The organism is Alistipes sp. DJF_B185, from assembly GCF_964250025.1.
GTDB lineage: Bacteria > Bacteroidota > Bacteroidia > Bacteroidales > Rikenellaceae > Alistipes > Alistipes finegoldii.
In genome coordinates this window covers 1-57,671 of the sequence record NZ_CAXUDY010000004.1, presented here as the reverse complement: position 1 = coordinate 57,671, position 57,671 = coordinate 1, and the positions used below count along the sequence as shown (strand labels likewise).

The 57,671-nt window shown below is 56.3% G+C and carries 39 protein-coding genes, 2 tRNA genes and 1 pseudogene (1 of these 42 running past the window's edge); 23 read left to right on the top strand and 19 right to left on the bottom strand.

Annotated elements, in window-relative coordinates; all coding sequences use genetic code 11:
- The 10 genes from ACESTR_RS06770 to ACESTR_RS06725 all read left to right on the top strand — a co-directional run.
- Positions 1–1,120: the 3' portion of a hypothetical protein gene (locus ACESTR_RS06770; protein WP_302576221.1), read on the top strand. The gene continues 728 nt to the left of window position 1, outside the view; 1,120 of the gene's 1,848 nt are visible here — the last part of the coding sequence; its start codon lies off the left edge, out of view; the stop codon is at positions 1,118–1,120.
- A 460-nt stretch (positions 1,121–1,580) separates the two neighbouring features.
- Positions 1,581–3,047, top strand: a complete 1,467-nt coding sequence (locus ACESTR_RS06765) for an amino acid permease (RefSeq protein ID WP_014774713.1) — start codon at positions 1,581–1,583, stop codon at positions 3,045–3,047.
- Between the two features lie 237 nt (positions 3,048–3,284).
- Positions 3,285–3,842 (top strand): RNA polymerase sigma-70 factor, encoded by a 558-nt coding sequence (locus ACESTR_RS06760; protein ID WP_009597746.1) that lies wholly within the window; start codon positions 3,285–3,287, stop codon positions 3,840–3,842.
- A gap of 132 nt (positions 3,843–3,974) precedes the next feature.
- Entirely contained in the window at positions 3,975–4,976 is a 1,002-nt protein-coding gene (locus tag ACESTR_RS06755; protein ID WP_333872462.1) for a FecR family protein, read from the top strand.
- A gap of 152 nt (positions 4,977–5,128) precedes the next feature.
- Entirely contained in the window at positions 5,129–8,527 is a 3,399-nt protein-coding gene (locus ACESTR_RS06750; protein WP_373179034.1) for a SusC/RagA family TonB-linked outer membrane protein, read from the top strand.
- An 18-nt stretch (positions 8,528–8,545) separates the two neighbouring features.
- Positions 8,546–10,042: a RagB/SusD family nutrient uptake outer membrane protein gene (locus tag ACESTR_RS06745; protein ID WP_130063082.1), complete on the top strand. Its 1,497-nt coding sequence runs from the start codon at positions 8,546–8,548 to the stop codon at positions 10,040–10,042.
- 10 nt (positions 10,043–10,052) lie between these two features.
- Positions 10,053–12,491 (top strand): DUF5689 domain-containing protein, encoded by a 2,439-nt coding sequence (locus ACESTR_RS06740; protein WP_373179033.1) that lies wholly within the window; start codon positions 10,053–10,055, stop codon positions 12,489–12,491.
- A gap of 19 nt (positions 12,492–12,510) precedes the next feature.
- Positions 12,511–14,826 (top strand): hypothetical protein, encoded by a 2,316-nt coding sequence (locus tag ACESTR_RS06735; RefSeq protein ID WP_373179032.1) that lies wholly within the window; start codon positions 12,511–12,513, stop codon positions 14,824–14,826.
- Positions 14,827–14,856: 30 nt separating this feature from the next.
- On the top strand, positions 14,857–15,765 hold the full coding sequence (locus ACESTR_RS06730) for an endonuclease/exonuclease/phosphatase family protein (RefSeq protein ID WP_279064943.1): 909 nt from the start codon (positions 14,857–14,859) through the stop codon (positions 15,763–15,765).
- Between the two features lie 55 nt (positions 15,766–15,820).
- Positions 15,821–16,669: an endonuclease/exonuclease/phosphatase family protein gene (locus ACESTR_RS06725; protein ID WP_278973766.1), complete on the top strand. Its 849-nt coding sequence runs from the start codon at positions 15,821–15,823 to the stop codon at positions 16,667–16,669.
- Positions 16,670–16,956: 287 nt separating this feature from the next.
- Here ACESTR_RS06725 and ACESTR_RS06720 read toward each other — a convergent pair whose 3' ends face one another.
- Together ACESTR_RS06720 and ACESTR_RS06715 are read right to left on the bottom strand one after the other, a co-directional pair.
- A complete protein-coding gene (locus ACESTR_RS06720) occupies positions 16,957–19,350 on the bottom strand; it encodes a TonB-dependent receptor (RefSeq protein WP_373179031.1) in 2,394 nt (797 codons plus the stop codon).
- A gap of 133 nt (positions 19,351–19,483) precedes the next feature.
- Positions 19,484–19,855: a hypothetical protein gene (locus ACESTR_RS06715; protein ID WP_009599051.1), complete on the bottom strand. Its 372-nt coding sequence runs from the start codon at positions 19,853–19,855 to the stop codon at positions 19,484–19,486.
- Between the two features lie 63 nt (positions 19,856–19,918).
- Here ACESTR_RS06715 and ACESTR_RS06710 point away from each other — a divergent pair, with 63 nt between their 5' ends.
- Positions 19,919–20,191, top strand: coding sequence for a hypothetical protein (locus ACESTR_RS06710; RefSeq protein WP_014774722.1), 273 nt, complete (start codon positions 19,919–19,921; stop codon positions 20,189–20,191).
- A gap of 116 nt (positions 20,192–20,307) precedes the next feature.
- Here ACESTR_RS06710 and ACESTR_RS06705 read toward each other — a convergent pair whose 3' ends face one another.
- The 3 genes and pseudogenes from ACESTR_RS06705 to ACESTR_RS06695 form a co-directional block, all read right to left on the bottom strand.
- The gene (locus ACESTR_RS06705) at positions 20,308–21,630 is read right to left on the bottom strand and encodes a TolC family protein (RefSeq protein ID WP_009599060.1); all 1,323 of its coding nucleotides are present in this window, start codon (positions 21,628–21,630) and stop codon (positions 20,308–20,310) included.
- Positions 21,627–24,657 (bottom strand): annotated as a pseudogene (locus ACESTR_RS06700) (efflux RND transporter permease subunit). Before ACESTR_RS06700 ends, ACESTR_RS06705 begins: the two are co-directional and overlap by 4 nt.
- A gap of 12 nt (positions 24,658–24,669) precedes the next feature.
- Positions 24,670–25,752: an efflux RND transporter periplasmic adaptor subunit gene (locus ACESTR_RS06695; RefSeq protein WP_009599037.1), complete on the bottom strand. Its 1,083-nt coding sequence runs from the start codon at positions 25,750–25,752 to the stop codon at positions 24,670–24,672.
- A 537-nt stretch (positions 25,753–26,289) separates the two neighbouring features.
- On the opposite strand from ACESTR_RS06695, the gene ACESTR_RS06690 reads away from it, so the two are divergent.
- The 11 genes from ACESTR_RS06690 (at position 26,290) to ACESTR_RS06640 (ending at position 42,574) form a co-directional block, all read left to right on the top strand.
- Positions 26,290–26,844, top strand: coding sequence for an RNA polymerase sigma-70 factor (locus tag ACESTR_RS06690; protein ID WP_022043630.1), 555 nt, complete (start codon positions 26,290–26,292; stop codon positions 26,842–26,844).
- Positions 26,845–26,986: 142 nt separating this feature from the next.
- Positions 26,987–27,970, top strand: coding sequence for a FecR family protein (locus ACESTR_RS06685; RefSeq protein WP_009599036.1), 984 nt, complete (start codon positions 26,987–26,989; stop codon positions 27,968–27,970).
- A 106-nt stretch (positions 27,971–28,076) separates the two neighbouring features.
- A complete protein-coding gene (locus ACESTR_RS06680) occupies positions 28,077–31,637 on the top strand; it encodes a TonB-dependent receptor (protein ID WP_302576206.1) in 3,561 nt (1,186 codons plus the stop codon).
- Between the two features lie 13 nt (positions 31,638–31,650).
- Positions 31,651–33,111 carry a RagB/SusD family nutrient uptake outer membrane protein gene (locus ACESTR_RS06675; protein WP_009599062.1) on the top strand — a complete coding sequence of 487 codons (1,461 nt, stop codon included), beginning with the start codon at positions 31,651–31,653 and terminating at the stop codon, positions 33,109–33,111.
- Positions 33,112–33,123: 12 nt separating this feature from the next.
- A complete protein-coding gene (locus tag ACESTR_RS06670; RefSeq protein WP_149880925.1) occupies positions 33,124–34,545 on the top strand; it encodes a glycerophosphodiester phosphodiesterase family protein in 1,422 nt (473 codons plus the stop codon).
- 28 nt (positions 34,546–34,573) lie between these two features.
- Entirely contained in the window at positions 34,574–36,427 is a 1,854-nt protein-coding gene (locus tag ACESTR_RS06665) for a PKD domain-containing protein (RefSeq protein WP_009599042.1), read from the top strand.
- Positions 36,428–36,501: 74 nt separating this feature from the next.
- A complete protein-coding gene (locus ACESTR_RS06660; RefSeq protein ID WP_279064624.1) occupies positions 36,502–38,523 on the top strand; it encodes an endonuclease/exonuclease/phosphatase family protein in 2,022 nt (673 codons plus the stop codon).
- Between the two features lie 51 nt (positions 38,524–38,574).
- The gene (locus ACESTR_RS06655) at positions 38,575–39,489 is read left to right on the top strand and encodes a glycerophosphodiester phosphodiesterase family protein (RefSeq protein ID WP_014774727.1); all 915 of its coding nucleotides are present in this window, start codon (positions 38,575–38,577) and stop codon (positions 39,487–39,489) included.
- 9 nt (positions 39,490–39,498) lie between these two features.
- Complete coding sequence (locus ACESTR_RS06650; protein ID WP_373179030.1) at positions 39,499–40,383, top strand: endonuclease/exonuclease/phosphatase family protein; 885 nt, start codon at positions 39,499–39,501, stop codon at positions 40,381–40,383.
- A 36-nt stretch (positions 40,384–40,419) separates the two neighbouring features.
- Positions 40,420–41,793 carry an MFS transporter gene (locus ACESTR_RS06645; protein WP_009599059.1) on the top strand — a complete coding sequence of 458 codons (1,374 nt, stop codon included), beginning with the start codon at positions 40,420–40,422 and terminating at the stop codon, positions 41,791–41,793.
- 250 nt (positions 41,794–42,043) lie between these two features.
- Positions 42,044–42,574, top strand: coding sequence for an outer membrane beta-barrel protein (locus tag ACESTR_RS06640; RefSeq protein ID WP_302267791.1), 531 nt, complete (start codon positions 42,044–42,046; stop codon positions 42,572–42,574).
- 209 nt (positions 42,575–42,783) lie between these two features.
- Here ACESTR_RS06640 and ACESTR_RS06635 read toward each other — a convergent pair.
- The 4 genes from ACESTR_RS06635 to ACESTR_RS06620 all read right to left on the bottom strand — a co-directional run bounded on the left by ACESTR_RS06635 (position 42,784) and on the right by ACESTR_RS06620 (position 44,829).
- A tRNA-Val gene (locus ACESTR_RS06635) sits at positions 42,784–42,861 on the bottom strand.
- 49 nt (positions 42,862–42,910) lie between these two features.
- Positions 42,911–42,985 (bottom strand) — tRNA-Val (locus ACESTR_RS06630).
- 983 nt (positions 42,986–43,968) lie between these two features.
- Positions 43,969–44,460: a hypothetical protein gene (locus tag ACESTR_RS06625; protein WP_195273070.1), complete on the bottom strand. Its 492-nt coding sequence runs from the start codon at positions 44,458–44,460 to the stop codon at positions 43,969–43,971.
- 15 nt (positions 44,461–44,475) lie between these two features.
- Positions 44,476–44,829: a hypothetical protein gene (locus ACESTR_RS06620; RefSeq protein ID WP_373179029.1), complete on the bottom strand. Its 354-nt coding sequence runs from the start codon at positions 44,827–44,829 to the stop codon at positions 44,476–44,478.
- A gap of 876 nt (positions 44,830–45,705) precedes the next feature.
- Between ACESTR_RS06620 and ACESTR_RS06615 the strand changes: the two genes are divergently transcribed.
- A complete protein-coding gene (locus tag ACESTR_RS06615) occupies positions 45,706–46,671 on the top strand; it encodes a CfxA family broad-spectrum class A beta-lactamase (RefSeq protein WP_373179028.1) in 966 nt (321 codons plus the stop codon).
- Between the two features lie 92 nt (positions 46,672–46,763).
- Here ACESTR_RS06615 and ACESTR_RS06610 read toward each other — a convergent pair whose 3' ends face one another.
- The 10 genes from ACESTR_RS06610 to ACESTR_RS06565 form a co-directional block, all read right to left on the bottom strand.
- The gene (locus ACESTR_RS06610) at positions 46,764–48,167 is read right to left on the bottom strand and encodes a hypothetical protein (RefSeq protein WP_004292734.1); all 1,404 of its coding nucleotides are present in this window, start codon (positions 48,165–48,167) and stop codon (positions 46,764–46,766) included.
- A 282-nt stretch (positions 48,168–48,449) separates the two neighbouring features.
- Positions 48,450–49,565 (bottom strand): DUF6371 domain-containing protein, encoded by a 1,116-nt coding sequence (locus ACESTR_RS06605; protein ID WP_004292742.1) that lies wholly within the window; start codon positions 49,563–49,565, stop codon positions 48,450–48,452.
- 3 nt (positions 49,566–49,568) lie between these two features.
- The gene (locus ACESTR_RS06600) at positions 49,569–50,666 is read right to left on the bottom strand and encodes an AAA family ATPase (protein WP_004348225.1); all 1,098 of its coding nucleotides are present in this window, start codon (positions 50,664–50,666) and stop codon (positions 49,569–49,571) included.
- A 5-nt stretch (positions 50,667–50,671) separates the two neighbouring features.
- Positions 50,672–51,046 (bottom strand): excisionase family DNA-binding protein, encoded by a 375-nt coding sequence (locus ACESTR_RS06595; protein ID WP_004338328.1) that lies wholly within the window; start codon positions 51,044–51,046, stop codon positions 50,672–50,674.
- Positions 51,047–51,245: 199 nt separating this feature from the next.
- A complete protein-coding gene (gene tnpC, locus ACESTR_RS06590) occupies positions 51,246–52,103 on the bottom strand; it encodes a transposon Tn4555 protein TnpC (protein WP_004339687.1) in 858 nt (285 codons plus the stop codon).
- Between the two features lie 247 nt (positions 52,104–52,350).
- On the bottom strand, positions 52,351–53,469 hold the full coding sequence (locus ACESTR_RS06585) for a tyrosine-type recombinase/integrase (protein WP_004338318.1): 1,119 nt from the start codon (positions 53,467–53,469) through the stop codon (positions 52,351–52,353).
- Positions 53,470–53,610: 141 nt separating this feature from the next.
- A complete protein-coding gene (tnpA, locus tag ACESTR_RS06580; RefSeq protein WP_004292844.1) occupies positions 53,611–54,546 on the bottom strand; it encodes a transposon Tn4555 protein TnpA in 936 nt (311 codons plus the stop codon).
- A 297-nt stretch (positions 54,547–54,843) separates the two neighbouring features.
- Positions 54,844–56,688 (bottom strand): PL29 family lyase N-terminal domain-containing protein, encoded by a 1,845-nt coding sequence (locus ACESTR_RS06575; RefSeq protein ID WP_373179027.1) that lies wholly within the window; start codon positions 56,686–56,688, stop codon positions 54,844–54,846.
- Positions 56,689–56,716: 28 nt separating this feature from the next.
- Complete coding sequence (locus tag ACESTR_RS06570; protein ID WP_256169424.1) at positions 56,717–57,055, bottom strand: hypothetical protein; 339 nt, start codon at positions 57,053–57,055, stop codon at positions 56,717–56,719.
- 426 nt (positions 57,056–57,481) lie between these two features.
- Positions 57,482–57,671 (bottom strand): hypothetical protein (locus ACESTR_RS06565; protein WP_373179026.1); only part of this gene is annotated, 190 nt, incomplete at its 5' end.

Sequence of the window (57,671 nt, the reverse complement as noted above, 5' to 3'; positions counted from 1 at the left end):
GACCGTCCCCGCAGCCGAGGAGATTCTCCGCGACGGCACCGACCTGCCCGTATCGGCAGACGTAACGGAGATCCGGGACCTGAAACCCGGTACGACCTATATCGTCGCCGTCGCCGCATCGAACAAAACGGTGTACTCCGACGTCAAGACGGTCGAGATGACCACCGACCAAGCCGTCGAAGGCCCGATCGTATTCGACCGTCAGGCTGCAGGCGGATACTATCCCACCGAGAGCAGCTACATCGGTGAATTCCTCTTGGTGCTCGCCGACGGCGAAACCACCGAAGCCGGGGGCGTCTACGCCACCACCGGCGCAGGCCGTGCCATGAGCATCGACCTCTACCAGATGGCGGTAAGCAATCCCAATACGACGATCACCCTGCCGGCCCGCGACTACAGGTACGCCACCAACAAGGGCCTGACGACATTCGACCCGGCCAAAACCTACTGCATGGTCAACGACGGCAAAGGCAATATCACCCGAACCGACTTCAAGGCCGGCACGATCTCCGTCAAGAAGGTCGGCTCGACCTACACGATCACCGCGACGCTGACCACGACCGACGACGAGGAGTTCACGGCCAGCTACGAGGGGCCGCTGACGATCGAAAACAAGACCTCCACCGAAATCCCCGATCTCCCCACTCTCGACAAGGACGTAACGAACCTCTCCTTCATCCGCGCGCTGGGCAAATATTACAGCGATTCCGACACGGCAGACCAGTGTATCGTAAATCTTTACGACGTCGAGCCGACAATCTCCTACGGTTCCGATTACCTCGGACAGGCAGGACATCTGGTATCGCTCGATCTCTCGACCGCCGTTTCGACGGAAATGCAGTTGCAGGAGGGAACCTACAACGTCTCCGCATCGGGCACGCCGGGTTCTTACGAAGCCGGCCGCCAAACGGAGTTCATGGATACGAAACTCCCCGTAGGCACCTACTGCGAAGAGCGTAACGACAATTTCCAGTCGTTCTACGGATTCGTCGCGTCCGGTACCGTAACGATCACCAAATCGGGCAGCGGTTACCGCTTCGTACTCGACTTCACCACCGACAAGGGGCACAAGGTCAGCGGCACCTACGAAGGTAACGTGGAGATGACCGACAAACGATGATGATACGGCCCGGCATTCGGGCCATGCCGAAAACGGAAACGGGCAGGATGTCTTCGCGGACATCCTGCCCCTCGTTTGTGACCGTCCCGTTCGCAGTTCTGTCAGTTTGCTGCCCGGCCAATTCATGTCCCGGCCCGCAGGCGTCACACGCCCCGCCCCCGCGAAGCGCATAGGCGTCCTTCCGGCACGGCGGTCCGGCACGGGTTTTGCAATATACCCTGTCAACTGCGGCACAGCAACCGCAGTGAGGTTTCTTCATTTATTTAAGTTTGGGTTAGTAGTTTCAGGAGGGCAATCCTCCGGAAGGCAGCAGGCAATCGTGAGATTCCCTGCTGTTTTTGTGTGTTTTCGCCTGCAAAACGCCCGCACGAATCACGCACCCGTCCGAAACGACATTCCGCCCGTCCGGTTACGGCACGGAAACTGATTGGCCGTCAGGTGTAAACCACAATTCCACATTATGGCAAAAAACAGAAACATCACAACAACGCAGCTCGCGCTGATGACTGCGGCGGCCGTCATCAGTCTGCGCGGGCTTCCGATGATGGCGCAGGAGGAACTTACCATGTTCTTCTACATCTTCTTCGCCACCTTCCTGTTCCTGATCCCGGCGGCGCTGGTAGGCGCCGAGCTGGGCAGCGCCTTCGCCTCGAAAGGCGGCGGCGTCTACACATGGGTCAAAGAGGCCTTCAACAAACACATGGGCTTCACGGCCATCTTCCTGCAATGGATACAGAACGTCGTCTGGTATCCCACCGTACTCGGCTTCGCCGCGGCGTCGATCGCCTACATGATCGGCATGCCCGACCTCGCCCAGAACGGACTTTTCGTCGGGCTGTTTTCGATCGCCATGTACTGGTGCGCCACGCTTGTCACCCTGCGCGGCACCTCGGCCATATCGGGCATCACGAGCAAGGGATTCCTCATCGGCACGGTGTTACCCGGCATCGTCGTGATCGTCATGGCGGTCGTCTGGATGATCGGCGGCAACTCCGTCGCGCTGGAGCATATTCCGGACACCGTCAGTCAGGTCGTCAATATCGACGCCGCGCACCACGTCCATCCGCGGCTGTTCCCCCACATTACGGGCATGAGCGACATCGCCTTCCTCGCGGGCATCCTGCTGCTGTTCGCCGGCGTCGAGGTGCACGCCGTGCACGCCCCCGAACTCAAAAAGCCGCAGACGCAGTTTCCGCGCGCCATGTTTCTCGCGGCGCTCATCTCGTTCGGGCTTTTCACGCTGGGCGCGCTGGCCGTGGCGATCATCACGCCCTATGACCAGATCAACCTCCAGTCGGGACTGTTCACCACGTTCCAGATCGTCTTCGAACACTACCATGTGGGCTGGCTCACGAACGTCATGGGACTGCTCGTAGCGTTCGGCGCACTGGCCGGAGTCATGTCGTGGATTTCAGGCCCCAGCCGCGGCCTGCTATGGACGGCGCAGGAGGGCGTGCTGCCCTGCTTCCTGCAGAAGACCAACAAGAACGGCGTGCAGATCAACATTCTCATCATCCAAGGCTGCATCGTCACCCTGCTGTCGTCGCTCTATATCGTCATGAACGACGTGAGCGTGGCGTTCTTCCTGCTGAGCGCCCTGACCGTGGGTCTCTATCTGCTGATGTATATGATGATGTACGCCGCGGGCATCCGCCTGCGCTACACGCAGCCCGACCTGATACGCAGCTACCGCATACCGGGCGGCAATGCGGGCATGTGGCTGGTCGGCGGCATCGGATTCCTCGCGGTGCTCTTCTCGTTCATCGTCACCTTCTTCCCGCCCTCGCAGCTGCCCGTCGGCAGTCCCGCCATGTATACGTGGCTGGTAGTCGTCGGCACGGCGGTCTTCCTCTCCATCCCGTTCGTCATCAGTTTCGTCATGGACCGCAGGGCCGCCGGCGCCGCGAACAAGCCCTCCGGCCGATAACCGCAGCGGAACCGCCGGAACCGGCACGTCTGTCGAAAATCCACCTTACGCTTCTTCTCCCGTCCCGCCGAATATGCCGCGGACGGGAGAAGAAGCTATTTGCATGCCGCAGAAGGCGGTCGGACACCGTGCGGACCGCAACGAAGCCCCCGCAAAGGTAGTTTTTCACCGGCTCGGCACATTCTTCCGGAATATAATATTTTTTTATTCCGTTTTTTTTTAATTTTGTGTGAGACTATGACTCCGGAAAAAGAAAAAGAACTGCTGACCGCTCTGTCCAAAGGGAACCAATCCGCATTCGATTCCCTCTACCTGTTTTATGCTCCCAAGGTCAGGGAATTCGTGTTCCGGCTGCTTAAAAACCCCGGCGAAGCGGAAGACGTCACGCAAAACATCTTCCTGCGCGTCTGGGAGAAGCGCCGCGAACTGGGCGGCACACGCTCGCTGCGGAGCTACCTCTACACGATGGCCCGCAACGCCGTATTCGACATCTTTTCCCACTCGATCGTAGAAGACAAATACATGCAGGAGCATATCAACTCGGCCGCGGAGCGGCGCGACGCTCCGCTCAGCGAGAAAATCGAGACCGAGGAGCTGGCGCTGCTCATCGCCGTCGCCGTGGACCGCATGCCCGAACAGCGCCGCCGGGTTTTCAGCCTGAGCCGTTACGAAGAGCTTTCCAACAAGGAGATCGCCGAGCGGCTCAACCTCAGCGTCAAAACCGTCGAACGCCACATGACCGCCGCCCTGAGCCAGCTCCGCCGGCTGCTGACGCTCCTCGCCCTCTTCGTCTGAAAACGCGCCCCGAAAACGCCCGTCCGAAGGCGCCTTCCGAAAAAATACGAAAAAAATCGCTGCCGGGTGGGGGTTGCGCCCCGCCATGCCGTCTTATTTATAAAAGCATATCCCGGATAAAGACCGCATACGATGGAGAGACGACAAATAAGAGAGCTCATCGGCAGATTCCTGCACAACGACGTCCCCGGCGAACTCCAGACGCAATTCCGCCGCTGGATGCTCCAGCCCGGCGACGGCGACGAAAAAGAAGCCGCGCTGCGCGAGGAGTGGACCGCCGTCGTGGAAAGCCCTGCGGCGGCCGACCGCAGTGAAGAGCTGCAGCGGCTCCGTCACACCATCCGCATGCGTGAAGCGCAGCAGCGGCGCAGCCGCATTTTCCGCCGCATACGCTACGCCGCGGCCGCAGCCGCCGTGCTGCTGTTCGCCGTCGGCGAATATTACTACGTACGCTCGGCGTCGGCCGTTCCGGCCGAAATACGCCTGCTGACGGCGCGCGGGAGCAAAGGCGAATTTCAGCTGCCCGACGGCACGAAGGTATGGCTCAACGCATCGAGCCGCCTGACCTATCCCGAAACATTCGACCGCAGGGAACGCCGCGTGACGCTCGAAGGCGAAGCCTATTTCGAAGTGGCGCGCAACACGTCGCATCCCTTCGTCGTCGACATGAACCGCATGGAGATCGAAGTGCTCGGCACCACGTTCGACGCCCGTTACGAACGCACCAGCGGCATCGCCGAAACGACGCTCAACAGCGGCTCGATCTGCGTCCGCACGTCGCGTTCGCAGCAGTCCGTCCGGCTCCGGCCCGACGAACGGCTGGTCTTCAACGAGACCTCCGGAAGCATGATCATCGAACAGGTGAACGCCTCGAACTACAACAGCTGGATACAGCCCACCCTGACCTTCTTCGACATGACGCTCGAAGACATCATCACCAACCTCGAACGCTGGTTCAACGTTCCGATCGGCACCGACGCCTCGGTGGACCGCACCATCCGTCTGTCGTTCCACGTCCGCCACGAATCGCTCGAAGAGACCCTGCAGGTCATCTCGCTCATCACGGGACTGCAATACACGCTCGACGGCGAGTCGGCCACGTTCCACACCGCACGAACCACCAGATCAAGATAACCTGAAAAAACCGAAAAGCCTATGGGAATTCCTCCTCCGTGATCCACGAAAAAAAGCGGATGCTGCAACATCCGCTCCGACTTAAACACCCCGACGTGCTTCGTAATGTAACCGAATTACGAAATGACAGAATCTTAAATCGTTACAAAATTATGAAAAAATCCGAAAAATCCGGCGGAAAAGGAATTATTCCACTTCCGCCCGGAAGATTCTTTTTGCTGACGCTGTTATTCACGCTGCTGGCCGCAGCCGGCGTCCGGGCCCAGAACCCGCCCGTAAGCATCAATACAAAAGCAATCACAATCAACGAGTTATTCACTCGCATCGAGAAACAGGGCGTCTATACCTTCGCCTACAACAATGCCGACATCGACCTCAAGCGCATCGTGACCGTGCACGCCAAGGAGCGTCCCATCGAATCCATCGTCCGCGAATGCCTGCCCGAAGTCAACGTGCAGGTATCCAACAACAAGGTGATCCTGACGGGCCGCCGCAGCGACCAGAGTTCGCTGCCGATGCACAAGCTGACGGGCATCGTGACCGACGAAAACGGCGCGCCGGTGACGGGCGCCACGGTGATCGTCGTCGGCACGCAGCGCGGCACGACCACCTCGGCGACGGGCGCCTATACGCTGCAGGTCCGCAACGGCGAAATCCTCGAATTCCAGTATCTCGGCTATGAAAAGCAGGCCGTCTCGGTCGGCGGGCAGACCACGCTCGACGTCACGCTCCAGCCTTCGAAGGCGATGGCCGTGGACGAAGTGGTCGTCATCGGCTACGGAACGGTGAAGAAGGGCGACGCCACGGGTTCGGTGGCCAACATCAAAATCTCCGACGTAAAGGACCTCCCGGTGCTGTCCGTCGACCAAGCGCTGCAGGGCCGCGTCGCCGGCGCCGACATCATGTCCACCACGGGCGAACCGGGCGCCACGACTTCGATCCGCATCCGCGGTACGCGCTCGATTTCGGCCTCGAACGAGCCGCTGATCGTGGTGGACGGCGTGATGGACGCCGTCAGCGACCTCAACGACCTGAACATGGCCGACATCGAATCGGTCACGATCCTCAAGGACGCCTCCTCGACGGCGATCTACGGATCACGCGGCTCCAACGGCGTAATCATCGTGACCACCAAGGGGGGGGGTAACCAGACCAACACCAAACCTTCGATCACGCTCAAGGCCGACATCGGATTCTCGCAGCTGCCCCGCAAGCTCGACGTGATGAACGCCACGGAATTCGCACTCTACCGCAACGACTTCGCCTACTTCAGCACCCAGAGCGGCTACGAGGACATCGGCGAGGGCACGCCCCAGTCGAAATATCCCTTCAAAGACCCCTTCTCGCTGGGCAAAGGCACCGACTGGATCGACGAAATCACCCGCACGGCGCCCTACCAGAACTATTCGCTCTCGATTTCGGGCCGCTCGAAAAAGAGCAGCTACTACGCCTCGCTGGGTTACAACGATTCGCAGGGTATCATCGACAACAGCGGTCTGCAGCGCATCACGGGGCGTCTGAATCTCGACCACCAGCTGTTCAAATGGCTGAAGGTCGGCTACCGCGGCAGCTACACATGGCGCGACAACGCCCAGAACCTCGCCGAAATCGGCGGCACGGCCTACTACCGCGCAGCCATGTATCTTTCGCCCCACATCGACCCGCAGGAGAACTACAACCCGCTTTGGGGCAACGGCCAGCGTATCAATACGCCGCGTGCGACGATCGACCAGAACACCTACTCCATCGAGCGGACCTCGCTCAACCACACGGCCTATCTCGAAGTAGCGCTGGCCAAAGGCCTGAAGCTGCGCAGCCAGAACTCCTACTATTCGTTCCAGCGCCACACCTACCGCTACTATCCGGGATCGCTTCCCGCCAAGAACGAGGGTGAAGGCGGTCAGGCCTACCGCGCCGAATTCCACGAATTCAGCCTTTCGAGCGAAAACACCCTCAGCTACAAGCTCGAAACCAAAAGCGGCCACAACATCGACGCGCTGGCCGGTTTCACCGCCTACCGCTACAAGAGCGACAACTTCACGCTGAGCGGACAGGGCTACATGGACGACGACGTGCTGTGGAACAACATGAACGCCGTGACCGACAAGGAGACCTATTCGGCCGCCACGGGCCTGACCAAGCGGACGAAAATGTCGCTGCTGGCCCGCTTCAACTACAACTACAAACAGCGCTACTACCTCACCGTAACGGGGCGTTACGACGGTTCGTCGAACTTCGCCGCCAACAACAAGTGGGGCTTCTTCCCCTCGGTGGCCCTCAAATGGAACGCCGCCAAGGAGAATTTCCTGAAGGACGTACGCTGGATCGACGAGCTGTCGCTCCGCCTGAGCGCCGGACGCACGGGTAACGACGCCATCTCGGCCTACCGTTCGCTGGCGGCCATGTCCAGCACCACGAGCGGCTATCTGTTCGACGGCATGCAGCCGGGCGCCTACTACCGCAGCCGTCTGGCCAGCCCCAACCTGACGTGGGAGAAGACCGACCTCTACAACGCGGCGCTCGATCTGGCATTCTTCAACAACCGCCTGATGATTACGGCCGAAGGCTATATCTCCAAGACGCGCGACCTGCTGCTCACGGTGCAAACCGCTTCGGCGACGGGCTACACCAGCCGTTACGCCAACATCGGCAAAACCTCGAACAAAGGCGTCGAACTGAGCATCGAGAGCCGCAATATCGTCCGCCCTAAATTCTCGTGGACGACCAACCTCACCATCGCCCACAACAAACAGAACGTGGACGACATCGGCAGCGAGGATTTCGTCACGGCGCTCTCGTCGCCCGGCAACAACCCCTACATGATGTACGGTTACGTCAAAGGCTACCCGCTCAACGCGCTTTGGGGATTCAAGTACGGCGGCACGTGGAAGAGCGTCGAGGAGTTCGAGCGCAACAGCGTGACGAACACCTACGTTTCGGCGCTGGCGATCAACAGCGACGCCGCGTCGCGCAAGGCCTCGCTGGGCATGCCCCGCTACTACGACATCAACAACGACGGCTCGCTCAACAACGACGACCTCGTCTATCAGGGCAATGCCGACCCCGACCTGTACGGCGGTCTGCAGAACAACTTCCGCTTCGGCAGGCTCAACGTCGGCATCTACTTCACCTATTCGCTCGGCGGCAAGATCTACAACTACTCGGAGCTTTACATGGCCGGCAGTTCGATGTCGAACCAGTACCGCTACATGCTCGAAGCGTGGCATCCCGTGCGCAACCCGCAGTCGAACCTGCCGCGCGCCGGTGCGGTGGACGCGCACGTGCCGAGCGACCTGATGATCTACGACGCATCGTACATCCGCCTGAAAAACATCACGGTGGGTTACACGTTCGACCTGAGCAAGCGTTCGAAGTTCATCCGCGACATCACGCTGAACCTGAGCGCCGAAAACCTCCACATCTGGAAAAAGTACAACGGCTTCGACCCCGACGTCTCGACCGACAGCAGCGATTCGGCGCTGCGGCGCGTCGATCTGGGCGCATACCCCAAGCCGCGCACCATCGTGTTCAGCATCCAGCTGCGTTATTAACCGTAATCCGAGAACATTATGAAAACAAAATACATCTTGCTGATTCTCACGGCGTGGATCACGGCGTCGTGCTCACTGCAGGAGGACACCGAAGGGTTCTCGACCCCCGGCGACTTCTATAAGACCAAGACCCAGTGTCAGTCGGCGGTGAACTCGTGTTATATACCCCTGAAAAATCTCTACACCTACAAAATGATGATCGCCACCGAAGGCGTCACCGACCTGATGTACATCGCATCGGGAACGCAGGACGCGCAGCTCGACATCTCGCCGTCGCAGCCCCGCTTCGGCGCCGACATGTGGACCTACGGCTACCGCGGCGTCATGTACTGCAACATGGCCGTGACGGGCATCGAGAACTCGCCGATCGACGAAAAGGACCGCAACAGCCTCGTGGCCGAAGCCAAGGTGCTGCGCGCGTTCTACTACTACCTGCTGACGAGCTTCTTCGGCGACGTGCCCTTCTACACGGACGACGTCTCCGACCACGAAGTGCTCGACCGCGTGGCCAAACTGCCGCGCATGTCGGCCGAGGCGACGCGCACCGCGCTGATCGAGGACCTCGAATCGTGTCTGGGCGCACTGCCCCTCATCCGCACGAGCGAAGCCGCGGGCAACCGCGCCGGAGCCGCCATGGGCCACATGCTCATCGCCAAACTCGCCATGTGGAACAAGGATTACGACAAGGCGCTCGAAGCCATCGCCGTGCTGGAACAGATCTACGGCGACGACCTCTCGGTCTACCCGGTTTCGGATATTCCGTTCCGGATGAAGAACACGCCCGAATCGATCTTCGAAGTGCAGCACACCTATACCGCCGGCGGACTGATCTACACCTCGAACGTCGCCAGCATCTGCATGCCCTATCCGCGCAACAGCGACAACATCTACTCGAACGTGGTGATCGAGGAGCTGGGCGACGCCGCCACGACATGGTCGCCGCTGCGCCCCAACAGCTTCTTCTACGGCAACCTCATGCCCGAAGGCGGCGAAGACCTGCGGCGCGACATGCAGATAATCACCGAGTGGAACGGCGTGAAGTTCACTTCGGGCGACGCGATCGTCACCCGGCCGTTCATGGGTCCCAAATTCTGGTGCCCCGACCTTCAGGCCGCCTACGACTCGAACAACTACAAGGTCTTCCGCTATGCCGACGCCGTGCTGATGGCCGCCGAATGCTACTGCGCCCTGCTCGACAAGGACAAGGCCATGGAGTACCTCAACAAGGTCAAACGCCGCGCGGGCATCGCCGAATACACGCGGTTCCGCACCTATCCGCTGCTGCTCAACGAGATCCAGAACGAACGCGGCCGCGAGTTGCTGGGCGAATTCCAGCGCAAGTTCGACATGGTGCGCTGGGGCATCTGGTACGAACGCACGGCGGCGCTTTCGGACTATGCGAAGGTCAAGACCTCGATCCAGCCCTGCCACGAATACTACCCCATCCCCGACACGGAGGTGATCTATTCGGGCGGCGCTTTGGACAACAACGAATACAAGAAGTACGGATTCTAAATCAACCGACATGAAACCGAAAAACAAAATATATCCCCTGCTGCGCATGCTGGCCGTCGCACTGACCGCCGCACTGCTCGGTCCGGGCTGTCAGAAGGACTTCAAATGGAACGAGCCGCTGGCCGTCACCCAAAACGGACTCAACCTCACCTCCGCGGCCGGTTCGACGCGCGTCACGGTCTACTCCACGGGGCGCTGGAAAGCCGAAATGGCCGAAGGCGCATGGGGCGAAGTGAGCGAGGTGTCGGGCAACGGCATCGGCGACTTCCTCTTTACGTACGAGGCCAACAACGGCGTATCGCGCCGCGCACGCATCCTCGTCAGCGGCGAGGGCGAAGAGCAGGAGATCGTCCTCACGCAGGCCGGCGCGGTCACCGAACCGACGCTGGCGCTCGCCGAAACAGAATTCGAGTTCGTGCGTCTGCCGCGCGAACGCGTCCAGATCGGCGTTACGACCAACATGACGCAGGCGCTCGAATGTATCCTCATCACGGCAACCGACGTCACCGACGCGGAGAATCCCGCCGAAGCCGGCTGGCTGAAGGAGATCCGGCTCGAAAAAGACGCCGAGGAGAACATCGTGCTGGTCTTCGGAATCGACCGCAACGACAGCAGCAGCGACCGCAAGGCGGCGATCCGGCTCGAAATCCCCGATGCCGACGGCAAGATCCTCGCCCAAGCCGAAGCCTCCGTCGTCCAGACCACCGACAATGCGACGGTCGTTTTCAAGGACGAAGAGACGACCGTATCCGTTCCGGGCGACCAGCACAACCGCAGCGCACTGCTGACGGCCAACTTCGACGTCGATCCGGCGCACTTCTCCTTCGACATCGCGTACGACCCCGCAGGCACGCAGTGGATCACGGACGTGACCTTCAGCGAATCGGCCGTATCGTTCGTCGTTGCCGAGAACACGGGCGACCAGCCCCGTTCGGCCAGTCTGAAGATCACCTACAAGGACACCGACGTGGAGTGCAGCTCGACGCTCCGGCTGACGCAGGAGGTCAAGCAGCTCTCGATCGCCGACCTGCGCGCCATGATCCCCGGAGCGGAAGGCGAAGTGGAGCTGACGGGCGAGAAGATGCTCTCGGCCGTAGTCATCAGCGACGCCGGCAACTACAACATGGAGACCAACCCCAACCTGACGGACACCTCGATCGACTTCTCGGTCAACGAGAAGACCGCCTACATCGAGAGCCTCGACGGTCAGTACGGCCTGCGCATCGTCACCAAACTTCCGGCCGACAACATCCTGAAACGCTACAGCTCGGTACAGCTCTCGATCAATGGGCTGAAGCTGGTCAAGGAGTCGAACCCCGAACGCTATACGCTCACGGGCTTCACCAAAGAACATGTCCTCAACCAGAACGCCGGAACGGCCGCCGACCTCCCGAAGAAGGAGAAGCACATTTCGGAGCTTACCGACGCCGACATCTACACCTATGTGACGCTCAAGGAGTGCGAATTCATGCTCAACGGCGGCGCCTACATCAACGTCCACGACGGCTACTGCTACAAGACCGACCTCAACACGCAGGGCGTGCTTGATCCGCGCTTCGACTGCGCCGTCCGCGGCGTGATCGACAGCCGCGGCGAGAAGATCAACATGGTGCTCAACACGCAGGTGCGCTGGCGCCGCAAGGGCGACGGCGTTCCGGCCGGCTCCGGCCCCATAAGCGGCATCATCGTCCACACCAAACTGCCGCGCTACGGCGTGAAGGGCGACGTGGGCACCTACCAGATCCGCCCGGTCGAGGAGGCCGACATCGCCTTCTCGCGCGAAGAAAGCACCCGCAACTACTCGACGCTCGTACGCTGGGCATGGCCCGGCATGACCACCAACGCCGGCATTAAGCAGCACGCGGACGGCAGCATTGTTCCCTATCTGGGCGAAGGCCGCATGTTCTCGTCGGTGAGCAACAAACTCAACACGTCGGCATCGGTGGCAGGCGTCTCCTGCACGCTCGACTACAACAATCTGGTCTATGCCAAGGGCATCAGCGCTCCGGCCGTGCGTTACAACGGTATCTGGTGGAACTCGTCGCGCAACGAGGGCGAATGGGTGGCCTTCAACTTCTCGACCGAGGGCGTCAGCGGCTCATGCATGAAGATGATCCTCTCGGCCGCACTGGGCAACCTGAGCGCCGCCACGATCGTCGCTCCGCTCTACTGGGACGTCTCCTACTCGCTCGACGGCAGCACCTTCACCCGGTTCGACACCGTACCCATCCGCACGCTCGTCTATTGGGCCGGCCCGCAGTGGTACGTTCCGGGGCTTTACGAAGTTGACTTCGACCTGCCGTCGGCCTGCTTCGGACAGAAGGACGTCACCATCCGGCTGCAGGCCGCCAGCAAGGTGTGCGGCAGCACCACGGGCGAGGACAACGGCACGACGACGAAGACCTACGTCTATTTCCGCTTCGGCGACGTTTCGGTCAAATATTTCTAACCACGTAAAAAACGCAATCATGAAATACGCAAAGAGATACATGGCAAAGATCGGCTCGGCGGGCATCCTGCTCACGGCGCTGGCCGCGACGGCCTGCATGGACCACGGCGACGATATTCCGCTGATCGAGCTGGGTACGGTCGAGAATTCGTTCACCGTCAACGCCACGGCGGGCCACGTTGACATACAGGTCTACTCCAACCAGCCGGCCGTGCTGTCGTTCCTCGACGACGGGGCCTCGTGGGCCGACCTGAGCGACACGCGCCTGCCGCTCGACGGAAAATTCTACATCGACTACGCCGACAACACGGGCTTTCCGCGCATGACGCGCGTACTGATACAGAGCGCCGACGCAGTACGGTCCGACACGGTCGTACTGCGCCAGCGGGGCGCCCGTATCCCTGCAATGGCGTTCGAGGGCGGCACCTCGACCAACGTACCGGGCAGTTCGGGCGGCAAGGCGTCCGTACGGTTCGGCACCAACATCGCCCCCGACGAGCTGACCTTCACCACGCAGTACGACGCCGGGGAGGAACCAGCCGAAGAGTGGCTTTCGGAAATCGCGCTCCAACCCGCCGGGGAGGAGGAATACACGTTCAATTTCGACTACGCCGGCAACGACACGGACGAACTCCGCACGGCTACGGTCACCGTCTCCTACGTCAACGGCTGGGAGGAGACCGAACAGCTGACGCTCAACGTCATCCAGCGCACGAAGAACGACATGCTGGGACACGACATATCGTTCGCCGAACTGCGCGAGAAAGCGCTCACGGTCTCGAAAGTCGATGAGTACTGGCTGCTGGAAGGCTACGTTGTCAGCGACCGAGATTCGAAGAACGCCGGCAACAACCCGATGCCGACCGACATGAGCGTCGATTACAGCGGATGCGAGAAGACCGTCTACCTCGAATCGCCCGACGGCCGTTACGGCTTCTGCGTCGAAACGGCCACTCCGGAGGACAACGCCTTCACCCGTTACGACAAGGTGAAAATCCTGCTCAAAGACGCCGAGCTGGTCTTCGAACCCGATCCGGACCGCTACATGATCAAAGGCATCCGCTCGTCGATGATCGTCGAGCGCGTGACGGGCAACGACGCCTCGGTGCTTCCGGTCAAGCAGAAATACATCTCGGAGCTGACCGACGAAGACATCTACACCTTCGTGACGCTCCGCGACTGCGAATTCGCCGTCCGCAAGGGCTCGCTCACCCCCGTGCACGAGGGCTACACGCTGGCCGACGCGCAGGGACGTCTCAACATGTACCCGCGGCTGATACGCGACAACAAGGGCAGCCTGATTCACCTGCTGACCAACACCACTTGCCCCTACCGCCGCAACGGCACCCGCCTGCCCTACGGTTCCGGCGAACTGGCGGGCGTGATCGTCCACGAGCGTTTCCCGCAGTACGAGTACGTCGATACGGCGGACGATCTGGCCAACGGCATCATCGGCTCCTACCAGATCCGCCACATGTCCTTCGCCGACATCCGCTTCGCCGAAGACCGCTCGCAGAGCTTCTCGGAGACGCTGACCGAATACAGTTACGTCAAGGGCAAGGCCGCGGCCGCCGACGGCTACGCCTACTGGTATCCGACGTGGGGCACCAACGGACGCTTCACGCAGACCGCCTCCAAGTCGGCATACCCCAACGGCGTCTACAATGCGGCCTGCTGGCACTACTTGGGCTGGTGCGGCACGGCGCGCGGCACGGCTCCGTTCCGCAGCCACATCGGCAACGACGGCTATTCGGGTTTCGGCGTCATCCTCGAAGACGGCACCAATTACGCCGTGAAAAGCACGGCAGTCAATACCGACGGCAAAGGCACCGACCAAGCCAACTGGCTGGCGTGGGTGACGACCTACTGGTGGAACGCTTCGACCGACCGGCCCTATGCGTGGGTCGTGGAGTTCTCGACCGCCGGGATTTCGTCCGACCGGGTATCGCTGATCATGAGCGTGCAGAGCGGCCGCGCGACACTCAACGCAGGTCCCTACTTCTGGAAAGTGCAGTGGTCCGCGACGGGCGATTACGAGAGCGACGAGGGGTGGTTCGACGTCGAAGCGGCGCAGACCGCGCCCGACGGCAGCGCCTACACCTTCACGCAGCCCGACTTCCCGGTATTCGCCACGCAGCGCAGCTGGCAGCTCCCGGCCTATAAACAGGTCGAAGTCCCGCTGCCCGCCGAGATCATGGGCCGCGAAAAGGTCTGGCTCCGCATCCAGCCCGCCAGCTGGCTCTCGTCGGGACTCGGTTTCCTCGACGGCACGATCCCGATGGGCTACAACGCCGCCGGAGCGATGGACTACTTGGCCGTACGCTACAACAGATAACCCGAACTCCAAGATCTAAAAACCAAAACAATGAAACGATTCCTATTTTCGATAGTTCTGTTATTCACCGCTCTGGCCGGATGCTCCAACCACGAAGGCGAATCCGCAGCCCCCAAAAGCGAACTCAACGTCATGAGCTACAACATCCGCTACGCCAATGCGAGCGACAAGGGCGACGCGGCGTGGGACGCCCGCAAGGAGGCTTCCGTCACGATGATCCGCGACGTCAAGCCCGACGTGATCGGCATGCAGGAGCCTCGCTTCTCGCAGGCGCAGTATCTGATCGGCGAATTGACCGAGTACGAGCACTACTATCTGGCCCCCGATGACAAGGACTCGCAGCACCGCAATGCGGTCTGGTGGCGCAAAGACCGCTTCGAGATGCTCGCCCAAGGGTATTTCTTCCTCAACGAAAAGGACATCACCCAGCCGATCAAGGGCTGGGGGCACAACCAGTTCCGCACGGCGTTGTGGGTCAAACTGCGCGAGCGCAGCACCGGCAAGGAGTTTTTCTTCTTCAACACCCACCTCGCGCACCGCGCGTCGCCCGTCGAGGGCGGCGATATCGATCAGGTGGCGCGCACCGAGTCGGTGAAACTCATCGTCGAACAGATGAAGCAGATCGCGGGACGCTACGCCCCGATCTTCGTCACCGGCGACATGAACGCCTCCTACGCCGCGGGCGACGGCCGCCGCGCCTGCCTCGACGGCTTCTTCGAATTCATGTGGTCGGCGCGCGAAACTGCGCCCGACGGCGAAGCCGACGACGTTTACAGCTACAACAACTTCGGCGAAGGCACTCCGCGCTTTACGTGGAACATCGACCACATCTTCTACCGCAAGGTGACGCCCGTCCGGTTCCGCACCATCAACAACGACGGCTACGGCGTTCCCTACATCTCGGACCACTTCCCGATTCTCTTCACGTCGGAATTCTGATGAACACTGCATGCGGGGCGGCTCCGGCCGTCCCGCACGCATAAAATCCCGCAACATGAAAAAACTGCTGTTTACGCTTCTGTTCTGCGCCGCGGCTGCCGCCGCAGCGGGCAGCGAACCCGCGGAGCTGAAACTGCTCTCCTACAACATCCGCTACATCGGCGCGCCGGGCGACGAAGGCGACTTCGCGTGGGACGCCCGCAAGGAGGCTTCGATCCGCATGATCCGCGACGTGCGGCCGGATGTCATCGGCTTTCAGGAACCCCGCCGCCAACAGGTCGCCTACCTCGTCGAACAACTGCCCGAATACGGCCACATCGAAATGGGACGCGACTTCGGCGCCAAGGACGATCCCGGCGAGCATCTGATGATCATGTATCTCAGGGAGCGATACGAACTCCTCGACCACGGCCACTACTGGCTGAGCGAAACGCCGGACGAAGTGTCGCAGGGATGGGACGGCCGCTGCCGCCGCGTGACGGTGTGGGCGCGCCTGCGCGACCGCACCACGGGGCGCGAATTCTGCCTTTTCGATACGCACCTCGACCACATCGGCAAAACGGCCCGGCTCGAAGGCGCCCGGCTCAACGTCGAACGGATGCGAAGCATCGCCGGCAAACGCACGCCGCAGTTCATCGTCGGCGACATGAACGCCACGGCGGGCACGCCGGGCGGCGTATGTCTCGAACCCTATTTCAAATGGCTGAAATCGGCCTGCGAAGAGGCTCCCCTGACCGATCCCCGGCCGACCTATCACGGCTTCGGCAAGGCCAAACCGCTCCACATCGACCACATCTTCTACCGCTGCGCCGAACCGCTGCGCTACCAGCTGCTCGACAGCACGGGATACGGCGTGCAGTACCTCTCGGACCACTACCCGATCGTCTGCACGTTCCGCTTCTGACCGGGCGGCAGTGTATACACGACAAAAACCGCAGAAACCGGATAAAACGGTTTCTGCGGTTTTTCATTCCGGACGACGCCCGAAGAAAATTGAGCTGCTCCGTCCAATATCGCCGCGCGGCAAACACGCACGCGCTCCGGATAATCCGCCGCCCGCCGTTCCAGCCAACCCGCCGACCGACTAACCAACCAGCTAACCGACCGACCGGCCAACCGGCCGCAATTCCGATCAAGGGCGGTCGAAGGCGGCCGAAACCGGTCGGCACGACGCCGTTCGCGCCCCGCCGCTTAAAATTCGACGGTGATTCCCAGCGTCGGGATCAGCGTCCCGCTCTCCTGCCTGATGTATTTCATGCGGTAACGCTGTTCGGCGGCGGGCGCTTCGGGATTCTCCACCACGCCCGTGGACATCAGCACGTCGGGCTGGCGCAGCTTGCTGCCCGTTACGTTCTGCAGGTCGATATAAAGCCCCAGCATGCAGTGCCGGAAATAGAAGGTCTTGTCGATGCGCAGGTCCAGCTGGGCGAAGGCGTCCAGCCGCCCGTCGTTATAGCGCGCATAGTCGTAATAAGGCCGCCCCTGCGCGTTCCATGCCTCGACCAGCGACGATTTTCCGACATCGTAAGACGTATAGGGCGTTCCGCCCACGGCGCTCAGGCGCGCCCCGACGCTCCAGCTGCGCGGCAGGTCGTAGGTACCGCTGAGGTTCACGACGAAACGGCTGTCCCACGCCGAAACGATATAGGGAGCCGCTGAATCGCGGCGGTATTCGCTGCGGAACAGCGTGACCGAACCCACGAGATTGACCTTGCCGGGAATCTGCCAGCGGGCCATCGCCTCGACGCCGTAGGAGCGTCCCTCGGCCGACGAGCGCAGCTCTTCGTTGCCCACCACGCCGTAATCGTTGCCCTTGCAGGAGAGCGGAATCCCGTCCGCGACCGAAAGCGGAATATCCCCGTACAATTTGTAAAAGCCCTCGACCGACACGATCAGCCGGTCGCGCAGCCGCCATCCGGCGCCTGCGCTGAAAGCCCCGACGCGCATATAGTGCAGGGATTTGTTCACCCACGCATCCGCCTCCTTGAATCCGAGCGCCGTATAGGGCGGCAGCTGGTAATAAAGCCCCGCGCTTCCGCTCAGCGACCAGCCCCTGCCGAGCCGATAGCCGACCGAAGCCCGCGGCGAAAGCTGGTGCCAGAGCCGGGCCATGCGCGGCGAGTAGTCGTTCCCGTCGGCGCGCAGGCCGAGCGAAGCCGTGAAACGCTTGTCCTCCGAAGCGTAATCCGCCCCGGCGAAAAGCCCCCAGCCGACGATTCCCAGCCGGGTCCGGTAATCGGACAGCAGCGTCTCGTCGGTGAAAAGCCGCTGGAACGTGCGGTTCGTATAACTCGAATAACTCAGCTCCGCGCCTTCACGCACCGTCCAGCGACCCAGATAGCTGCGGTTTTCAGCCCGCAGCGTGGTTTTCTGCTCCACGGAGCGCAGCCGCAGGGTGAGGTTCTCCTCCGAAGAGTCGTCGTTGTCGCGGTATTTGAGGTTGCGGTTGTTCAGGTAAGTGTGGCTCAGCGTGACGGTCTGCACGTGACGGCCCGCATAGTGCCGCCACGACGTGCCGACGGTAAAGGTCTCCTGCCGAATCCGGGGCAGGTAGCTCAGCAGGTATTCGGCATCCTCGCCCTCCTCGTCGAGGTTGAGTTTCATGTTGTCGAAGCCCGCCAGCCCCAGCACCGTCAGTTCGTCGCGCTCCGAAAAACGCGTCTTGACCTTGAACTGTCCGTCGATATAGTTGGGCAGGAACGGCAGGCCGATCATCTTGAAGAGCAATTGCAGGTAGGACTGCCGCAGCGAAAAGAGGTAGGAGGTTTTCCCGCCGATATGTCCGCTGCCGCTCAGCCCGACCTCCGACGCACCCAGCGTCGCCTTGAAGGTCTGCTTTTCGGGATTCCCGTCCCGCAGCCGGAAATCCAGCACCGAACTCAGCGCCCCGGAACGGTCGGCCGGGAAAGCGCCGGTGTAGAAGCTGATTTCGCGGATCAGGTCGGCATTGACGATGCTCACCGGACCGCCCGTGGCTCCCTGCGTGGCGAAATGGTTGATATTAGGGATCTCGATGCCGTCCATGTAGAATTTGTTCTCCGAGGGACCTCCGCCGCGCACGATCAGGTCGTTGCGATAGCCCACGGGCGAGAACGACACGCCGGGATAGGAGCGCACGATGCGCGATACGTCGTGGTTGGCGCCGGGACTCTTTTCGATCTCCCGCAGGCCGATCACCTGCAATCCGACGGGACTTTCGGCCGTGGCCCGGAACGGCGAAGGCACAACGGTCACGGCTTCGAGCTGCGTGGCGTCCTCCTCCAGCTCGATCTCGATAAAGGGCGTGGCCGCCGACACGATGTATTCCGGCGTAACGACGCTTTTGTAGCCCACCGACGAAGCCGACAGGCGGTGAATGCCGGGCCGTACGCGCCGGAGCGTAAAGTGTCCGGCGGAGTCGGTCGAGACGCCCTGCTGCTCCTGCCCGACCGGCACGACCGCCGCATAGGCCACGGGGCGCCGCGTCAGACGGTCGATGACGCGGCCGTTTACGGGATAGCCGCTCTCCGGCGTTCCGGCCGCCGCCCGCGTGCAGGCAAGCAGGGCAGCGAAGGCACATATGATTCGTAATCCGAGAGACATCATATGGCAAAAGTACAAAAAAAGTACAAAACCGTTCCGGTTTTCCAGCGGCTTCGCCCGGCAAATTCCCCGGCCGGTCCGCGAAGACTCCGCGGACCGGTTCCGCACGGCGCTCGCTCCAATAAAAAAGCCGTTTTTACCAACCGGAGGTTTCGAACATTATTAATTCGATAAGCGAACAAACCGCAGCCAAGAAAAAAATCGGCGGTTTTCTTGGCCGCTCCGCAAAACGTATTATTATATTTATATATAATAATAAAACCGCCTGCAACTTTTTCCGCCGGAAAAACACCTTGAAAAATTTCACAAAAAGCTTGTATTTCAGCATATTATCTTTTACCTTTGCAAAACCATTACGACAGTGCCCGTCACTGCCGCGCCGTGCAGCCCCGTTCTTTTCGGAGGGTGTACCGGTTTTTCGACGCAACACCAGACAGACCACATTCCGAACCGGACAAACCGGTGAAATTGCAGCGCACGACACACGCTGTCCTCCGGTCGGTTCCATATATTTTCGGAGGTCTGTGGCCGAAAATGTCTCACCAGTCGATTTATATAAAAATAAAAAGTTATGAGAAAGCAACATTACACAGCCGAAATTCCAGTTTCCAATCCCTACAACATCGCCGCGTTCGAGGATCTGGTATCCAATATCCAAGCGGGATACAACGAAGAAAAACGACTGAAGAACGCGGCTTTCGAATTCATGATCGACCGGGGGATTTATCTGGAATTTCACGAATGGCTGCACGCTCCCGAACACAAGGAGCACGGCAGCGACGTCATGGGGCGCCTGCGCATGTACATGACGGGCAACAGGCTGACGAAAATTTTCAGCCGGTAACGACCGTAAGACCGGATTCCGATACGACGCAACCGAGGCTCCGGCTCACACAGGACGAAAAAACCACTCCCAGACAGGGAGTGGTTTTTTCAAATCGGAAGGACGACCGCTTCCGGTCACTGCAGATAGACCCCGATGTTTCCGCTGATCTGCTGCAGCGATATTTCGCAGAGCTTGGTATTGTACTGCGCCGTGAGGATGCGCTCCTCGGCGTCGAGCAGGCTCTTCTGCGCCTCGCGCATCTCGATGCCGGGCAGATCGCCCAGCAGGTAACGCTCCATGGCGATTTCGTAGTTCTCGCGGGCGGCGATCAGGTTCTCGGTTTCGAGCTGGATCACTTCGAGGTTGTTGCGGTAGGCCTGCCAGAAATTAGACAGATTCGCCATGAGCGACTGCTCCAGCTGCTGACGGGTCAATTCGGTGTTTTCGATCGTGATCCGGGCGTTGCGCTGCTCGCGGCGGCGGTTGCCGTCGAAGATCGTGAATCCCAGCTTCACCCCGGCGTTCAGCCCCAGCGTACCGCGCGACTGAGTGGCGCCGTTGCCGAACCGGTTGTAGGTATATCCGTACCCGGCGGTCAGGTTCAGATAAGGGTAGAAGCGCGAACGGATGCTTTTCAGGTCCAGTTCGGCCAGCGTGTTGTCGTGCCCGGCCAGCAGCAGCGAAGCGTTCGCAGCGCGCGTTTCAGCCTCCAGACGATCCCATTCGAGTGTGCTGTTCACCTCGATCAGCGAATCGCAGATCGAAAGCCTGCCGTTGAGATCGTCGTTGGCCAGCAGTTCGTTGATGCGGATGCGCGATGCGGTCACCAGCTCGTGCTGGGACATGTATTTCGAACTGTCGGCATTGAAATCCACACGCGCCTGCAACAGGTCGAGACGCGAGAAGCTGCCGATCTTGAACCGCTCTTCGGTAATTCGCAACCGCTCGCGCGAGAGCTGCACCGCATAACGGAAATTACTCAGGCGCAGGGTCTGCTGCACATAATTATAATACTCGGCCGTAAGCGTGGCGACGAAGTCCTCGATCGTGATGCGGGTCCTGAGCGCCCCCATCTGCTGCAACTCCTGCAGCCGCTTGTAGTTGGTGCGGATGCGGAATCCGTCGAAAAGCGTCCAGTTCACCGCAACGCCGGCGTCGAAGGTCTGATCGTAAATGCCGTTTTCGGTCACAGCGTCCCCCTCGCGCGGAGTCGTGCGCTCGTTGTCCAGCGCCCCGCTGTAGCCGGCCGTCAGATCGACGCTCGGCAGCATCCCGGCGTTGGCCGCCGTCGCGTCGTTGTCGCTAATGCGCTGCTCGTTGCGTATGATGCGGACGTCGTAATTCTGCTCCAGTCCGAGCTCCAGACACCGCTGCAGGGTCATCGGCTCGCCGCACTCCTGCGCCGCGGCCGCTCCGACAGCCCCCGCGGCCAGAACCGTTAAAATCAGTCGTTTCATTTCGCGTTCTTTTTCGTTTTTCGGATCCGGTCGGTCGATACGTAACTGTAAATCGCCGGCACGATATAAAGGGTCAGCAGCGTCGAAACCACCATGCCGCCCACCACGGCGACACCCATGGCGATACGTCCCTGCGCCCCCTCGCCCGAAGCCATCGTCAGCGGCAGCAGGCCCAGAATGGTCGAAGCGCTGGTCATCAGAATCGGGCGCAGGCGCTGCAGCGAAGCCTGCTCGATGGCCTCCCGCTTGTTCAGCCCCGCATCCTGCTTCTGGTTGGCGAATTCGACGATCAGGATACCGTTCTTGGCGACCAGACCGATCAGCATGATGATGCCGATCTGGCTGAATATGTTCATCGTCTGCCCGTTGGCCGCCATGAACACCAGCGCGCCGGCAATGGCCAGCGGCACGGTCAGCATGATGACCAGCGGGTCCTTGAAACTCTCGAACTGCGCCGCCAGAATCAGATATATCAGCACGATAGCCAGCAGGAAGGCGAATATCAGGCTCGAAGAACTCTCGCGGAACTCCTTCGAATCGCCGGCCAGCGCCGTACGGAAGTCGTCGCCGAGCGTCTGCTCGGCGATACGGTCCATTTCGTCAAGCCCCTGCCCGATGGTCTTCCCCTTCGCCAGTCCGGCCGAAACCGTAGCCGACAGAAAACGGTTGTAGTGATAGAGCTGGGGCGGCGCGACGTTCTCTTCGAGCGTGATGAGGTTGTCGAGCTGGATCATCTCGCCCTTGTCGCTGCGCACATAGATCGACTTCAGGTCGGCGGGCTTGTTGCGCTGCTGGCGGTTGATCTCGGCCAGTATCTCGTACTGCTTGCCGTTCATGTAGAAGTAGCCCAGACGCTGGCCGCTGAGTCCGTACTGGAGCGTCTGCGCGATATTGCGCGTGCTGACGCCCAGCAGGTTGGCCTTGTCGCGGTTGATCGCGATGCGGGCTTCGGGCTTGCTGAATTTCAGGTCCACGTCGGCCATCTGGAATACGGGGCTTTCGTAGACTTTCCGCATGAATTCCGGCAGCACCTCCTGCAGCCGTTCGATATTGGTCGCCTGCAGCACGTACTGCACCGGCATGCTGCCGCGCCGTCCGCCGAAGGTGCTCTGCTGCTGCACGAACGCGCGCGCCTTGGTCCTCGTGCGCACGGCGGCCGACACCTCCTCGGCGATCTCCATCTGCGTACGCTCGCGGGTCGCGATGTCCTTCAGGGCGATCTGCACGTTGCCGCGGCCGCTGGAGACGCGCGCCGTCACGGCACGGGCTTCGGGCACGAGCGAATCGACGAGCCGGTTGATGCCCTCGGTATAGTCGCGCAGGTATTCGTAGGTCGCGCCCTCCGATCCGCGGGTGTTGATCGTAATCTGCGAACGGTCCTCCAGCGGCGCCATCTCGGCCGGGATGCTCCCCCACAGCCACCCGATCAGGCCGATCATCAGCGCCACGAGCGGCAGGGCTATCCAGCGCCGCCGCAGGAACCCGGCCAGCGTGCGGCTGTAGAAATTATTGAGCCAGACGAAAAACGGCTCGGTCTTGTTGTAGAACCAGCTCTGCTTCTCCTGCCGCACGAGCAGTTTGGTAGCCAGCATCGGAGTGATGGTCAGCGCCGCGAAGGTCGAGATGACCACGGCGCCCGAAATCACCAGACTGAACTCGCGGAACAGACGCCCGGTCATGCCCTCCATGAAGACGATCGGGAAGAAGACCGCGATCAGCGTGATGGAGGTCGAAATGACCGCGAAGAAGATCTCCTTCGCCCCCTCGATACCCGCTTCCTTGGGCGACATGCCGCGCTCGATGCGGATGTAGATGTTCTCGGTCATCACGATGGCGTCGTCCACCACCAGTCCCACCGAGAGCACCACGGCCAGCATCGACAGCACGTTGATCGAGAATCCGGCCACATACATCAGGAAGAAGGTGCCGATCAGCGACACCGGAATCACGATACACGGGATCAGCGTCACGCGCCAGTTGCGCAGGAACAGGAAAATAATGATGATCACCAGCAGGAACGCCTCGTAGACGGTCTGTTTCACCTCGTCGATCGAAGCGCGTATTGTCGAATCCGTAATCGGTCACCACATCTTCCGGCAGGTCCTTTTTCATCGACTCCATGCGTCTGTAGACCTCGTCCGCGATCTCAATGTGGTTGGCTCCCGGCTGCGGCACCACCACGATGCCGACCATCGGAATGCCGTTCATCTTCATATAGCTGCGCGTATCCTGCGGTCCCAGCTCCGCGCGGCCCACGTCGCTCAGACGGATGATGCGGTCGGCGTCCTCGCGCACCACCAGATCGTTGAACTCCTGCGAGGTGTGCATCAGTCCCAGCGTGCGGATGGTCAGCTCGGTGGTGTTGCCCTCGATGCTTCCCGACGGCAGCTCGACGTTCTCCCGGTCGAGCGCGCTCTTGACGTCCGCCGGCGTGATGCCGTATCCGGCCATCTTGGCCGGATCGAGCCACAGTCGCATCGAATAACGCTTCTCGCCCCATATCTGCACGCCGCTCACGTCGCTGATCGTCTGCAACTGCTCCTTGACCGTCAGGTCGGCGATCTCGCTCAGCTCCAGCAGCGAACGCTTGTCGCTCTGAATAGTCACCATCAGGATCGGCGTAGCGTCGGCGTCGGCCTTGGTCACCGTCGGCGGGTCGCAGTCGCGGGGCAGGTAACGCTGCGCGCGCGACACCTTGTCGCGCACGTCGTTGGCAGCCGTTTCGAGGTCTACCGAAAGTTCGAATTCGACCGTGATGCGGCTCTGGCCCTGACTGCTGACGCTCGACATCGACCGGATGCCGGGAATGCCGTTGATATTCTGTTCGAGGGGTTCGGTGATCTGGTTCTCGATCACATCGGCGTTGGCGCCCGGATAGGAGCACGTCACCGAGATGATCGGATTGTCCACGCTCGGAAACTCCCGCACGCCCAGATAGCTGTATCCGATAAAGCCGAATAGCAGGATGATGATCGTCAGTACCGTGGACAATACGGGACGCCGGATGCTGAGTTCGGAAATATTCATACAGCGGCGGGATTATTCGACGACGTCGAGTTTGACGGGCAGATCGGTCCGCAGCTGCAGCGTGCCGGAGGTAATCAGCGTGTCGCCCACGTTCAGCCCCTCGATAATCTGAATGCTGGACTCGGTCCGCAGGCCGGTCTTCACCTCGACGGCCTGCGCCTTTCCGCCTTTGTAGAGATATACCTTGTCCACGCCCATCTCCGGCACGATGGCTTCGGTCGGCACGGCTATGGCGTCGGGAATGTCGTGCAGGCGGATTTTAACGGTCACGAAACGTCCCGGCAGCAGCGTTCCCCGCGTATTGGGATAGAGCGCCCGCACGGCCAGCGTGCGCGTGGCGATATCCACCTTCGATTCCTGCGCGTAGACCTCCGCCCGGAAGGTCTCGTTCCGGCCTTCGACCGTAAACGAAAGCGGCGTTCCCGGCCTGATCTGGCTGGCATAACGCTCCGGCACGAAGAGGTCGATCTTGAGCGGCGAAATCTTCGTCAGCTTGGCCACCACCACGCTGGGCGAGGCGTAGGCGCCCTCGCTGACGTTTCGCAGACCGATAATTCCGTCGAACGGCGCACGCAGCTCCGTCAGCGCGATATTGGCCTTGACGATGTCGATATCGGCGTTGAGCATCGCCAGCTCCGTACTGGCCTGCTCGTAGGCCTCCTGACTGACGGCGTCCTTTTCGAGCAGCGCGCTCTGGCGGTAAACCCGGTCCTCGGCCAGCTTGAGCTGCGCTTCGTAGCGCGACAGCTGCGCCAGCAGCGGTTTGTCGTTGACCTTGGCCAGCAGCTCGCCCTTGCGGACGATCGACCCTTCCTTGAAATTGATCTCGACGATCTTGCCCGAAGTCTCGAACGAGAGGTCCACCTCTTCGTCCGGCAGCAGGTTGCCGACCATCGTAATGCCGTCGGCGAGGGACTGCGGACGCACGACGAGTCCGTTCACGTTCAGAACGCTCTTCTTCCGGGGCGCGCTCACCGCGGCCGGATCGGCGTCCGAAGCGGAGGAGCCGGGGCCGAAGTGTCTGTAAACGCCCAGCACGGCACAAAATACGACGAGGATAACGGCCGTAACGATCCATTTCTTTCTTTTATTCATTGCAGCGAGTAAGGTTTGATTTCGGAGTCAGGGCAAAGATACGAAAAAAGCGCATGCAACTGCTATTCCCGACCGGCCCGATTGCGCTCCCTGCGGATAAAATCCGCAGCTTCCGGCCATCCGGCAGACATCGCAGAGGGCCAAACGGCAAAAATCGGGGGTGAAACGCCGCCGGCATTCCGCAAAACCGGGCATGCGCGCAGCCGGAAGCCGTACCATTCCGGTGCGAAAAATCACGACGCTCCGGACGCCCGAAACAGGGAATACGCCCCCCACCGCCGCCCTGCGGCAGCCGAAAGGCACAGAATTTGAACGACGAACCGCAAACAGAACACCGTGCCGCAAAGTTTTGCAAGAATCGAATCATTTCATTAGAAACCAAGACTTTCCGGACACGGACGTCGGTCCCGGAAAACATCCGATATTAAAAATTTAACGTATCGCAATCCCGTTTCCTGAAAAATTTATGTACTTTAGCCCCTGTTTGCAATTTACACACCCGGATAACACCCGGATTTTCGACCACACGACGAAAGAATGGACAAGCAACCGGACGAATTGATCTTGCAGAGCCTCCGGCAGGGCAGTTACGATGCATTCGATGCGTTGTACATGCGTTACGCCCCGCATGTGGAGGCGTTTGCCTTCTGCATGCTGAAAAACCGGAGCGAAGCCGAGGATCTGGCGCACGATATCTTTCTGAAAATCTGGGAAACCCGCGAGTCGATCGGCCGCATCAAATCGTTCCGCAGCTATCTGTTCCGGATGACCAAGAATGCCGTTTTCGACATCTTCGAACACAAGAACGTGCAAACCCGTTACGAACAGCGGCTCCTGCACGTCGAGGACCTTCTGACGGACGACATTTCGACGAAGGTCGCCACCGAGGACCTGCTGATGATTATCGACATGGCCGTGGAGCAGATGCCTGAGCAGCGGCAGCGGGTCTTCCGCCTGAGCCGCTACGAAGGGCTTTCCCATCAGCAAATCGCACAAAAACTGGGCGTAACCCCCAAAACCGTCGAATATCACATCCGCACGGCGCTCGCCGAACTGAAAAAAATCATCGGCGTCATCGCCTTCTTCTTCTGATTCTTCCGCCTCACGCCTCCCGGCAGACAAAGACGACACGAAAATTGTTGTCTTTTTTTATTTGCAAAAAAAATTCAGATCCCGACTAGGGACGCCCCTCTTTTTCCCGTCATACTATTACAAACGCACAGAAAGAACGGACATGATAAAAAAGATAATACACACGTTCCTGCACAATCCGATGCCGGAACAGGTACAGCAGCAGTTTCGGACATGGTGCCTGAACAAGGAGCGCGCAGGCGAAAAGACCGACGCCTTATGGAAGGAATGGGAGCGGCTCGACCCGGCGTCCGTCCTCCCGGCGGACGAAAAGGCCTACCGCCGCAAGCTCGACCGGCTGCACCGCGAAATGACGCCTCCGGCCGCCCCGAAACGGGGACTGTTCAGCATCACCCGCCGCACGGCCGCCGCTGCGGCCGCAATCGTCCTGCTGGCGATGTCCGTCGAATTCTTCGTCGTAAAACGTCTCTCGGCCGACACCACGACATGGCTGGTGACCGCCGAAAACAGCAAAGGCCGCTTCACGCTGCCCGACGGCTCGGTGGTATGGCTCAACGCCGACTCCCGGCTGGCCTACTCCGACCGCTTCACGGCTTCGGGCAGCCGCGCGGTCCGGCTCGAAGGCGAAGCCTTCTTCGACGTAAAACGCGACACGCTGCGCCCCTTCGAGGTGGAGATGGGCAAACTCCGGGTCAAGGTTCTCGGCACGCGCTTCACGGCCAGCCATATGCCGGCGTTCAACACGGAGGAGGTGACGCTCCTTTCGGGCAAAGTCGAGGTGTCGGGCTACCGCGCCGACCAGTCGGTCGTCCTCACCCCGGACCAGAGCTGCTCCTACGACGCCGGTTCGGGCGCGGTCGCCGTGCGCAACGTCGCGGCCAGCAACTATTGCAGTTGGACGGGCAACTCGATCATCTTCGACAACATGACGCTGGCCGACATCGCCGTCAATCTGGAGCACTGGTACAACATCCGCTTCCGGATCGACGAACGCATCGACACCTCCATACGCATTTCGTTCACCCTGCGGCCCGAAACCCTCGAAGAGACGCTCAAGATCATCGAAACGCTGACGCACCTCCGCTGCCGGCAGATAGACAAACACTACGTAATAATACACAAATAACCAAGAAAACCGACCATGGAACGCAACACATGAACGCCGGGAGACCTCCCCGGATCTTCTTTCAAAGAAACTCAAGAAACTATCAATCAAAACTTAAAACTCAGTCATGAAAAAAGATGAACGCCTGAATTTTTCCGACCGGACACCCTCCGTGCGGAGACTTGTCGTGTCGCTTGTCCTGATGCTGCTGGCCGTCCTGCCGGCAGCGGCGCAGAACAAGAAAATCACCGTCGATCTGGACAACGTCCCGGTCCGGGAATTTATCAAAACCGTGGAATCGCAGAGCGGTTATACATTCGCGTATAACAACTCCGAAATCGACCTCACGCGCCGCGTGAGCGTCAAGGCGGCCGACGAAAACGTCGTGGACGTCGTCATCCGCGCACTCAGCGCCCAGAACCTGACCGCCCGCATGGAGGGCAGCCGCATCGTCGTCAGCCGCAAACCGGCCGCCGCACGCGTACAGACGGCGCAACCCGTAAGGGGGGGGGTAGTGACCGGAACGGTCAAAACGATTTCGGGCGAGCCCGTCATCGGCGCCAGCGTAATCGTCTTGGAGACCAACCGGGGCAACGTCACCGGTCTTGAGGGCGACTTCTCGGTCGAGGCCACGCCGGGCCAGACGCTCTCCGTCTCCTTCCTCGGCTACAACACGCAGCAGATAAAGGTCGGCAGCCAGACGTCGTTCGACATCACGCTGACCGAGGACAGCAAGCAGATCTCCGAAGTGCTGGTCGTCGGCTACACTCCGATGCGCAAGAGCGACTTTACGGGATCGATCGCCAGCGTCAAAGCCAGCGAACTCTCCGCTACCACGCCCACCGTGGGCCAGTCGTTAGTCGGTAAGGTCGCCGGCGTCGAAGTCCACCAGACCAGCGGTGCGCCGGGCGACGGCGTAACCATCCGTGTGCGCGGCGTCAATTCGCTCTCGGCGAGCAGCGCGCCCCTTTACGTCATCGACGGCTATCCCGCTTCGGAGGACGTATTCATCAACCCCAACGACATCGAAAGCATCGACATCCTGAAGGACGCCGCTTCGGCCGCCATCTACGGTTCGCGCGGTGCGTCGGGCGTCGTGCTCATCACCACCAAGCGCGGCAAGGACGGCGAAGCCGCCAAAGTCAGCTACGACTTCTCGTACGGTATCCAGCAGCTCGACCACAAGGTGGACCTGCTGAACTCGACGCAGTTCCGCGACCTGCTGATCGACGCCCGCAACAACTCCTACCGCCTGCGCGCCACGGCCGCCGGCGTGTCGTGGAGTCCCTACGACGACAACACGATCCGCGCCGCCAAAGGCTTCTCGCTGGCCGAAGTGGGCATCCACCCGATGTGCTACGACTTCACGACCCGCACCCCCGTAACGCCGCAGTACGACACCGACTGGCAGGACGAACTCTTCTCCAACGCCGGCATCATGCGCCACAACGTATCGGTCATCGGCGGCACGAAGGCCATCAAGTACATGGCCAGCGTCGGTTACATGGATCAGGACGGTATCATCGCACCGTCGAACCACAACCGCATCAACGCCCGCATCAACCTCGACGCCCAGATCACCAAGCACCTGACGGCGAGCATCAGCTACTCGATGTACGACGCCAAGAACACCGTCGTACAGGCCGAGGGCCGCATGATCAACGACGGCGTGATCCAGAGCGCGCTGATGTACCTGCCCAACCTGCCGGCCTACGAGGAAAACGGCGATTACGCCCGCAGCGCCATGATCCGCATGAAGACGGACTGGGGCATGAACTTCCCCGAAAACCCGCTGGCGATCGCCAACGAGCTGGACATCAACGAGAAGATGTCGCGCCACAACCTCAATCTCAATCTGGTTTACGAGTTTCTCCCCGACCTCAAGCTCTCGGCCCGGCTCGGCCAGCAGTGGTACAACTACCGCTATTTCTATTACCGCCCGATGAGCATCGGCCGCGATGCCGCCCCCGCCTACAGCGAGGAGCTGCGCTCGTCGAACATCGCCCGCACGACCTCGACCTACGACGTGGACCGTCTGGGCGAGTTCACGCTCAGCTATAAGAAGAAGATCGGCCGCCACCACATCGACGCGCTGGCCGGCTACACCCTCCAGAAGAAGACCTACGACCGTCTGGGCGTCGAAGCCACGGGCTTCGCCGACGACCGCATCCACGAGGTTACGGGCCACGGTTCGAACGCTTCGGACATCTCACTCTACAGCACCCGCAAGGCCGCATGGGCCATGATGTCGTTCCTGACCCGCGTCAACTACTCGTTCGACGACCGCTACACACTGACCGGCTCGTTCCGCGCCGACGGTTCCTCGCGTTTCGGCATCGACAGCCGCTGGGGCTACTTCCCCTCGGTATCGGCCGGCTGGACGCTCTCGAACGAACCCTTCCTCAAGGATGCGCTCAAGGACGTGGCTTCGATCCGTCTGCGCGCCAGCTGGGGTAAGAGCGGCAACAACGACATCGGCAACTACGCCAGCCTCGCCGGCATCTCGTCGGGCAGCTACGCCTTCGGCCAGACTCCCGTATCGACGACTTACGAAGGCTCCTTCACCGACGCCGCGCTGGGCTGGGAAACCACCCGCCAGACTAACGTCGGTATAGATCTGGGCTTCTTCAACGGCCGCCTGAACGTGATCGGCAACTGGTACAACTCCATTTCGACGGACATCCTCTACAAATACCCGATCTCCTCGATCTCAGGCGCGACCTCGACGACGACCAACATGAGCGGCGCCAAGATCCGCAACCGCGGTTTCGACGTCCAGCTCGACGCACGCCTCTTGACAGGCAAGGTAAACTGGAACTTCAGCACCAACATTTCGGTCAACCGCAACAAGGTCGTCAGCATGGGCGGTCTGGACGACATCATCTCCACCACCGAACGCTCCGTAGGCTCCCACATCACCAAAGAGGGCAAGCCCATCGGCTCGTTCTACGGCTATCAGGCCGTAGGCATCATGTCGAAGGCCGACTATGCCAACGCCCTGCTCGACCGCGACGTCTACATCAAGAACGGCAACAAATTCCCTGAAGGCTACCAGCTCAAGGGTCCGGCCGTGGCTTCGTACGCCCTCGACAACCTCTCCTACGGCAATGCCATCTGGAAGGACGCCAACGGCGACGGCGTCATCACCACCGACGACAAGACGATCATCGGCGACGCCTACCCCGACTTCACGGGCGGCTTCTCGACCAGCCTGTCGTGGAACGGACTCGATTTCAGCGCCAGCTTCGCCTATTCGTACGGCGGCGAGGTCATCAACTTCCAAGACTACTACCTCTACAACATGGAGGGATCGGGCAACCAGTATTCGATCGTCGCCGACCGCTACATCTCGGACGCACAGCCGGGCCGCAACAACGTGCCCATCGCGTCGCGCATCTCGACGACCAACACCTCGCTCAAACTCTCTTCGTATTACGTGGAGGACGCTTCGTTCTTCCGCTGCGCGAACATCACGCTCGGCTACACGCTGCCCAAACGCTGGACCAGCAAGCTGCACATCACCTCGTGCCGCGTCTACGTCAGCGGCGACAACCTCTTCACCATTACCCCCTACCGCGGTTACAACCCTGAGGTGTCGTATAAAAGCAGCAACATGATGCCGGGCTTCGACTGGGGATGCTACCCCCTCTCGCGCATCTATTCGGTCGGTTTAAACTTAACTTTCTAAATCTTGTACGAATATGAAGATCAAACATATGTTCATCCTGCTCGCCGCCTCGGTCTCGACGGCGTCCTGCGGATTCCTCGACGAATACGACCCCAACGCCACGACGGTCGGCAACTTCTACAAGTCCGAAGCCGACATCGTCACCTCGCTCAACGGCGTCTATGCGTCGCTCACGCAGAGCTACTACTACACGAACAACCACTACTTCACCGACGTCCGCTCGCATGACACGGCCGTGACGGACAGCGGCGCCAACAGCGGCATTCCCTACCAATTCTACAACTATACGCTTACCGAGGAGAACTCCTACGTATACAACCGCTACACGCAGCTCTTCAAGACCATTTCGCGGGCCAACACGCTGCTCGCGCATCTGGACGACGTGAGCTATTCCAACGGCGACGCGCGCAACACCTACGAAGCCGAAATCCGCTTCCTGCGCGCGCTGACCTATTTCCATCTGGTGACCGAGTGGGGCGACGTGCCCCTGATCCTGACCGAACTCAAGACCAAGGACGAGGTGCAGGCCAACAACTACCGCCGTCCGAAGAGCGAGGTCTACAAGGCGGTCTTCGCCGACCTCGACTACGTACTCGGCAGCCCGCTGGCCGACATGCAGCCCGCATCGGAGTGCGGCCGTGCAAGCAAGGCTGCCGCATGGACGCTCTACGGCAAGGCCAAACTGCAATACGCCTGCGACGAGGATTTCGCCTCCGAGAAGTCGGCGTCGCTCACTTCGGCCATCGAAAAGCTCACCGCCGCATGGAACCTGCGGTCGTTCGGCGAACTGTCCGACATCCCCTACAACGCGATCTGGGACCTCTCCACGCAGAAGTCCTGCGCCGAGAACATTTTCCAGATCAACTACATCCAGAACAACGCCGACCTCGGCTCCACTTGGAACTACCTCTTCGGTCCCAGCAAAACCGGCATCACCTCGAACAAGGTGGGCCTGATGCAAAACATGACCACCAAAAGCGTCTACGACGCCTTCGCCAAGGAGGACGTGCGCAAGAACTACCTGCGCGAGACGACCGTTGCGGGCGTGACCTACTACCACACCATGAAGTACGCCGATCTGGAGTGCGGTGCGAACGGCTACGGCGGCAACAACTGGATCGTCATGCGTTACGCCGACGTGGCGCTGATGCTGGCCGAAGCCTACTACTGGCAGGGCACGGAGCCGACGGCCAAGAGTTTCCTGAACATGGTCCGCAAACGCGCCGGACTGGGCGACTGGTCGGGCACCGACCTGCGTCAGGGCATCTACGACGAGCGCCGCAACGAGTTCATCCAAGAGGGACTCCGCTGGCAGGACCTGCTGCGCATGTACTCCAAGCAGGAGATGATCGAACATTTCAACGCGATCAACCCCAACTTCGGGCTGAAGGACCTGCTGCTTCCGATCCCCTACAACGAACGCATCCTCAACACCGAGGGACTTTACCAGAATCCGGGCTACGGCGTAAAATAAACCGACGACGTCATGCGATTCACAAACAGAATCATATTGATCCTCTGGGCGATCGCGTGCGGGCCGCTCGCTGCCTGCTCCGACGGCGGCACGGAGGCCCCCGGACCGGAAAACGGGACTCAGACCATCGTCTGGACGCCCGCAATTCCGGTCAGGGACGCCGCAGTCGTCTTCTCGCTCGAAGGCAGTCCGGATAACGTCCGCAGCGTATTGTGGATGTTCGGCGACGGCGCGACCGCGACTTCGGGCGCAGGCGAATCGGCCGAACACACCTACCGGACGGCCGGCACCTACACGGTCAGGGCGACCGTCACCCGGCTGCATGGCCCGATGACCGAACTCTCGGCCACGGTCGCCGTCGCCGATACGGAGGCCGCGATCGTCGTCAGCAACGACCATCCGGCCCGTATGGAGCAGGTCGCCTTCGCGCTCAGCCGCATCCCCGGCGTGTCGGGCGTCGTCTGGAATTTCGGCGACGGCAGCGCGGCGCAGCGCGTGACCGACCCGACGCAGCGGGTGGAACACCGGTATGAAGCCGACGGACAGTACAGGGCCGGCGCCGCCATCTCCTACACGGACGGCACGACGCAGACCCTGACGCAGACCGTCACGGTCGAAGGAGCTTCCCTGAGCCGCTCGTGCCTGAATTTCGACACCGGCAAAATGTGGATCATGGCCCACCGCGGCAACTTCAACAACGGCTACGATCTGGCCCCCAACTCTATGGCGGCGTTCCGCAAGTGCGTCGAACTGGGATGCGTGGACTTCATCGAAACCGACGTCCAGATCACCAAGGACGGGCAGGTCATCTGTCTGCACGACAACTACCTCAAGCGGTTCACCGACTACAGCTCCTATGCCGGCGACGAAGGCTACGTCATCAACTTCACGCGCGAGGAGCTGCGGAAATTCCGGCTGAAAACCACCGACGGCAAGGTGACCGGCGAACAGATTCCGACGCTGGAGGAGGTCCTCACGGAGCTGCGCGGCAAGGTCTGGTTCAACCTCGACAAATGCGGCAGCGACGACGTGGACATCGCCAAGGTCTACGAGGTCGTCAAACGCTGCGGCTGTCTGGACCGGGTGCAGTTCTATGTCGGAACCAACAGCGACAGAGCCGCTTGGCTGGCCCGTCAGGAGCAGCCGGGAATCATCGCCCCGCACGCCAACAACGCCTCGGCGCTGGCCGCCATGTCGGCATTCGCCCCCGTCTACATGATCCAGACCTCGACGGGCTATGTCAACAGCGCATGGATTTCGTCGCTCAATGCCAAAGGGCTTTCGGTCTCGAACCTGCTCGACGACGAGGGCGCGGCCTTCCGCAACGGCAACACCGTCACGATGGACGGCTTCGTCGCCGCGGGCCTGCGCATGATCCAGTGCGACTACCCCGCCCTGATGGACGAATACCTGAGAGACAAAGGGAAACGCTAAACCTTAAAATTTCAAAAAATCAATTTCAATGAAAAGAATACTATCATATCTGAGTATCGTGTTGCTCTCCGCATCGGTCGCATGTTCGGACAGCAGCGAGATGGACAAGGCCTACAACTCGGTCATCACTCCCGGCTTCACGTTCGGCGAAGAGGAGATCATCGCGGGCATCACTCCGGTCACCTTCACCAATACGACCACGGCGGAAGGGACGACCGTTTCCGAATACTTCTGGCACTTCGGCTTCGCCGGAGAGGGCAACTGGTCCGAGGAGGCCGCTCCCGACCCGATCGTCTACAACCGTCCGGGCGACTACACGGTCACCCTCACGGCATGGGGCGCCGACGGCAACCGCGCCACGACGACCAGAACAATCACCGTCCTTGCGGACAACGTGCTGCCGACGGCCGACTTCAGCTACTCGCCCCAGATGATCAGCATCGGCACGACCGTGACCTTTACGGACAAATCGACCGATTCCGACGGCGAAATCGTGTCGCGCGAATGGCTCTTCCCCGACGGCACGACCTCGACGGACATCAACGCGACCTACACGTTCGAACAAATGGGCATGTTCAACGTCCAGCTGACCGTGACCGATGACCGCGGCGGCTCGAACAGCACCTCCAAGGCCATCAACGTCCGCGCAGGCGACGTCAACGCCTTCACGCTGCTCTGGTCCACTGCGGTAGCCTCCGCCGATGCGCTCTGCGCGGCGAGCGTCGTGGCCGCGAGCGACATGGGCTATATCTATTCGGTATCGGGCGACGGCAAAATGGTCGCGCTCAACACCGACGGCGCCAAGGTATGGGAATACGACGCCATGGCAAAAGACGGCGTATACCTCAAGAGCGAAATCTCCTATCCTTCGGCGGACACCGACGGCACGGTTTACTGGGTGGCGCACGGATACGGCGGCTCCTCGTCGGCATCGCTCGTCTATGCGTTCGACGGCGCGACGGGTTCGGTGCTCTGGAAGAACACGACGGCCTACGCCCCGGCGGCGCGCATCGCCTTCTCGACGCCCTGCATCAGTCCGAGCATGGTCATCGTCGGCAGCCGCGGCACCAACGGCGCGATCCGCGGATTCGAGAAGGGCACCGGCAAGAACACCGCTACGGCCACCCCGGCCAACGGCGGCGGCACCTCCGGCACGATCGCGCTCAAGAACGGCGTGGTGATCTTCACCAACACCGCCCAGTACGGCTACGGCATCATGGTTCCCGACGCATCGTTCGTCTGGTCGCCGGTTCCGACCTCCGACACGTTCGCTCCCAACAAGATTCTCTCGGCCGGCCGCTGCCAGCCCTGCGTCGATGCCGACAACTGCGTCTACCTTCCCGGCATCGCCGAAGGATCGGGCACTTGGAACCTCGCGAGCTTCGACTGCACGAACCTCACCGCATCGTCGAAGAAGACCCCGAAATGGAGCGTGAACCTGCCCGACGGATTCCAGCAGACGGGCGCATCGCTCAGCGCCGACGGCACGACGCTCTACATCGTCGCCGACAAGGCCACCCCCTCGGTGGTCTACGCGCTGAACACCTCGAACGGTTCGACCCGCTGGTCGTACACGCTCGACGCGGCAAGCAACAGCATCCCGGCCGTCGATAATCTCGGCCAGATCCACCTCTGCACCAAGACGGGCGATTACGTCGTGCTGAGCGCCGAGGGCGAACTCCGTTACAAGGAGCATCTGGCCGACTCGGTGGACGGCTCGCCGACGATCTCCGAATGGGGCTACTCCTACTTCCTCGGCAAGGACTCGGCGGCAGGTGCGCTCAAGGTTTACTCCGTCGCGCTGCCCGGCGTCACTTCGCCCGCAGCTTCGGCGTGGTCGCAGTACGGACAGAACGCACGTCACAGCAACTACCAGAAATAACCGAATGTAGAATTCCGGAGGGACGGCGGTCCGCAGGGCCGCCCCGCCTTCCGGGAAATATAAGGAACCTGAACATGAAAAAAACAATAATTCTCGCGATGTTCGCGGCGCTCTGCACCCTGACAGCCGGATGCGCCGACGATTTCAAAACGGTACTCAACGACAAGTACTACGAGGACGACACGCCCTCCCGCGAACCCGACATCACCGAGCAGACGCTCACGCTCGGCAGCTACAACCTCTGGATTTCGGGCAAGGGCACGGGCGACTACCTGTGGACCAACCGCCGCACGGTGCTGGCGCAGTCGATCGTCAAAAACAAATGGGACATCTTCGGCTTCCAAGAGGCCAACGGAACGATCCAGAACGAGCTGCCGACGCTCGTCGGGCAGCAAGGCGGCAAATACGAATGGTGGTTCGTGGGCCGCGACTCGCAGGACGGCGTCAGCGGCGAAGCGCTGGGCATCGCCTACAACCCCGAACGTTTCGAGCTGACCGACAAGCACTTCTTCTGGATTTCGCCCACGCCCGACGAAATGAGCTACGGCTGGGACGAGCTGGGCTATCACCGCATCGCCGCCTGCGCCATGGTGACCGACAAACTGTATAACAAGCAGTTCTTTATGATGGTCACCCACGCCCCGCTGGGCGCCACGGCGCGCGCCGAGGGCGCCAAACTGCTGATCGAGCGCGAAAAGATGTATAACCCCGACGGCATCCCCTCGATTCTGGTCGGCGACATGAACGCCGCCATGGACGACGCCTCGTCGAAGACGCTCCGCACCCATTGGAACGACTCGTTCCTCACGGTGGAATCGGATTTCATCAGCGGTCCCGTCGGCACCTTCAACGGCCACAAAATCACAGCCGACCTCACGCAGGCCACGGCGCGCATCGACTACATCTACTCGCGCGGCGACGTGGAGCTAAAATCCTACAAGGTGGACAACACCGTTTACGGCAACATCTACCCTTCGGACCACTGCCCCCTGACGATTCAGTTCGACACCGACTACGAGAAACCCGCACCCGACGTGGTCGAGGGTTCCGGAACGGCCGCGGACCCGTGGCAGCTCAACTCCGTGAGCGACTGGAACACGGTCGCCGCGTCGATCAACCGGCAGGCCGAAGACGCCGTCTACACATCGGCGGCCTACTACCGTCTCACGGCCGACATCGACTTCGACAACAAGAACCTCACGCCGATCTCCTTCACGGCCGACAACACGATCTACTTCGAGGGCGAATTCGATGGTGCGGGACATAAGCTCCTCAATGTGAAGATCGTCGCTCCGGGCAAATCCTGCGGCGTATTCGGCGCCAACAAGGGCACGATCCGCGATCTGGCCGTCGAAGGTGCGCTTTCGACCGAATTCGAGATCGCGGGCGGCATCGTCGGCATAAACGCCGGCGTCATCGACGGGGCGACCTTCAAGGGCGACATCACGGGCGGCACCGGAGCCAAGACCATCGGCGGCATCGCGGGCCAGAACAAGGGTACGCTGGTCAACTGCGCCAACCTCGGCGGCACGATGAAGACCGACGCCCCGAAAGACCCCAACATGGGCGGCATCGTCGGCCAGATCGCCAAAGGCGACGACGGCTTGGGCCGCTATGTCATCAACTGCTACAGCCGGGTGGACCAACTCGAAGCGAAACACAACGACGTCGGCGGCATCGCCGGCATCGTCAGCGACGACAGCTTCGTCATCAACTGCTACTCGACCGTGGAAAAGATCACAGCCAACAGCTCCTACGCATCGGTGGTGGGTTACAGCAAGAAAGGCAACCTGCAGAACATCTACGGCAACTCGGCATGTCCGTCCAAGTCTGCGGCGAACTCCGCCGTCGGCAGCGACAAGGCGGCCGGAACGGTCTGGAAAAAGACGACCTTCGCCCTGCTCTCGCTCGACGAGATGAAGTCGGGCGCCGTCACCGTACCTTCGAGCGGCGAGTCGTGCGCAAACTTCGCCGCAGCGCTCAACGCCGGCGCAACGCTCTTCAACGACACCCCGGCGGCAACGCTGCCGGGCAAGCCCGACGTCGTCCTGCGCAAGTGGACGGCATCGGAGAGCTATCCCGTACTGGAAAAATAACTCTTCAGGAGAACCGGAACTTTCCGGTTCTCCCTTTTTAAACCGAACGAAATGAAACGTTACCTACTCATCCTCTGCGCAACAGCCGGTCTGTACGCCTGTTCGCAGCCGGCGGCCGAAACGACGGACAAAGCCCGGTTCGTCCGCGCGGAACTCCACAACCCCTCGTCACGGTACGTCGTGGTGGTCTCGCACCGCGGAGACTGGCGCAACTGGCCCGAAAACTCCATCCCAGCGATTGAATCGGTGATCGGCATGGGGGTAGACATCATGGAGCTGGACCTCAAGCTCACCAAGGACAGCGTGCTGGTCCTGTGCCACGACAAGACGATCGACCGCACGACCAACGGCCGCGGCCGCGTGTGCGACATCACCTACGACTCGATCCGGCGCTGCGTGCTGAAAACCGGCCACGGCGTGAAGACCTCGCTCAAAATGCCGACCCTGCGCGAAGCGCTCGCCGTCTGCAAGGACCGCATCGCGGTGAATATCGACCAAGGCTACGAATATTACGACCTCGCGCTCGCCATCACCGAGGAGCTGGGCGTCACGGATCAGGTGCTCATCAAAGGCAAACGTCCGGTGGAGACCGTCTCTGCAAAATTCGCGGAATACGGACACAACATGATGTACATGCCGATCATCGACATCCTCAAGCCGCAGGGCAGGGAGCTTTTCGAGGAATATGCCTCGAAGGGCGTCGTCCCGCTGGCTTACGAAGTGTGCTGGGACGACTATACGCCCCAAGTCGAAGCCTGCATGCGGCAGGTCGTCGCAGGCGGTTCGAAACTGTGGGTCAATTCGCTCTGGGACTCGCTCTGCGGCGGTCTGAGCGACGACAAGGCCTTCACAGAATCGCCGGACGAGGTGTACGGCCGCCTGCTGGACATGGGCGCTTCGATCATCCAGACCGACCGGCCCGAACTGCTGATCCGCTACCTCGAAGCGCAGGGCCGGCGCAAATAACCGAGCGACATGAACAAATTACTGATCTGCATGGCCGTCGCATGCGTGACGGCCTTCAACGCCGCGGCGCAGAGTTTCTCGGCCGCGACCTACAACATCCGCCAGCTCAACGCCAAGGACACGGCCGAGGGCAACGGCTGGGAGCGGCGTCTCCCGGTGATCTCGTCGCTGATCCGGTTCCACGACTTCGACATCTTCGGGGCGCAGGAGGTCTTCCACAGCCAGCTGCAGGGCATGCTCGCGGCGCTGCCCGGCTACGATTACGTCGGCGTCGGACGCGACGACGGGGCCGCAGGCGGCGAATACTCCGCGATCTGCTACAAGCGCGGCCGCTTCCGACTGCTCGATTCGGGCCATTTCTGGCTCTCTGAAGACCCCTCGAAGCCCGGCAAGGGCTGGGACGCCAAATACGTCCGCATCTGCACATGGGGCCGGTTCTATGACAGACAGAGCCGTCAGCGGTTCTGGTTCTTCACGACCCACACCGACCACCGCGGCGAACAGGCTCAGGCCGAGAGCTGCCGCCTGATACTGGCGAAGATCGAAGAGTTGTGCCGCGGCGAGCGGGTCATCCTCACGGGCGACTTCAACGTGGGCGAAACGAGCCGGAGCTACGCGATCCTGCGCGACTCCGGCATCCTGTCCGACACCTACGACACGGCCGAAATCCGCTATGCCGAAACAGGCACCGAAAACTGGTTCGACCCCGACATCAAGACCTTCCGCCGCATCGACTACCTCTTCGTAACGCCGGGCTTCCGGGTGCTCCGCTACGGAATCCTGACCGACACCTACCGTTCGGAAAACCCGGACGGCGGGGAGCGGAAATTCCGGGCCCGGACTCCATCGGACCACTTCCCCGTGCAGGTCGAACTGGAATTCACGAAGCGGTAAGACTCCGATTAACCTGATAACGCAACCAACCTGCTTATGTCAATACTCTCATTTTTCAGAAAAAGCGCACCGGCGCCGCGTCTGCCGAAGGACGACGACGCCATGATGCGTCTCTACAAAAAACTCCGCTGGCAGAGCTTCATCGCCGGCACCGTCGGCTACAGTCTCTATTACGTCTGCCGCACGAGTCTCAACGTGGTGAAAAAGCCCATCCTCGAAAGCGGGGCGCTGGACGCCACGCAGCTGGGCGTCATCGGTTCGGCGCTGCTGTTCGCCTACGCCATCGGCAAATTCGTCAACGGATTCCTCTCCGACCACAGCAACATCAAACGCTTCATGGCCGCGGGTCTTGCGGTATCGGCGGTCGCCAACCTGCTGGTCGGCATCCTCGGCTTGGCCAACGGAGGCGGCATCGTCGGCAACATGGTGCTGTTCGTCGCCTTCGCCGTCATGTGGGGCGTCAACGGCTGGAGCCAGTCGATGGGCGCGCCCCCGGCCATCATCGCCCTCTCGCGGTGGTACCCGCTCAGCAAGCGGGGCACCTACTACGGATTCTTCAGCGCCAGCCACAACCTCGGCGAATTCCTGTCGTTCCTGTTCGTCGGCGCGGTCGTCGGCTTCTTCGGCTGGCAATGGGGATTCGTAGGCTCGTCGGTCGCCGGCGTGCTCGGCGTACTGACGATCGTACTGCTGATGCACGACACCCCCGAATCGAAAGGGCTGCCCCCGATCGAGGAGCTGACCGGCGAAGAGACTCCCGGCACGCCCCGCGACCACGGCAAAACTTCCGACCTGCAACGCTCCGTGATCCGCAATCCGCTGGTCTGGGTGCTGGCGCTCTCCAGCGCGTTCATGTATATCAGCCGCTATGCGATCAACGGCTGGGGCGTGCTTTTCCTGCAGGAGATCAAAGGCTATACGCTGGCCGCGGCCACGCAGGTCATTTCGGTCAATGCGCTCTGCGGCATCGTGGGCACGGTCTTTTCGGGCTGGCTCTCCGACGCCTTCTTCTACGGGCGGCGCAACGTGCTGGCCTTCGGCTTCGGTGTGCTGAACACCGTCGCGCTCTGCCTGTTCCTCTACTCCGGCGACGGGCTGATCGTCAATATCCTCAGCATGATTCTGTTCGGCGTGGCGATCGGCGTGCTGATCTGTTTTCTGGGCGGCCTGATGGCCATCGACATCGTACCGCGCGAAGCGACGGGCGCCGCGCTGGGAATCGTCGGCATGGCGAGCTACGTCGGCGCCGGCCTGCAGGACATCGTCAGCGGCTGGCTCATCAACTCCGGCAAAACGGAGCTGGACGGCGTGACGAGCTACAATTTCGATTCGGCGATCGTCTTCTGGATCGCCGCGTCGGCCGTATCGTTCATTCTGGCGCTCTTCGTCGCCAAACGCTCGCACCGGTAAGCCGCAGACAACTCATCCGCCGAATCAGGCTGCAAGAGATCCCTTGCAGCCTGATTTTTTACCCCGCGGTCCCCTTTTCCGCACTTTCGCCGGCATAGGGCCGATCGCTCAATTTATAAATTCTATGCGTTGATTTTTAGAAACATCCGGTTCGTTGAATTTATTTGCACGTAAGAAATCCGCGCTGTTTCTTTGCTTTCGGAACAGAAAAACAGCTCCATTTTTCAGTCAAACTAAAAACGCAACAAAGATGAAGAAAATCATTATCGTACTGCTTGCAGCAGCTGCAAGCTTTACGGCAGCCGACAAAGCTTCGGCGCAGGAGAAAGGTTTGTGGATCGGCGGCAAGCTGGGTTACTGGCACGACAAAACGGAAGTCGTCACAACCGATTCGTTCTCGATCACTCCCGAAGCGGGCTACGATTTCAACAAGAGATGGTCGGTGGGCGTGGCGCTCGGTTACGAGTACCTGAAAGTAAAGGACGGCGGCAGCGCCAACGTCTTCACGGCGTCGCCCTATGCCCGTTACAAATATTATAACAAGGGGATTCTGTCGCTCTTCCTCGACGGCGGCGTAGGCTTCGCCTGCTGCGATCACGAGGGCTTTCAGGCAGGTATTACACCGGGACTGAGCGTGAAGATCAACGAGCACTTCAGCTTCCTGACGCAGGTCGGCTTCCTCGGCTACCGCAAGGACTACTTCAACGGCGGCAGCGGCGAGGCCTTCGGCCTGAAACTCTCCTCGTCCGATCTGAAATTCGGATTCTACTACAAATTCTAACCGACAACGAGGATATTCACGCCGCGCCGGTCCCGCTGGCGCGGCGTTTTTTTGACAACAAAAATCCGTTGCACATACGCGCATGCCCATCGGACCTCGGCCGTCGGTTCACCGTGCGGTCTACCCGTTCCACGCAAACCTCATGGAAAGCCCCTCCGCCGAGGGCATGAAAAAAGACAGCCGCACTCCTGCAACTGTCTGATTTTCATTGGTGGGAACAAGCGGATTTGAACCGCTGACCTCCTGCTTGTCGAGCAGGCGCTCTAAACCAACTGAGCTATGCTCCCAGAATTTTTCCGCATAAAAAAACCATCCTCTTGGATGGTTTCAACTTAGTGGGAGCTGAGGGATTCGAACCCCCGACCCTCTGCTTGTAAGGCAGACGCTCTGAACCAACTGAGCTAAGCTCCCCTTTTGCTGAATTGCGAGTGCAAATGTATGATAAATAAATCATTCCTGCAAGTCCTCGCTTCATTTTGGGAAATCTTTTTTCGCTGGCTGTTCGTTCGGTTTACACGCTGGTTTACACATTTGCATAAAGCCAATGCTGGTTAAACAATAGTGAATTAATTGACAATCTTATATTTGAATAAAATCGGACCAACTTGTGCAGGGGGTCTTAAAATAGACCATCCTGCAAAGTCGGTCCTAATTCTGAGGTCAAAGGAAAACCGCATTTTTTTCGGCCTGCCCTTAACCTTTTAAGATATATAGTATATATAACTCCATTTTTTGTGGAGTAATATTCTTTACCTCTTAATACGTGCGTCTGTTCCGTTACTACCGTACGGTTTCTGCCGCTACTTTGCAAATTGCATCAGATAGTTTTCACAGAATCCAGCTAACGGGAATTTCACCATCTCGTCCCGTCCGTCGGGTGTAGTGTAATGAAATAATATAGTGTTCGCTCTGACAAGGCAGTCGAATAAATTTACCGTTTCGCTCATGCCCTCCATCTTCATCTCGTTGGCGATTATTATTCCTATTATATCGTTTATCTCTTCAAGGTCGCTTTTTCACCCGATTATTCATTGTTTGTTCTTTACAAGTGCGATTTCAACGGGTTTATTTATGTCCGCTGTTTCGGGTGAGAAAACAAAGTAAAACATTTCGGGATAAATCTCATTTTGGGGCTTTATGACAATTAAGCCTATTCCCTCTGCCTTGCTCCATTCGACCAACTTGCAAATAGCTTGTTTATCCTCTCATGCTTTGGTCATTCATTCCGTTTTCGGTTGTTTGTATCTGTTCATTTTAGCTAAAATTTAACTGTTGTTTATCTTTATAAAGATAAGATTATTAGTGAGATAAACAAAATAAGAAAGTGACAAACTCTGCAAAAGGGTCTTATAGATTAACCTTTTCACAAAGTCTGTCACTATTAGAAACCTTTGTTATTTTGCTGCTTCAAGGCAAGCAATCAGAAATTTATTCGCATAGATGAAGTTATCCTTTTGTATCGGCAATGATGCGATGGCTTTTTCTCCATGAAATAGATTGTTACGGTATCTGTAAATAATCATGATGATGGCTTTAATAATATCACATGAATTATTGGTTTGCCCTAATAAAACACGCTGAACAGAGGTCGTATCATCATTATTTCTCAATCGCAATCTCTTGAATCGCTCGTTTGTAGAACCGTTCGTTATATATCTCCTTTGTAAGTATTGTAGTGTTTGATTAACAATATCGGACGCTAAATGTATGTTTTGGATATTGCACTTATTTCTTCCGAAATTACATTTGAACCATTTCGCTTCAAATATATTCCATAATATTAAGAAATTCCGAACTTCCACGTATTCCTCGGTATTGATAGAAATGTGTAAATAATTGTCAATCCATTGTGATATTTCAGACGTATTTTTACTTTTATTTTCCATAATGCCGAAATGCTTTTATTCATCTAATCCCGTAATGCTTGCAAAGTTTTTCCATCCTGTTGCGGCTTTATAAGCATTGGCACAACCCGAAGGCACTTTCAGTACCGAATAAGGATTTATGCCGACAAAAGCATTGTTTTCACAAGTTGGTGGCGTTTCCGTGCTGACTTTGAATAATCGCAGTTCGGGATCATTGTAAAAGGCACATTCTTCGATTATCTCAACCTGTGTACAAGCAGACATATCGACGGTCATTAGATTCTTCAATTCACTGAAAGCACCATAAATATAACGATACCCAACATTAGTATCAAATCCTCCCCCGATAATTTTCAACTGAGAACCTTTTTCAAAGGTTACGGTTGTCAATTTGGAACAACGCTTGTATTTACAACCGATTATTACTCAATATTTTATAGATAATAAGTCAGAAATATGGTTGTTATTTTTAATTGCACATTCTAAAAGGTGAAGATTTAACGCTTTTATTGATTATTAACTCAAAAAGGACATCAACTTGGGTCGTTTCTTCTCTTTTCCTTGCTATTCGTTTCCGATATTCCACTTTTGTTTTGGTCTATCTCATATGTACTGCAAAGGTATTGATTTTTGTTTGATATTGCTCCTTGCTTGCTCCTTGTCGTAGATTAATTTTCACACAGGAATTTTTGTTCTCTTTCTATAGGGGCTTGAAACAATCCATTTATTGGAAACAATTAAAGACGGAGCTGGTTTGCCCCAGTGCTTTTTAAGAAACAGGGCAATTATTTTATCTCCACAAAGGCTCTTGTTCCCAATTATGAGGAAAGCCTAATAAACGAGTTCTTACTGATGGGTATTTCGATAAAAGCTGCTTGAAATCTGCAACAAAAGTGTTGCCCATAGAAATGGAGTTAAGCCAATACACCACATAGCAGAGTTGCGGATAAAGTGTTTGTTCACGGAACGAGAAATCCGTAATCCATGTGTTTGGCATACGCATAGGCATCATTGGCTTGACAGGAAAGACCCGATTTGACAGTCTTGAATGATGGGCGCAGCAATTACGAAGTACGGGTCTGGGTACGGATTAAAAGGCTAAGTGATTATTTCCAGTCATTTAGCCTTTTTAATTATCTAATTTTTCCCCACATTTTCCCCACAGCTGTCTATTTATATATTTTAGAAACATATTTTTCCGTAAAGTTATGTACCTTTGTCGGCAAATAAAGATATTCTCGTCAAACAAATATAAATAATATAAACATGGGAAAAAACAGAAAAAAACAAATCGTAGTTTTGAGTATAGCTTTAGTTTGCATTTTCATCTTGGTATTTTCATTGTTCCATAAATCAGCGACAAAAGATAGCGCAAATCCTCCTTTAACAAATGTTTTGACTGATAGCATTTCTCAAATTGTCTCAGCTTGTCCTGGCGAAATTGGTGTGGCGGTTATTGTTAATAACAGAGATACGGTTAAGGTCAATAATAAGAGTGTTTATCCTATGATGAGTGTGTTTAAGGTTCATCAGGCATTAGCTCTTTGTAATGACTTTGACAATAAAGGAATTTCACTTGATACCTTAGTAAATATAAATAGGGATAAACTTGACCCAAAGACTTGGAGTCCTATGCTGAAAGATTATTCAGGGCCAGTCATATCATTGACAGTGAGAGATTTGCTGCGTTATACTCTTACTCAGAGTGACAACAATGCAAGCAACCTTATGTTTAAGGATATGGTTAATGTCGCTCAAACAGATAGTTTTATAGCCACACTCATTCCTCGTTCAAGTTTTCAGATAGCTTATACGGAAGAGGAAATGTCGGCTGACCATAACAAGGCTTACTCTAACTATACATCTCCTCTTGGTGCTGCAATGTTGATGAATCGTTTGTTTACTGAAGGTCTTATCGATGATGAGAAACAAAGTTTCATTAAGAATACGTTAAAAGAATGCAAAACAGGTGTAGATAGGATAGCAGCTCCACTTCTTGATAAAGAAGGGGTTGTTATAGCGCATAAGACAGGTTCAGGTTATGTTAATGAAAATGGTGTTCTTGCAGCTCACAATGATGTTGCCTATATATGTCTGCCTAATAATATCAGTTATACCTTAGCGGTATTTGTTAAGGATTTCAAGGGAAATGAATCACAAGCGTCACAATATGTTGCGCATATATCAGCTGTAGTATATTCTTTATTAATGCAAACTTCAGTAAAATCTTAAACTGCACTTGCTTTGATAATTAATGATAAACAATCTAAAAGCACTCTAATCGTTATCGGAGTGCTTTTAGATTACTAATCAAATTGCTTCTATTATAATTTGAATCCTCTACTTTTTCTTTCTTCCTGTTGCGGCACTCTTGCTCCATATCTAAGCCTGTGCCATTGCTCCCTGAACCAGTCGGCAATCGGCTTCCTGTTTATTGTCAGGTTCAGCCTGCTTTCATCGTCAGGGTCATTTTCCACCCTTAAAATATCATCCTTTATATCAAAGTTCCGCCTGTGTTGCTCGGAATAGATTTTACCGCTACATTTCAGGGCTTCTTTTTTGACTATAAGACTTTCAGTCATTTCTTTAGAGAATCCCAGCATGGCACAAAACTTTTCCATGCGCAGCATTTCCCTGAACATCGGAAACCACCTGAAAGCCTTGTCTATGATTCTGGCGAGCCGTGACAGTTCTTTTTCTTTCATGTCAAGTTCCTGCCTGTGCATTTCTCTGAGATTGTGGATTTGCGTATCATGCTGTTTCTGCATCTGCTGTACTTGGCTCTGCAATTTTTCAATATTGGTGTTCCGTTTTGAAACCTCGTCTTGCAGTTTTTCGTTGGCACGTTCCAGTTCTTTCAGTTTTCCACTCCCGAAAAGAGAAGCAACTCCACTAGTTATGGCTGTCGCTGCCGTGGTGGCTGTCTTCTTTAACTTGTCAGTGCGTATTTCTGATTTCACCTGTTTCAGTTCCTGCTCGGCAAGATTTATCTGTTCTTCTTTGTGCCGTTTGGCTGCATCCATGCGTTGCAGTTCAGCTTTCTGCTTCTCAATGATAAAGTCGTTCCGTTCCAGATGCTCCTTACCAGTGACAGCCTTTGACTGCCCGCGTTCCATCAGCAGGATGTCGGATGCAAGGGTCTGCATCTGCATCATGTCATCGTCATTGAGCTTTCGGCTCTTTCCTGTTTCGTGGTTCATCCAGTCGAAAACGATATGGGCATGATAGTTCGGCTTGAACCATCTGTCCCCGACTTTGAAGCTTTCCCTGTCTTCCGCTTCCGGCTGACCGTTCAGCCAATGCCCTTCATCCTTGTGCAGGAAGATTTGCAGCGGTGTGATTCCCCAGCGTCTTTGACACTCCTCACCGAATTTACGCACGTCTGCCAGTGTGGTGTCCGACCTGACAAGCAGCACTCCTTCACGTATGGGGGAGCATCCCGCAATCTTGACTATTTTACCGTTCTTGCCTTTGCGTTCACGCTCCTTTTCCTGCATGGCACGTCCGGTCTTTTCCTTTACCATCTGTCTGATATTGTCATAATGCATCCGCAAATCCGGACTGCCGAAGTCGGGATTTATCCACTGTTCGTTATCGGTGGATAGTTCAGGAACGACATAGATTCTGGACTCTCCGATGTGGCGCATGTATTCGGCAGTCCTCCTGTTGTGAGCCTCGCTCGATGCGATGTTGCAGGGCTTGATATGTATGCTTGATTTTGTTGCCATAGATACTTGTTTTTTGGTTTGTACTTTATTGTTTGCTTTTCCGCTGTCCGTAAACGCATGGGGTTCTTAGGGGTGCAACCCATAAGCGGAGATTGCAAAGAGAGGGTCACTCTTTGCTCTGGGTTCTCAGGGGAGAAACGCCCTGAGTGGGTCATTAGGGTAAAACCCTAATCCCCTCGGGAGAGCCCACAACTACGTAAGCGGAGCGTGTAGTTATAGTGGGCTATATCAATGGCAAGCCATTGTCTGCAAACTCCAGCCTACGGCTTCCGCTCTCCTCCGTCAGGGAGGTTTTTCATCATCGTTGCCGATTGGAGATGCACCGACCAGCACAAGGTCTAAATCGTCTATCAGTTTTTGCAGGACGGGATTCTTCTCTATCATCCGCTGGAGGATTCTCTCAGCCTCGACCAAGTGGTTGGCTGTACTCATCACCTTGCCCTCCCGTATCTGAAAGATAATCCAATCGGCTATGTCGATATGGGCTTCTTTTTGTTTCGGGGTGGCATTCCTTTCGATGATGTCCGAAACCACCACCTTACAAAAGTACATGCTCTCGGCTCGCTGTTTCCACTCGGCATAAGCATCGGCATCGGGAAAGAGAAGCACGGTTCGCCCTGACAGTACACGGAGTTTCTCTTCTCTCATCTGACTCTTACCACCCGTAGCCAGCCATACATAATCGGGGAAGATAGCAGAACCGATAACGGCACTCTTCTCGGATTCCACCAAGACCACCACCTTGTCGGGATGCGTTTTCAACAAGTGTTCCCCGAAAAGGCATTGGGATAGTTGCCAATCCTCTGCCAACACACGCTGCTTTTTCAATATGCTGTGTATCCAGTTCACTGCCGATGTCTGTCCTCCCTTGATACGGTGTCCGTCTTCGGGATTGTACTGCATCACCTTTCCCGTGCGTACCTTGCCCGTCCTGTCTATCTGCCAAAAGATAACAGAGCCGTCACGGGTAGCCCCCAAACGGTATTCCTCCAACAACCGCTTCAACACCTCTTTCGCCTTGTCGCCATAGTAGGAAGTAAGGAGTGTGAAGAGGAAACGGAAGAAATTGCTACGCTCGCTTTGCGACTTCTCCACATAGTGAGGGGGAATATAGCCGATGGCTGTCGGCTTACTTTGCTGCTTCACTTTCTTCTGCTCTGCTCTTTGCCTGTCAAAAGAGAAATCATTGGTAGTTCTGTGTTCAGGATGCTCTTGAAAATACTCTTTCGGAGTGTAGTGATACCCACAACCGCTTTCGTGGTTACATCTGCCGACCGATGGATGCAACGGCACATTATTTTCGTCCACGTAATAGACGAAAGAATGCCTGTCTCCGCATTTGGGGCAGGTATGCCGTGTTGCCGTTCCTTTATACTTCTGTAATGAATAATTGCCCATAGCTTAGTCCGTTTTTGATGGTTGATTGTCGGCTGTCCCATCCTGTCCCATTGTCCCACACTCTAAGGGTTGGGACAGTGGGACACTTGGGACACCTGCGTTTTTACTCTCTTTGCTGCGCTGGATGATACGGTTTACGGTGGACTTGCCACAATTCACCTGTGAGGCTATCTCCCTGACGGACTTGCCCGATTGGGAGAGTTGCAGAATTTGGCAATCCCTTTGGCTTGATTCATTGTCGCCCAATTTTTTCAAGTGTTCCTTTTCCGTGGAATAGCCCCTGAACACGAACTGCAAGAAAGCATCCACCTTGTCAATCTCGTAAACGATTACATTATCCGCATCATGAGAGAACGTGCCATAGCGCACTTTAAGCTGCTTCACATAGCGAAGCCCTCCGTCTTGGGCACTTTTTCCAATGGTGAACACGCTGTCAAAGAAATTGTAGAGCCGTTTGCTTCCGGCAAGGTCGTTGGATGTGATGGGACAATCCAAAGAGCGTTTGGGCGTATGTGCTAGGACAAGGATAGAGAGCGCATATCTCTTTTTGAGATTGTTCAGCTGAATCATCAGCCGTCCTGCGGCATCGCCTTTCTCCATGGCGCAACACAGGTAGGTAAGATTGTCAATGATGAAAATCTTGCAGTCGGTCTGCACAGCCATCTGTTCAATGCCGCCTATGATAGCTTCCTCAAAGTTGGCATCCAAAAGCTGGTTGCAGTCAATAGACACCCGATAGAGTTTGTCGGGAAAGGTGTAGAGCTCTCCATGCTCGTTGGTATAGCGGAGCTGGAACTGCTTTTCGGACAGTTCAAAGTCCAGATACAGCACATTGTCGGTTCGGGCGATGCGGTCGGCTATCTGCACGGCAAGGATGGACTTGCCCACGTTGGAATCGGCAAACAAGCAGGAGAGTTCCCCCTCGTACCAAAAGCTGTCCCACAGCGCACGGGGCGTAGGCAATAACGATGCTTCAAGAATGGTTTGGTTTGCCGTCTTGATATTCATCATGCCTACACTGTCGGGCATACCGTTATGCGCTTGGGATGCTTTTGTGAGGTCGCCACGTATCAGGTTGATATAGTTCTTATCCTCTTCCATATCATTCACCAGTTACGTGGGTTGGGCTTGCGACGGTGGGAAGAGGATAAGGACTTGTTCAGTTCCTCGTCTGACAACGGTATGGGATTCTTTCGGGCGGTTTCCAGCCACTTGTCCAGTTCGTCACGGTAAAGGCAATAGCGTTTGCCGGGCTTGGTGGCAGGGATTGTCCCTTCTGACAGTTTCATGTAGAGCGTACCCTTAGGGATACCTAAATACTCTGCTGCCTCGTCCACAGACATGGGCACGTGGGTGTCCACCGTTTTGGCATTGTTCACACTGCGCTGCTCGGCGAGCAGGCTTTTCAGGCTCATCACTTCGTCTCGAAGCTGAGCGACAACCTCGGGGAGGTCGTTGAAGGTAAGAATTGATTTTTCCATTCGCGTACTCGTCTCTTTTGTAAGACTTGGCGCAAAGGACTGAAATGATATATCCGTGAATATCTCCACGACACGTCATTGCAAAATAATTCCCGAATAATTAAGCCCAGCCATAAATGACGGGTAAAATTACTCGGGAAACGATGTAAAACAGGCGGTTATGAGTTACCGGATGGTTGTCGTTGGTGTCGTGATTATCCTAATTCCGCACATAATCCTCGGGATAGTGGAAATCAAGTTTGCCGTTTTCGGGTTCATCAATGGGAATTTCCGTCTTTAACGGCTCTACCTTGAAATTCTTGATGGTTGATAAGTCTGTATCAGCAAACGATTTCGGGAAAAGGGCTTTGATGAACTTGGCACGGTTATCCCCATTGTAGTATCTCTTGTACAGGAAACGCTCAGAGATATTCCATACGAAGTGACGGAGTGGAATGTTGTTGATGTCTTTGGTAAACGGTCTTTGTATGGGCTTCGGGGTATAAGTGTTAAGATTCATCCATTTGTCCACCTCAGTACAGATGTGGTTCACGGTTTCTTGGTCGGCAATGCGAGGCAGGTAATAATGGCAATACTCCATGACCATGCGGATGCGCTCTTCCTTTTCCCGTTGCTCTCTGCTTGCGTAATTGGCACGGTTCTTTTCGTGAAGATCCGGGGCGATAGTAAGCTCTATCGGTTGTGTTTGGATAAGTGTCTCTTCTTTTGTCGGGGATGATTCGGGTACAGGCTCAGGGACTGATGTAGGTCCAGGCACAGATGTGGCTTCTTCAAGTGTATTTTGTGACAGTTCTTCCTGCACCTCTATGGCTTCGGCAATCGTTTCTTTCTTGCCGAACTTGATTTTGTAGATTTCGTATGTATCAAAGATAAGTGTCTGAAAGGAGAGATAGAGCAACCATCCCAACAGGTTACAGCATACGAATACTATCCACCTGACAAAGTTGTCTTGGTTGAAGCTGTCCGCTATTACCAGCGTGGCAATGGAAGATATTAGGACGATGGCGAAGCCGACAAAGCCCAAGATGATGTATTTGTCCTTGATTGATGATTCCATATTTCGTTGAGAGATTGAATGTTCCTGTATTATTTTGTGCAAAGTTAATGCTATTTTTCCCAATTACTGCCCGTTATTTGCGGTTAGAACGGTCTTTTTCAATGTATTTCACGAAATGTCATCATATCATACTCTGTTTCATACTCTGAGGGGCTTATAAATGGTGGCATCAAGCCAAAAACATAGAGGGGCGATTATAGCCTTGTAGCCATAACCGCCCCTCTGAATACCTGTCAATGTGAGACATTTATGCCTCCTTGCGCTTCAAGGTTATCTTGTCCACCACCTGACACATCTGCTGCGCTGCTATCTTGGAATAGATTTGTGTGGTGGTAATGTTCTTATGTCCGAGATAGGCTTGGATGACAGCCATGTCCGTTCCCATTTCCACGTGCAGGCTTCCGAAGCTGTGGCGGGTACAGTGAAAGGTGATTTTCTTGGTTATCCCTGCTGCCGTGAGCCACCGTTGGAGTGGTCCTTGCAGCATCTTGTCCTTGAAATCCTCAAAGATAAGTCCCTCGCCCCGTTCTCCCAGCAGTCCATAGGCTTCATCACTGATGGGGTTATGCACTATTTCTTTGGTTTTCTGCATACGGGTGGTAACGAACATCCTGCCGTTGGTGTATGGTTGTATCTGCTGCCACGTGAGCTGTCTGATGTCGCTCTTTCTCAGTCCCGTAAGACAGGCGAAAAGAAAAGCTTTTTTCAAGACCTCCTCCTCACAGGGTGTTTCGGCAAGCCGTATCAGTTCCTCTTGGCTCAAATGCTCCCTGATGGTGGGAATGCACTCGATGCGGTCTAAGAAGCCGTTTGGGTTCTCCTTTATCTTCCTGTCACGGTAAGCGGTGTGCAGCACGGCACGGAAAGTTGACCAATAGCCTGCTGCGGAGTTGATGTGCAGCTTTTGGTTGGTGTGGATGGATTGGGGTGCATCAAGCAGGTATTCCATGAACTTGCGGCACAAATCCACATCCACCTCCTCAAAGGTGCATTTGCCGTTCACGAACCGCTGGAAATGCTTGTATACGTGCTGCCACTTGATATTCTTGCGGTCAGCCAGTCCTTTGAAATAGGCAAGGAAATCGCCCTTCATCTTGGTCTTGTCAAAAAAGCCGTTGTTTTCATTGAAAATGGCTTCGTAGCGCTGGTTGCGCAGGATGACCGCTTTCTTCATCATGCGTGCGTTGAAGTCCCGTTCCTGCTGGTTTGCAGGTTTGGCGAAGATGTAAATTCCTAAGGCTTCACGTGTAATCACTCTCATGGTGACATTGTCACGGTAGCCGGGATAGTAGTCAAGGCATAGTGAATACTGTGTCCCGTTCTTAATCTTGCGCTTACGCAAGGTAACTGTTTTGCATTTACTCATAATAATTATGTTTTAATTGGTTGTATACATTTTGGAGTTGTATCCATGTTTCCGATGGCAAAGGAACAACGTGAAATATCCGTGAATACCTCCACGATACATCATTTTGAAATAATTTTCGATAATCCCGATTTTTCACGGTTATTTGTTCCTTTCAGCCATGACACGCTCCACATCTGAGCGCAAAAGCAGGTTTTTCACACCCACCTTTATCTTTTCGATGTGCTTCACCTTGACGATATGGCAGATGTTGGCTGACGAAAGACCATAGATTTGCTGCACCTGCTCAACGGTATAGTAGCGTTCATCGTTCACAAGGTCAGTTCTGCGGAGTTCGTTCAAATGTGATTTGGAGTAATAGGTACGCCCGTACTCTCTTTTAGTGGGTATCTTATGGCGATAGGTGTAGGCACGGAGTGCGGTCGGCTTCATGCCGAACAGTTCCTCCACCTCCTCGGTCAGTAGCCAGTCGGTAATTTCGCTAATATCAACTGCCACACCGAAAAACTCGTCAATATGCTTCTTGCTGTAATAGTTCTTTCCTGCGATACGGCAGATGGGGATATGGTTACGCTTGGCGGAAGTGTAAAGCCATGACTGCTTTACCTTAAAAAGGGACATCACCTCCTCGCCCGAATAGAAGTCCAACACTTCTTCGCTTTCCTTTTCCCTTTTTTCTCTTTTGGCAGGTAAGGAAGATGAAGATGATTTCCTTGGTGTGGAGGTGTTGCCGGGCAGGATGCGGTGATAGGGATTGCCCTCCAACATCTGCTCGATGTCGGCTCTGCGGATGAATGCCATGCGGTTGCTGATGCGTGAGGCTTTCAGCTTGCCGATGGCTACAAGTTTGTAAATGTACTGTCGGGAACAGCCCATGAGGATGGCTGCTTTGGAAAAGGTGAGATACTCCTGATGCTGTATCTCCATCAAGGGTTGGGCGACTTTGAAGAGGTTGTTCTTCTGCATCACTCTGGCTCGTTTGGCTTCTGCCTGACAAGCCTCACTGCAATATCTTTGCATACCGCTTCGGGTTACAAAGGACTTGCCGCAAAAACTGCATTTTCTGGTTGCTTTCATACCGTTTTATCGTTTAATGGTTCATTTCTTCAATCCTATATCTCTGAAATGGTAAACGGATGTGAACGGAAGTCAACCATTGTCGCTTTTCTACACAGTGTGACTGTTTCCGCATATCGGGGCGGTTATTGTCGCTTGTCGTAAACGGTTGTAAACCCTTGTCAACTGTCTGCACGGTGTGACAAAAAACAAGCCCCGCAAATTCTCCACGTCAGAAATACGTCTCAAAAATATGTGGAAATTTGGGAAGCGACAAATGGCAACCGAAAAGTGTTAAATTTTAGAATATGCTGGTAATTAAAGATTTACACTCGGATATTTCTGATTAGTTTTGGTTGTTCTATGGTTATAAATACATAGGCGGAATGCCGTATTTCCAATCGTTTCCACACTTGCTGGAATCTCAATAGAGGTCAATGCAGTACAATCCGAGAAAGCACCATAATAATAATCGCCACCGATAGTTTTCAGTTGAGACTCTTTTTCAAAGGTTACAGTTGTTAGAGAGGAACATCTCTTGAATGCAGAATATCCAACTGTTGTTACATTTGTAGGGATTACAACACTTCTGAGGTCGCTTTGATAAAACATTTCTTCCCCAATCGTTATTAATGTATTTGGGAGAATCAGATGCTCGACATTTTTTGAATTATAAAATGCCTGTGTCGGCAATGCCGTAATATTTACCTCTGCAATATCGAGGTTTTTCAGATTGGGCATCATGCGATAGATAAACAAGAAATCGACATCATTCAGCACACCCGTGATTTTCAACGATTCGATATTGGCATAATCATAATCCGCCAATTCATTTTCCAGTTCACCTTTCGTTTCGACATGTATTTCGGTACACATTCCCAATTGTCGAAAGATAATCGTTTGCAGGATATTCCCTTGTTCATCCTTTAAGGCAACCGTTGCATAGCGTTGAATCCCTTCGTTAGCAGTTACCTCAAAAACAATCGTATCTTCCCGCATGGCTCGTGTTTCGGGAGCCAACGACAACCATGATTTTGCATTGTCGGGAATCTCAACGGTATAATCCAAATTCGTTGTCAATTTGATTTCCTGTGTACCCCCAGCAGGAGTAGCATCAATAGAGTTATCTGCTATATTGATTTGCCCCTGCATACAATTCAAAGATACCATAACAGTACGATAGGAACCGTCATTAGCAAACACAAGGATTTCGCTCTCAACAATCGGATTGGGTGCAGTAATCGTAATCGTTCCCTTATTCGTAGAGGTAGCATTTATTTTGACTTTCCATCCATCCTGTGCAATGGCTTTGACAACCGTATTTTCCGTTGCACTCGTAATCGTATAGGAAATCGTTTTGCTCTCTCCTCCATTGAGAATGGCTATATCCGTTGTATCGAATGCAATTGCAAACTTTGAATTATCGCTTTTGGGAATCGTAATAACAGAATCGTCCTCCAATGTGAAATAGACATTATCATCATCTTCTCTTACACTTTTGAAGATGCCATTCGTTCCGTCCTTGCCATCGACACCATCTTCTCCATCCGTCCCGTCTGCTCCATCTTCTCCGTCTTTTCCATCAGCTCCCGTTGCTTGCCCTATATCCGTCCAAGTTTTACCATTATCCATTGAAAGCATCCAGCGACCATTTTCTATTTTCAGTTGTGGTGTAATGCCATCTTTGCCATTGGTTCCATCCGTACCATCTTCTCCGTCTACACCGTCATTTCCATCCTCGCCATCAACTCCGTCCTTACCGTCTGTACCTTGTGCTTTTACTTTATTTCCCTTTTCATCAGTCAGCCATTCGCCATCAAGCGTCCAATAATAACAGCCATCTGTATCTTGTTTAACACCAATAACGGGAGCATCACCGCTATCTTTGCCGTTTTTAATAGTAGCAGTAGAACCATCGGAAAAATAGATAATATAACCATCGGAAATTTGTTCAACTTTGGAAATCGACAAATTATCCTGCAATGCTTCTACAATCTTCTGCAACGATGAAATATTCGTGTTCATCTGTTTGCAGAGTTCCTCTAATTTCGCTACGCGATTTTCGAGGTCATTCAAATCATTGCGCAATGCGCTGTCATCGTACTTATCGCTACAACCGAACAGCAATAAACTGCAAAGCAGTAAGGATAGTAAGCTTTTCATAGTTAATCGAAATTATAAAATTGAAATATCATTGATTAGTTCCCTCTATTATCATTTTGAATTTATCTTTTAATTGTTGGATAGCATCATGGCTATTGGACGATTGTTCGGGATATAATTCATAAAGTAATAGTGCTCCAATTTCGGCATAGGTTTGCAACGAACTTTCGGGTAGTTCCCCATCAGGTAAAGACAAAACAGAATTTTCGCTTTCTGTTAATTTGGTAGCAAGTAATAAGATGATTTTTGCTCTTGATAAGATTGTGTTATTCGGCGTACATTCTATTAAACATTGCCGATAGAGATTCTGTTGAATCGGATTCGATTCAATTTGCTTTTCAAGAAGTTCGAAACTTGATGACGGCATAATCATAAATGTTGTACCGTATCAACTCCTGCTGCGGTGGGTTATATGCAAAAAGAAAGCGTGGAGTTGTTCGCTTATCCAAATAGAGGTTCTGACAAAACCTTAGCACAAATAAGCAAATCTCCACACTTGGCAGTATATATCGGGATGATATATAGCTACACAAATGAAGAGTGTCTGTCTTGCTTACTCTCGTGCTAATTTTGAAACTGTCAGATTTCTATTTGAGAGTAAACGCGAAACACTTTCACGTTACTAATATGTCTGCTACCTGTTCGGTAACGACACAAAGATAGAAAATGTTTCTAAAAGACAGAACACTCTATGGAAATTTGCTGTGCTTTTATTGTGCAAAGTTCTTGAAAACAAAGTTTCTATCCAATAGCGGGGAGTATGGAATCGAAACTTTGTTAGTTGTAAGTTGGGTTAATCGTTCCCGCAGATTTCTTGTATTACGCCGTCCATGTAAATCGCCTGTCCGCTGGATTGCCTGCCCCACCAATAGCAACCGTATTCCTCGATGATAACCTCGCCTTGCTCTTTCAGTCGTTCGGCCAGCCATGAATCAATCAGCCACCATTCCATGACATCATCCGCGAACGGATAAAGATATTCT

Bases quoted from the DNA above. Each gene is read 5' to 3' on its own strand.
- ACESTR_RS06765 (WP_014774713.1), top strand. From the start codon at position 1,581: ATGGCAAAAAACAGAAACATCACAACAACGCAGCTCGCGCTGATGACT.
- ACESTR_RS06760 (WP_009597746.1), top strand. From the start codon at position 3,285: ATGACTCCGGAAAAAGAAAAAGAACTGCTGACCGCTCTGTCCAAAGGG.
- ACESTR_RS06755 (WP_333872462.1), top strand. From the start codon at position 3,975: ATGGAGAGACGACAAATAAGAGAGCTCATCGGCAGATTCCTGCACAAC.
- ACESTR_RS06750 (WP_373179034.1), top strand. From the start codon at position 5,129: ATGAAAAAATCCGAAAAATCCGGCGGAAAAGGAATTATTCCACTTCCG.
- ACESTR_RS06745 (WP_130063082.1), top strand. From the start codon at position 8,546: ATGAAAACAAAATACATCTTGCTGATTCTCACGGCGTGGATCACGGCG.
- ACESTR_RS06740 (WP_373179033.1), top strand. From the start codon at position 10,053: ATGAAACCGAAAAACAAAATATATCCCCTGCTGCGCATGCTGGCCGTC.
- ACESTR_RS06735 (WP_373179032.1), top strand. From the start codon at position 12,511: ATGAAATACGCAAAGAGATACATGGCAAAGATCGGCTCGGCGGGCATC.
- ACESTR_RS06730 (WP_279064943.1), top strand. From the start codon at position 14,857: ATGAAACGATTCCTATTTTCGATAGTTCTGTTATTCACCGCTCTGGCC.
- ACESTR_RS06725 (WP_278973766.1), top strand. From the start codon at position 15,821: ATGAAAAAACTGCTGTTTACGCTTCTGTTCTGCGCCGCGGCTGCCGCC.
- ACESTR_RS06720 (WP_373179031.1), bottom strand. From the start codon at position 19,350: ATGATGTCTCTCGGATTACGAATCATATGTGCCTTCGCTGCCCTGCTT.
- ACESTR_RS06715 (WP_009599051.1), bottom strand. From the start codon at position 19,855: ATGGAACCGACCGGAGGACAGCGTGTGTCGTGCGCTGCAATTTCACCG.
- ACESTR_RS06710 (WP_014774722.1), top strand. From the start codon at position 19,919: ATGAGAAAGCAACATTACACAGCCGAAATTCCAGTTTCCAATCCCTAC.
- ACESTR_RS06705 (WP_009599060.1), bottom strand. From the start codon at position 21,630: ATGAAACGACTGATTTTAACGGTTCTGGCCGCGGGGGCTGTCGGAGCG.
- ACESTR_RS06695 (WP_009599037.1), bottom strand. From the start codon at position 25,752: ATGAATAAAAGAAAGAAATGGATCGTTACGGCCGTTATCCTCGTCGTA.
- ACESTR_RS06690 (WP_022043630.1), top strand. From the start codon at position 26,290: ATGGACAAGCAACCGGACGAATTGATCTTGCAGAGCCTCCGGCAGGGC.
- ACESTR_RS06685 (WP_009599036.1), top strand. From the start codon at position 26,987: ATGATAAAAAAGATAATACACACGTTCCTGCACAATCCGATGCCGGAA.
- ACESTR_RS06680 (WP_302576206.1), top strand. From the start codon at position 28,077: ATGAAAAAAGATGAACGCCTGAATTTTTCCGACCGGACACCCTCCGTG.
- ACESTR_RS06675 (WP_009599062.1), top strand. From the start codon at position 31,651: ATGAAGATCAAACATATGTTCATCCTGCTCGCCGCCTCGGTCTCGACG.
- ACESTR_RS06670 (WP_149880925.1), top strand. From the start codon at position 33,124: ATGCGATTCACAAACAGAATCATATTGATCCTCTGGGCGATCGCGTGC.
- ACESTR_RS06665 (WP_009599042.1), top strand. From the start codon at position 34,574: ATGAAAAGAATACTATCATATCTGAGTATCGTGTTGCTCTCCGCATCG.
- ACESTR_RS06660 (WP_279064624.1), top strand. From the start codon at position 36,502: ATGAAAAAAACAATAATTCTCGCGATGTTCGCGGCGCTCTGCACCCTG.
- ACESTR_RS06655 (WP_014774727.1), top strand. From the start codon at position 38,575: ATGAAACGTTACCTACTCATCCTCTGCGCAACAGCCGGTCTGTACGCC.
- ACESTR_RS06650 (WP_373179030.1), top strand. From the start codon at position 39,499: ATGAACAAATTACTGATCTGCATGGCCGTCGCATGCGTGACGGCCTTC.
- ACESTR_RS06645 (WP_009599059.1), top strand. From the start codon at position 40,420: ATGTCAATACTCTCATTTTTCAGAAAAAGCGCACCGGCGCCGCGTCTG.
- ACESTR_RS06640 (WP_302267791.1), top strand. From the start codon at position 42,044: ATGAAGAAAATCATTATCGTACTGCTTGCAGCAGCTGCAAGCTTTACG.
- ACESTR_RS06625 (WP_195273070.1), bottom strand. From the start codon at position 44,460: ATGGAAAATAAAAGTAAAAATACGTCTGAAATATCACAATGGATTGAC.
- ACESTR_RS06615 (WP_373179028.1), top strand. From the start codon at position 45,706: ATGGGAAAAAACAGAAAAAAACAAATCGTAGTTTTGAGTATAGCTTTA.
- ACESTR_RS06610 (WP_004292734.1), bottom strand. From the start codon at position 48,167: ATGGCAACAAAATCAAGCATACATATCAAGCCCTGCAACATCGCATCG.
- ACESTR_RS06605 (WP_004292742.1), bottom strand. From the start codon at position 49,565: ATGGGCAATTATTCATTACAGAAGTATAAAGGAACGGCAACACGGCAT.
- ACESTR_RS06600 (WP_004348225.1), bottom strand. From the start codon at position 50,666: ATGGAAGAGGATAAGAACTATATCAACCTGATACGTGGCGACCTCACA.
- ACESTR_RS06595 (WP_004338328.1), bottom strand. From the start codon at position 51,046: ATGGAAAAATCAATTCTTACCTTCAACGACCTCCCCGAGGTTGTCGCT.
- tnpC (WP_004339687.1), bottom strand. From the start codon at position 52,103: ATGGAATCATCAATCAAGGACAAATACATCATCTTGGGCTTTGTCGGC.
- ACESTR_RS06585 (WP_004338318.1), bottom strand. From the start codon at position 53,469: ATGAGTAAATGCAAAACAGTTACCTTGCGTAAGCGCAAGATTAAGAAC.
- tnpA (WP_004292844.1), bottom strand. From the start codon at position 54,546: ATGAAAGCAACCAGAAAATGCAGTTTTTGCGGCAAGTCCTTTGTAACC.
- ACESTR_RS06575 (WP_373179027.1), bottom strand. From the start codon at position 56,688: ATGAAAAGCTTACTATCCTTACTGCTTTGCAGTTTATTGCTGTTCGGT.
- ACESTR_RS06570 (WP_256169424.1), bottom strand. From the start codon at position 57,055: ATGCCGTCATCAAGTTTCGAACTTCTTGAAAAGCAAATTGAATCGAAT.